This is a genomic window from Acetivibrio sp. MSJd-27 (assembly GCF_018918095.1).
Classification (GTDB): Bacteria; Bacillota; Clostridia; order UMGS1840; family HGM11507; genus HGM11507.
On sequence record NZ_JAHLPV010000016.1, the window covers coordinates 1 to 54,064 of the forward strand.

The following is a 54,064-nucleotide window of genomic DNA, read 5'->3' on the forward strand; positions in this document are numbered from 1 at the left end:
CTTTTGCTTTGCGTGCGATTTCCTCCGGCGTTCTTTTTCTTCTTGGCATAGTAAAACCTCCAAACTCAGTATTTATTATATACCTGTTTGGAGGTTTACACAATCTTTGTAAAAGACTCGAAGATGCTTCCCACCTTATAGGTGAAACATCTTCTTTTATTTATATATGGCAGATTAATCATACCGAATTATTTTATGCATCTGTCTTTGTCTAGGTTAGCGTTTTCATTATTAGGTTCTTTATCTGAATTAACACTTTTTCCTTTTGCATTCGCATTTGTCGAATTCAGGATTAAATGCATAAAAGTTTTTGGAATCCAGATTGTCCTGTACAACGCGGAGTGCTTCACCAAAGCGCTGAAAATGCACAATTTCTCGTTCTCTAAGAAATTTAATTGGTTCACGAACATCGGGATCATCTACCAGCCTTAGGATGTTATCATAAGTGGTACGGGCTTTTTGTTCAGCAGCCAAATCTTCCGTTAAATCGGTGATGACATCCCCTTTTGATTGGAAATAAGTTGCTGTAAATGGTGCTCCGGATGCAGCAACGGGATATAATCCGGTTGTATGATCTACAAAATAAGTATCAAATCCACTTTTCTTAATTTCATCAATGGATAAGCATTTTGTCAGCTGATAAACAATTGCACAAATCATTTCAATATGTGCCAGTTCTTCTGTTCCAATATCGGTAAGAATACCTTTTACCTCACCATATGGTGCAGTGTATCGCTGTGCAAGATAGCGCTGTGAAGCCGCCAATTCGCCGTCCGGCCCGCCAAATTGGGTGATGATCACCTTTGCCATAGATGGGTTTGGATTCTTTATATTGACTGGAAATTGCAATTTTTTTTCATATGCCCACATAATTTATACCCCTTTCTCCCATGGCCATGGATCGTTTATCCAGGTCCAGCTTTCTGTACTCGTGACATCATTGCGTGTAATCGGACCGTATTTTTCTGTGTATTCCATATGAAGTTCATGGCGTAGTTTACGGTACATTTCATAATATGTCAGCGCTTTTTTACATCTGGGATGGGTGTCAAGGAAGAGATTGACTTCCTGAAGGGCGAAATCCACTACTTGAATTTTACGCAGCAGAGCGATTTTTTCACTCTCCATGCTGTCGCATTTTTTTCCGCAATTGTTTGGGTTATTTTCCACAGGGTACGGCCTCCTCTCCTATGAACGGAAGATCCAGCTCCGGGAAAATTGTTCCTCGGCAGATTCCTACATCCGGATCATATGTTTTGTTCCACATCTGCATAGGGACATAGGCCATAGCCAAGGCTTGCCTTGGATCTGCAAAAATGGGATCTTCATTTGTGATATCAATTTCATCTCTGGAAATCTCGTAATTTGTTTCTTCCACTTATATTGCTCCTTTCGTACTCTTGCAGCCTTTTGCTGGCTACATTATTATTTTATGAGCATACATCTTTCTTGTGCTTGGACACGCGAAAGGTGATGAATAGAATTGTTTCAAACATAATTCATTCACAATAAATGAATGGAAACAATCCTTGTTTTTTTAAAAAGCAATCAATAAAAGAATGAGACAAGATGTACCGAAAGGCAAAAATCATCCATCTTAGAGATGCCATATTTTATTTATTTGAATATTTTTTCATTTAGGATAGTAGAATTTTATATTTTTTGTTATAATTATAGAGAAAAGCAAGGTATTCCTAGCCTCTGCAGATAGTATTTGCTGATGCAAATCTCTATCTGAAACCCTTGACAAAACCTTGAAACGCGGGAATCAATTCATTTTTAAACGGGAGCACAATCTTCTGCTGAATCGTTGCATAATAGGCAATATCCCTTTATTGAACAAATAAAAAGATAAAATAAAAAACAGTAAAACAAAAGAAGGTATGTTATGATAATACTTAGCAAATGTTTGGCCGGTTGCAAGTGCCGTTATGACGGAAATGATAATAAAGTGGACTGGTGCATAGCACTGAAGGAAAAATATGAGATACTGGAAGTTTGCCCGGAGGTATTGGGAGGGCTGCCCATACCAAGAATTCCTTCAGAACGGTTGGGGGACAGAGTGATAAACAGAAAGGGAGAAGATGTGACAGCCGCTTTTTGCAGGGGAGCAAAAAAGGCTTTGAAAGCGATAGAAAGCAGAAAAGAGATTATAGCTGTGCTGAAATCTAAAAGTCCTTCTTGTGGCAGCGGTGAGATTTACGATGGAAGTTTTACCGGAACGCTGAAAGAAGGAGACGGAATTTTTGCGGAATTGTTAAAAGAAAAAGAAATTCCTGTTTTTTCAGAGTTGCAGGAGAAAGAAGTGCTGAAGTACCTTGCAGATAAGAAGTAAAGAGACGAATGAAATTTTACTCGGTTTAAAATGAATAAAAAATCCATTTTAGTGACATTTCTATAAAAAAGCTATGTTAAAAATATATAAAGATGATGTCGGATAATTGGATAAATTGATGAAAAAAAGGATGAAAAGACAGAATTTTATTTAGAAACTTGCAAATAGGTGTAATTCATTATAAAATAAATAAAGAAATAAAATATGTAAGGAGTGTAGGTCTTGGAAAAACTTTTTAAACTCAAAGAGCATGGCACAGATGTCAAGACTGAGATGATTGCTGGTGTTACTACCTTTTTATCAATGGTGTACATATTAGCTGTCAATCCCTCGATCTTGTCTGCAGCAGGAATGGACAAGGGAGCGGTATTTACTGCGACTGCAGTATCCGCTGTTCTCGCAACACTTTGTATGGCGTTTTTTGCAAATTATCCGGTGGCTTTGGCTTCCGGTATGGGGCTGAACGCTTATTTTGCTTTTTCTGTTTGTGTGCCTATGGCAAAGGCAGGCGTTACGGATCCGTGGCAGATCGCATTGACAGCGGTTTTGGTGGAAGGTATTATTTTTATTATCCTTTCCCTGTTTAAATTTAGAGAAACCTTGGTTAACAAGGTTCCTGCAAACCTGAAATTTGGAATTACCGCCGGTATCGGGTTGTTTATTACCATTGTAGGCTTAAAAGGTGCAGGGATTGTTATCGGTGATTCCTCTACTCTGGTCGCAATGGGAAATGTATTATCTCCCCAGTTTATTCTGGCTTTGGTTGGGTTGCTTCTGATTGGGATCATGCATCACTACAAAGTGCCGGGGGCAATTTTGTGGGGAATTTTAGCGACTTGGGTTCTTGGAATGATTGCACAGCTTTGCGGTTGGTATGTTGTTGACATTGAAAAAGAGGCATATTCTCTTTTCCCAAGCTTTAAAGATTATAGCTTCCTTCCCGCGGCTCCTAATTTCTTTAAATTCAATTTCAGCTATGTGACAAGTCATCTTCCTGAATTTATTGTAATTGTGTTCTCTTTCTTATTTGTTGATTTGTTCGACACTGTGGGAACTTTGATCGGGGTTGCGGATAAAGGAGGCCTTTTGGACAAGGACGGCAATCTTCCGAAAGCAGGCGGCGCTTTAATGGCTGATGCTGTGGGAACGGTTGTCGGTGCATGTCTGGGTACCTCAACTGTTACTAGCTATGTAGAGAGCAGCGCTGGTGTTGCACAGGGCGGACGTACTGGCTTGACAGCGGTTACGACTGCAGTACTGTTTGCTGTTGCTTTGTTCCTGTCGCCTATCTTTCTGGCGATTCCCGGATTTGCCACAACTCCGGCACTGGTATTTGTCGGTTTATTAATGATGAGTTCCGTAAAAAAAATGACATTCGACGGAGACATTGCTGATACCATCGGCGGCTTTGTCGCAATTGTTATGATGCCGTTTACCTATTCCATCGCAAACGGTATTATGTATGGAATTCTATCTTGGGTTATTCTCAAGGTTTGCACGGGGAAAATCAAAGAAGTTCATCCGGTTATGTGGGTATCCTTCGGTTTGTTTGTACTGCGTATTATCACGCTGGCCATCCCGGCAATCGGTTAAGGAAAGGAAGCATAGCTATTATGAATTATCATTTGAAAGTGGCAGGGCTGGAACGTGAGCTGCCTCTTTGCAAGGTTGCGGATGACTTTTATATTGCCGCTTTCATCATGTTCGGCGATGTGGAAATCACGGTAAACAGCGCCAGAGAACTCTTGAAAAAAGCGCCTGAATTCGATGTTTTAATTACTGCGGAATCAAAAGGGATCCCGCTTTTGTATGAGATGGCGAAACAGGCAGGAAAAAATTATTATATCGTTGCAAGAAAAGGTCCAAAACTCTATATGCGCGATGTGATTCATACAAAAGTCGATTCCATTACTACCGATCATCAGCAGATTTTATGCATCGGTGCGGAAGAGGCGCAAGCAATGAGAGGGAAAAGAGTGTTGGTTGTAGATGATGTTATCAGCACAGGAGAATCTCTCGCCGCATTGGAAACCTTGATCAATCAGGTTGGGGGAAACATTGTTGGAAAAATGGCAGTTCTTGCAGAAGGCGATGCAATTGGCAGAACGGATATCACTTATCTTGCACCTCTGCCGGTGTTCCATGCTGACGGAAGTGAGATAAAATAACGTTGTTATAATAAAAGCCGTTACAATATTTTTGTAACGGCTTTTTACTATTGGGTATTTTGGAAAGTTTGAAAAAATTAGAGGCTATTTAGGCAAAATGTAGAGAGATGTATGGGTTTATATCTTCCATAAGAGATATTTAACGTTTCAACGGGAGATTGCACTCTAGTCAAAAATTCCGAACGCCTGAAGAGGCAGTGACATCTTGCTTTGCATTATAAAAATACAAAAAATATTTTGACTAAAATGTTAAAAAGTATTGTTGAAATCAACTAATTCAACACACTGTATTTCGGCAAATTTGAACAAAATGTGAATTTCTTTATTTTTTAATTAAATTTAACGAAAAGCCTTTCAATTTGCATACGGATAGTGTATACTATAAAGCGGAGAACGATGGGACAATCTACTTGTTAATTTTATGACAATCATAAAGTATATTTAAAGGAAGAAAGGAGTCTATTTCATGACTAATAACAAGAAAGTATTGACTTGGTTAGATGAAATGACAAAAATGTGTCAGCCTGACAAAATTGTTTGGATTGACGGCAGTGAATCCCAGCTGGATGAGCTGAGAAAAGAATCTGTTGCAACAGGTGAAATGATTGAACTCAATCAGGAAAAATTACCTGGCTGCTATCTGCACAGAACGGCAGAAAATGATGTAGCAAGAGTTGAAGGCAGAACTTTCATCTGTACTTCCAAAGAAGAAGATGCTGGCCCGACAAATAACTGGATGGCTCCTAAAGATGCTTATGAAAAATTATCCAAGTTATATGAAGGATGCATGAAAGGCAGAACCATGTATGTAATTCCTTTCATCATGGGTGTGAAGGGATCACCTTTTGCAAAGGTCGGTATTGAATTGACTGACAGTATTTATGTTGTATTAAACATGAATATCATGACCAGAATGGGAAAAGATGCATTGGAAGAAATCGGTGAAGACGGCGATTTTACAAAGTGCCTGCATGCAAAAAAAGATGTAAATCCGGAAGATAGATATATCGTTCAGTTCCCGGAAGATAACACTATCTGGAGCATCAATTCTGCTTATGGCGGAAATGTTCTGCTGGGCAAAAAATGTTTTGCACTCAGAATTGCTTCCTATCTCGGCAAACAGCAGGGATGGATGGCAGAACATATGCTGATTCTCGGACTGACCAATCCTCAGGGCGAAAAACATTATATTGCGGCCGCTTTTCCGAGTGCCTGTGGTAAAACAAATCTGGCTATGTTGATCCCGCCGGAAGCACTGAAAGGTTATAAAGTAGAAACCGTCGGTGATGACATTGCGTGGCTGAAAATCGGCGAAGACGGTAGACTTTGGGCGATGAATCCCGAAGCTGGTTTCTTCGGAGTGGCTCCTGGCACAAGTTCCAAAACGAACTACAATGCATTGGCTACGACTAGAAAGAACACAATTTTCACAAACGTTGCTCTGACAGATGATGGTGAAGTCTGGTGGGAAGGCATGGATGGCGACGCACCGGCTCATGCAATTGATTGGTTAGGAAAAGAATGGACTCCTGCTTCCGGTACGAAAGCGGCTCACCCGAATTCCAGATTTACCGCTCCGGCTGCACAGTGTCCCTGCATTTCACCGGATTTTGAAAACAAAGCAGGCGTTCCGATTTCTGCTATCGTATTCGGTGGAAGAAGAGCAAAAACTGCTCCGCTGGTATATCAGGCTCGCGACTGGGAACACGGCGTATTTGTAGGTGCTACCATGGCTTCTGAAACAACGGCAGCAGCAGCAGGCGCTGTAGGTGTTGTAAGACGTGATCCAATGGCGATGATTCCGTTCTGCGGTTACAATATGGGTGACTACTTTGCTCACTGGCTGGAAATGGGGAAGAAGATCCCGAATCCGCCGAAAATTTTCCATGTTAACTGGTTCAGACTGGATGACAACGGCAAATTCATGTGGCCTGGCTTTGGTGACAATCTGAGAGTATTAAACTGGATCGTTGACCGTTGTGATGGAAAAGCAGATGCTGTTGAAACAGAAATCGGCTATCTACCGAAAGTTTCCGATATCAATGTGGACGGCTTGGATTTGGATGAAGCTACCTTGAAAGAGCTTCTGTCGGTTGATAAAGAAGTTTGGAAAAGCGAACTTGCCGGTATGAAAGAATTCTTTGCAAAATTTGGTGACAGATTACCTGAGGGAATCAAACATCAGTTGAATCTGCTGGAAGAGAACTTAAATAAGTAAAATTTTATGATAAAAGAGGTAAACAAAACGCTTACCTTTCAGACTAACGAAAAAGGCATGTATTCGCTTAAACGAATACATGCCTTTTTCGTATTATTTCTTGCAGTTTCCACAACATTTATAGATTCTATATCAATTCTTTCATAAAGATAATTTCAAGAGGCTCTCTTTTGAGTATCAATGAACCGACATCCGTATATTTCAGTTTTCGATAAAAATACTGTGCGGTCTCGGTTGAAAGAGTTGAGGTCATTGCAATGGAATAACGTTTTTCTTTCATTCGTTTTTCCCAAAACATAACAAGTTCTTTGCCATAGCCTCTACTACGGTAATTCTGCAATAAATAAAGCATATTTATAAAAGGCGTATTGTCCCAAAACATTCCCCACCGCAGCCATCCAATAGGATGTTCCTCTTCTTCTGCAATGAGGATTCTGCCCAATGAAATAACACAATACAGCTCTTTTTCAGAGATATGGTTATCATATTTTAAAAGAAAGCCCGCATCGCGCTTGATTGCCGTTCTTATTTTCATAGTTTAATCCTCAAAACTTTTCTTTTCATTATATAATGACACCGGCCGAAAATCAATTGCTTTTGGTGGTGAATTTTCATCTGATGCAGAATTTCAATAGATGGTGTTACAAATCGAATAAAGAAGAGTGGCTGAACAGTCAACTTCAACACAAAAACAGGAAAGACACAGTATTCTCTATGAATGAGATAACACATACAATATTGTTTCAGCAAACGTTATGATAATTTAGCAGAAAATTTAGTAAAAAAAGCTTGACATTGCAGAAATAATATATTATTATAATAAAAGTGTAAAGGATATTAACTTTACACAAATTGTATGAAGTATGTGATTGATATGGCAAAAAACTTTCGCATTTGCATATTGCTAGACTATTATAAGGCCATGCTGACGGAAAAGCAGGCAGAAGTCATTGATTTATACTATAATCAGGATTTGTCTCTTGCTGAGATCAGCGAATTGATGGATGTGACAAGACAAGGAATCCGCGATCATATTAAACGCGGTGAGGAATCCTTGATGCATCTGGAAGAAAAGTTACATCTGGCTGAAAAAGCTGAATTTGAACAGCAGCGGTTTGACCAAATGCACAGTGTGATTGAAGAACTTGCTTATTTGAATCAGGTTCAGATTCATCATCCACAGATCACCCGTAACACAAAAGAGCTGGAACAGCTTCTTGAGGAATTGAATGGAGTGAATGAATAGATGGCTTTTGATAACTTAAAAGACCGCCTGAGTGATATTTTTGGAAATTTAAAGAAAAAAGGAAAGTTGTCCGAATCCGATGTGAAAGCTGCAATGCGTGAGATCCGTCTTGCTCTTCTGGAGGCGGATGTGAACTATAAGGTAGCAAAAGAATTTGTTTCAAAGGTGTCCGAAAAGGCAATCGGGGAAAAGGTAATGGAAAGTCTTACCCCGGGGCAGCAAGTCATCAAGATTGTGAACGAAGAGCTCTGTGAGCTGATGGGCGGGACCAATGAAAAAATTAGATTTTCCGACGCTCCTCCGACTGTTATCATGTTGGTTGGATTGCAGGGAGCGGGAAAGACAACGACCTGTGCGAAACTTGCCGGAATTTTGAAGAAACAGGGCAAACGTCCTCTTTTGGCAGCGTGCGATGTATATCGACCGGCTGCTGTTGATCAGCTTATCACGGTTGGGTCTTCCTTTGATGTACCGGTGTTTTATGATAAAGATTCCAAAGATCCGGTTGCAATTTCAAAAAGAGCGTTGGAAACTGCGAAAAAAGAATTGAATGATGTCTTGATTGTCGATACGGCTGGTCGGCTTCATATTGACGAAACGTTGATGGAGGAGCTTTCCAATATCAAGAATGCATTAAATCCTTCCGAAATTCTTCTTGTTATCGATGCTATGACAGGTCAGGATGCTTTAAACTCTGCCACGGCCTTTAATGAGCAGCTGGATTTATCCGGCATTATCGTCACGAAGCTAGACGGCGATGCCCGTGGGGGAAGTGTACTTTCTGTCCGTGCGGTTACCCACAAGCCGATTAAATATGTCGGCATGGGAGAGAAACTGAATGAGTTGGAGCCGTTTCATCCTGATAGAATGGCATCGAGAATATTGGGAATGGGCGATGTGCTTACCCTAATAGAAAAAGCTGAACAGGCTTTTGACGAGAAGAAAGCCAAGGAACTGGAAAAGAAAATGAAGGATCAGAGCTTTACCTTTGAAGATTTCCTTGACCAGTTGGATCAGCTGAAAAATATGGGACCCTTGGATAATATGCTTTCTATGATTCCGGGAGTGAACAAGAAGGCTTTAAAAGGAATTGACTTGGATGAAAAACAATTTGATCGGACCAAAGCGATCATTCTTTCTATGACAGTGAAGGAGCGCCAAAATCCTCAGATTATCAACTATTCCAGAAAACAGAGAATTGCGAATGGAAGCGGTACTACGCTGCAGGAAGTCAACGGACTTTTAAAACAGTTTGAGCAGATGAAAAAAATGATGAAGCAATTTTCAAAAAAGAAAATGCCAAGAGGCATGAAGGGATTTTTTTAATCGTTTATCTTGATATTTTATATAAAGTATCACAGCTTATGGAGGTGAAAAATACAATGGCAGTTAAAATCAGATTGAAAAGAATGGGTGCGAAAAAAGCTCCTTTCTACAGAGTGGTTGTTGCTGATTCCAGATTTCCCAGAGATGGAAGATTTATCGAGGAAATCGGTATCTACAATCCGATGAAAGATCCGTCTGAATTCAGTGTTGATTCTGAAAAAGTTCAGAAATGGATCAAAAACGGCGCTCAGCCCACAGATACTGTAAGAAATCTTCTGAAAAAGAATGGTATTCTCTAATACCAGAAGGAGGTTTTTCAGGTGAAAGATCTATTAATCTTCCTTGCAAAATCACTGGTGGACACTCCAGATGAAGTACAGGTAGTTGAGAAAGAAACAGACAATGGTATTCTTTTTGAACTGCATGTGGCGCCTTCTGATATGGGAAAAGTTATCGGCAAGCAAGGGAAAAATGCGCAGGCAATCAGATGTCTGATGAAAGCGGCATCGTCAAAAGAAAACAAAAAAGTTTCTGTTGACATTGTCCAATAAGCAGATTCAGAGTGGGCATATTTGCCCACTCTTTTGCTAGGTATTAGGAGGTTTAATCCAAACAATCTTCCCTTTTTTGATTTTGTATTTTTTAAATTGTTGGTTTTGCAAGACATAGCTATGCTTGTGATATCAAAAAGTAAAATGTGGAGAGCTGTTTCGAAGAGAGAATTTTTTTGAAGTTTTAAAATTCAAAAACTTTTCTATGAAAGCGGTATTGTGTTTCACTTTCCAGTAGCTAGCTCAGGAAGGAGGTTTGCCGGATGGAACGAAAGAAGATTACAATTGGCAGGATAGTCAATACTAGGGGACTTAAAGGAGAAGTAAAAGTTCTTCCCATGGTTGATGATTTGGATTTGTTCGAGTCAATTGAATATGTAATGATTGACGGAAAAAAATTTGAAATGGAAGGGACAAAATATTTTAAAGGGAATGCGATTTTAAAGCTTTCTGGCATCGATACAATAGAGGAAGCAGAGAATTATAAGACCAAAAAAATTGATATCTTTGAAGAGGATTTGCCCGCTTTGGAAGAGGGCGTGTATTATGTGAAAGATTTGCTTGGCCTTACGGTGGAAACCGAGGAGGGGGAGAAACTTGGAAAAATTATTGATGTCTTTAAAACGGGAAGCAATGATGTCTATACTGTAAAACAGGCAGACGGCAAAGAAATTTACCTTCCCGCGATAAAAGACGTTGTGCAAAAAATTGATCTGAAAGAAAAAAAAGTGACTGTAAAATTAATTGAGGGGCTTCTATAATGCGTATTGATATTTTGACGCTGTTTCCTGAAATGGTGCGTGCTGTTCTCGGCGAGTCCATCACTGGACGGGCTTTAAAGAACAGCTTATATGAACTGAACACAGTCAATATCCGTGACTTCACGGCGGATAAGCATCGAAGGGTAGATGACTCTCCTTATGGCGGCGGCTCAGGGATGGTGATGGAAGCACAGCCGATCTATGACGCCTATGTTTCTGTGTATTCACCTGACGCAAAGGTCATTTATCTTTCACCGCAGGGCAGGCCTTTCTGTCAGCAGAAAGCGAGAACGCTTTCGGAAGAGAAGCATCTGATTCTTTTGTGCGGGCACTACGAAGGTGTAGACGAACGCGTACTGGAGGAGATAGTAGACGAAGAAATATCTTTGGGAGATTTTGTTTTGACTGGAGGGGAAATTGCGGCTTGTGCCGTGTGTGACGCAGTTTTGCGATTGATTCCGGGCGTACTTGGAAATAATGCTTCCTCTTTTGAGGAATCTTTTGAAGATAATTTGCTGGAATATCCTCAGTATACCAGGCCGGAAGAAGTATTGGGAAGACGGGTTCCAGAAGTATTGCTCTCTGGACATCACAAAAATATCGAGCGTTTTCGGCGGGAAAAGTCACTGGAACGTACTTTTTATAAAAGACCTGATTTACTGGAAAAAGCAGATTTGACGAGAACAGATTTGGCATTTCTGGAAACACTCAAAAAAAATACAAAATAATATCAAAAAAAGCTTGATTTATGATGGCATTTGTGTTATTATATTATGGTGTAAAAAGGGGATTCCTCTGATAGAAGCGTTAGCTATTAATGAATTCCCAGGCAAGAAGGGAGGAAATAGAGAATGGATATCATTAAATCTATTACTGCAGACCTTATTAGAACTGATTTGCCTGAACTGAAAATTGGTGATACAGTAAGAGTCTTCGTAAAAGTAAAAGAGGGTAATAGGGAGCGTCTTCAGGCATTTGAAGGCACTATTATCAAAAAACAGCACGGCGGTATCGCAGAGACATTTACCGTTCGCCGTGTATCTTACGGTGTAGGCGTTGAAAGAACCTTCCCGGTGAATTCACCCAATATCGGTAAAATTGAAATTGTCAGAAAAGGTAAAGTTCGCCGCGCGAAGCTGTACTATCTGAGAGACAGAGTCGGAAAAGCTGCGAAAGTCAAAGAAAAAATCTAATAACGCAAGAAAGGGGGCTGATCGAATTGGCTCCCTTTATGTTTTTGGAGGCTTATATGGACGAAAATAAAAAAGAAATAAATGATAAAAATTGCGAAAACAGCGAAATAGAGGAGTACAATCAATCAGAAGAAGAATCTTCCGATGAGACTGTCTCTGAGATTCAGGATGCTCCGATAAATCCGGAGACGCACCCCGACGAAAAGGATAAGAAAAAGAAACGCGGGGCTTTGAGAGAAGTGATGGACTGGGTTATTTCTATCGCAATCGCTTTGATTGCGGTTATCCTGATCAATCAGTTTTTGTTGATTCAGGTTTTAGTTGACGGCTCCAGTATGGTGCCGACCTTGCACGATGGCGACCGTTTATTTGCATATCGCATTGGGTATGAACCAAAATACGGAGATATTGTTGTGCTGGATCCGGAGCAAACAGACGGCAGTGTAAAAGGGAAGCTAATGTTCAACCGGGTATTGTATATTAAGCGCGTTATAGCGACTGAAGGGCAAACGATTGATGTAAAGGGCGGCAAAGTATATATCGATAATCAACCCATTGCGGAGGATTACATTGCACCGGGAGCTGTTACAAAAAATGGTACAACGGAACTCCCTCTTACTGTTCCCGAAGACTGTGTTTTTGTGATGGGGGATAACCGGGAACACTCCAAGGACAGCCGCGATCAAAGCGTTGGTATTGTGAGTGAGGACAGGTTGGTAGGAAAAGCCTTTTTCCGCCTGTTTCCGTTCAATGTATTCGGACCGGTAAGCTGAAAAAACGGCATGAATGCTTTTATCGAAAAACAAATAGCGGGAATTTCCATCCGGAATGCCCCGCTATTTTCATAGTATTCAAGAAAACAAAATTTTCTTTTTTAGAAGAGAGGAAACAGAAAATGAATATTAATTGGTTTCCCGGACATATGGCCAAGACAAGGCGTTTGATTCAGGAACACTTAAAACTGGTTGATGTAGTGGTAGAAATTCGGGATGCAAGAATCCCTGCGTCATCCGGTAACCCAATGATTGAGGAGCTGCTGGGAACGAAACCGCGGGTAATTCTCTTAAATAAATATGATATGGCGGATGATGAAATCACTCAAAAATGGATTTCCTATTTTCAGTCTGTTCACACAAAGGTTCTTTTGACCGATTCCATATCCGGAAAAGGATTGGATAAAGTGGTTGGTGCTGTGAAGAGTCTGGTTCCTGAAAAAATGGAAAAGTATAAGGAAAAAGGAATGCGTTTTATTCCCAAGATGATGGTGGTTGGAGTCCCCAACGTGGGAAAATCCTCCTTTATTAATAAACTCACTGGGAAGTCCAGTGCAAAAACGGGGGATAAACCGGGAGTAACCACTGCAAAGCAATGGATTCGGATTCAGAATGAAATTGAGCTTCTTGATACACCTGGTATCCTGTGGCCAAAATTTGAAGAGCCGGAAGTCGGACAGAAGCTGGCATTTACTAGAGCGATTAAGGATGAGATTTTAGATATTGAGGAATTGTGTTTCTTCTTTCTTAAATGCCTGATTCAGCAAGGATATCAAAAAAATATTGAGCAGCGGTATAAGATAGAAATTCCGGAAGGAATGGAACCATATGCATTGATGGAGATGATTGGAAAAAAACGCGGTTTTGTAATCCGCGGCGGCGAGATTGATATGGTACGCACGGCAAATACTGTGATGGATGAATATCAGAGCGGAATGCTCGGAAAGATTACACTGGAGAAACCGGAGGATGTGTGATGAGCCTGATTGATTTTGACAGAGAAATGATCGCTCAGGGATACCCTGTTATAGCTGGCGCGGATGAAGCAGGCAGGGGACCGCTTGCTGGCCCCGTTTTTGCCTGTGCCGTCATTATGCGCGATGATGAGATTATCGATGAAGTCAACGATTCCAAAAAACTGACAGAAAAAAAACGGGAAGCGTTGTATGATATCATTTTGGAGCATGCTGTTGACTATTGCGTTGCCTCTGTGGATGAAAAAACAATTGATGAGATCAATATATTAAATGCGACAATGCTGGCATTTAAAAATGCACTCAACGGGTTAAAAAAGGTGCCTAATCTAAGCCTCATCGATGGCAATCAAGACAGAGGAATCACAATTCCCCATCGGTGTATTATAAAAGGCGATGCTTCTTCTTATCATATCGCCGCAGCATCTATCCTTGCCAAGGTCAGCAGGGATCGTTATATCAGACAACAGGCTGAAAAATATCCCCAATACGGTTTTGAAAAACATAAGGGTTATGGAACGAAAGCTCATATTGAGGCAATTCGCCGATATGGACTTTGTGAAATTCACCGCAAGACATTCTGCACAAAATTTGTGAACGGTGAATAGGATGAATAGAAAGCAGAAAATTGGAAAAATAGGGGAGGAAAAGGCCTGCAGCTATCTGAAGAGACATGGTTTTGAACTTCTGGAACGGAATTACCGGATCCGTGGAGGGGAAATCGATATTGTCACAAAGGATGGTGATGAACTTGTTTTTGTTGAGGTAAAGACAAGAACGGATCAACAGTTTGGAATGCCGGCCGAAGCGGTGACACGCTCAAAGCAGAGACACTTGATTGACACAGCGCGGTACTATATTCATCAAAAACAGTTCTATCAGACAGCGGCAAGATTTGACGTAATCGAAGTGATGATTGACCAGACAGGTATCTTTCATAAAGTTACCATAAATCATATAAAAAATGCTTTTATGCTTTCTTGAGAGGTGAAACCATCTATGTATAATATCATTGATGCACATTGCGATACGGCTTATGAACTTTATAAAATTCTTGGAGATCTGAATGCAAACCAATTATCGTTCAGTATTGATAAGATCAAAAAATATCATTCTTATATTCAGTTTTTTGCCGTTTGGTCCGATCCGGTATACATAGGCGAACAATCTCTGCACATGGCGAAAAAAATCATTGAGTATCTAAAGTACCAGCTTACACTGTATCAGGTCCCGATTATTTTAAACCGTTGCGACTTGGAAAAATACCGGGATACGAAGGGATTAAAATGCTTTCTTACCGTGGAGGGCGGGGAGCCGGTCGGAGAGGATATCTGCAATTTGGATTTGCTGTATGAAATGGGGGTCAGACTTATGACACTTACCTGGAACGGCATCAATGCCATTGGATGCGGCAGTATGTCAGGCTGGGAAAAGGGGCTGACCGATTTTGGAAAGCAGGTTGTGAGACGGATGAATCAACTGGGAATGACAGTAGATGTCTCCCATTTAAATGAAGCGGGCTTCTATGATGTTATGGAGATTACACAAAAACCGGTGATGGCGAGCCACTCCAATTCCAAATTTCTTCATCCGCATAAGCGGAACCTGTCTGATGAACAATTTTTAGAATTAGTAGAAAATAATGGAGTTACAGGTATTAACATCTATCCACTGTTTTTAGGAAAAGAGGAAAATCTTTCTGTCATGGTACGGCATATTGAACATTTTCTTTCTTTAGGCGGAGAAGACCATATTGGTATCGGCACAGATTTTGACGGGATTGACCGGACGATTCCCGAAATACAGGACGCTTCTCAAATGGAGAATCTGATAAACCGGCTTTTACAGTTGAATTATAGTGAAACTGTCATAAAAAAGATATCCTTTGAGAATGTATATCGGGTAATATATGAAAATTTGAATAATGAATGAATGAAAATTGCAAAAAAGTATTGAAAAGTCTGTTAAAAAGGTGTAGAATATCTTTAAAATGCAATTTGATAGAATAAAATTTTCATTGGGGGATTTTGAAATGAACTTACACATTAGTCAGAAAGCAAGTTCCATATCGCCTTCCGCAACATTGACAATTGATGCGAAATTTAAAAGTATGAAAGCGGAAGGAATTGATGTTGTCGGATTCGGAGCAGGGGAACCTGATTTTGATACGCCGCAGCATATCAAAGATGCAGCGATTAAAGCCATCAATGATGGTTTTACAAAGTACACGCCGGCTTCCGGAATGCTGGAACTGAAAAAGGCAATATGTGAAAAATTTAAACGGGATAATGCCCTTGACTATACACCTGCCAATATTGTCGTATCCAACGGAGCAAAGCACTCTTTGGTAAATGCTTTCAGTGCAATCTGTGATCCGGGTGACGAGGTAATTATTCCTGCGCCATACTGGGTCAGTTATCCGGAGATGGTCAAGCTGGCAGACGCAGTACCTGTCATCATTGAGACAAGAGAAGAGGATCACTTTAAATTTACCGTGGAGGAACTTCATGAGGTTGTCACAGAAAAGACCAGAGCGATTGTTTTAAACAGCCCCAGCAACCCTACTGGTATGGTGTATACAAAGGAAGAACTAAGAAAAATTGCAGATTATGCAGTGGAAAAAAATTTATATATCGTTTCGGATGAAATCTATGAATCTCTTATTTACGATGGGGAAGAGTCAGTCAGCATCGCTTCTTTCAATGATCGGATCAAGGATTTGACCATCGTCGTTAACGGCGTTTCAAAAACCTATGCGATGACCGGATGGCGGATTGGCTATACTGCTTCCAACGAGGCAATTGCAAAAGTGATGTCAAATGTGCAGAGCCATGCGACATCCAATCCCAATTCCATCGCACAGGTTGCCGCTATTGAAGCTTTAAGAGGTCCTATGGATACTGTTTGGGAGATGAAAAAAGCTTTTAAAGAACGCCGCGATCATATGGTAAAACGGGTTAACGAAATAGAAGGTGTTTCCTGTAAGATGCCTCAGGGTGCTTTTTATATCATGATGAATATTGAAAAACTGCTGAACAAAGAATACTATGGTGTCTTTGTAAAGGACAGCGATGCGTTCTGTACATTGCTTCTGGAAAAAGGAAAACTGGCGCTTGTCCCGGGAAGCGGTTTCGGCGCACCGAACTTCGTCAGATGGTCCTACGCAACCAGCATGGAAAACATTGATGAAGGTTTGAATCGGCTTGAAAAGTTTATTACAAACCAATTATAAATAGCAGCAGACAAGCTCACTTATTCAAGTGAGCTGTTTGTATTGTGAAAGGAGAACAGAAGAAAATGGCTGATAATTCAGTTTACGAAAGTCCGTTGAATACCAGATATGCCAGCAAAGAAATGCAGCATATTTTCAGTAACGATACCAAATTTAAGACTTGGAGAAAACTTTGGATCGCCCTGGCGGAATGTGAGAAAGAATTGGGTCTTCCCATCACACAGGAGCAGATTGACGAGCTGAAAGCATTTCAGGGGGATATCAACTACGATGTGGCCCGGGAGCGGGAAAAACTGGTGCGGCATGACGTGATGTCCCATGTGTACGCTTACGGAGTACAGTGTCCCAATGCGAAGCCAATTATTCATCTTGGGGCCACTTCCTGCTATGTTGGTGACAATACCGATCTGATCATCATGCGGGATGCATTGAAGCTGGTAAAAAAGAAGCTGATAAACGCCATTAAGCAGCTTGCGGATTTCGCGGATGAATATAAGGATCTGCCCACTTTGGGCTTCACCCATTTTCAGCCTGCGCAGCTTACAACAGTGGGGAAGAGAGCTTCCCTGTGGCTCTATGATTTGTATCTGGATTTGGAGCAGCTGGATTTTGTGATTTCCTCACTTCGCTTTAGGGGGGTGAAGGGAACAACCGGCACACAGGCCAGTTTTATGGAACTGTTTGACGGAGATTCCGACAAAGTGAAAAAACTGGACAAGATGGTAACTGCGAAAATGGGATTTCAGGAAGCTTATCCGGTAACAGGACAGACGTATTCCAGGAAGGTTGATGCGCTTGTTCTGAATGCTTTGTCCTCCATTGCACAGAGTGCGCATAAATTTGCTTCCGACATTCGTTTGCTGCAGCATCTAAAAGAAGTGGAAGAACCCTTTGAGAAAAGCCAAATTGGATCCTCTGCGATGGCATATAAGAGAAATCCCATGCGCAGTGAACGCATCTGTTCCCTTGCAAAATATGTGATGACGGATGCAATGAATCCTGCAATGGTCTATGCGACTCAGTGGTTTGAAAGAACATTGGACGACTCTGCCAACAAAAGAATTGCAGTTCCCGAAGCTTTCCTGGCGGTAGACGCTATTTTAAATATTATGATCAACGTCACGGATGGTTTGGTGATTCATCCAAAAGTGATTGAGAATCGAATCCTCTCTGAGCTTCCTTTCATGGCAACGGAAAACATTATGATGAGTGCGGTAAAAAAGGGAAAAGACCGGCAGGATCTGCATGAGGCGATTCGGGAACATTCTATGATGGCGGCAAAGGTCGTAAAGGATGAAGGAAAGCCAAACGATCTGATAGAACGGATTCTTGCGGATCAGGAAACCTTTGATTTGACAAAGGATGATTTAAAGGATATCATGAAGCTGGAGAATTATATCGGAAGGGCACCGCAGCAAGTTTCTGAATTGCTTGATGAGGTTATCAAGCCGGTTCTTGAAGCGAATGAGGAACTGCTTGGTGTTGATGTTGAATTGAAAGTGTAGGTGTTAAGAGATGAAATATGGTTTTGTAGGGGCTGGAAACCTGGCTTCGTCCGTCATTGACGGCATGGTATCCTCCGGTCAGTATCAAAAGGATGACATTGTTGTGTTTGATACAAGTGAGAGTGTAAAAGCTTCATACCGCGATAAAGGGTTCCGCACGGTCGACGGCACAGGTGATTTGGAAAATGACTGTGACTTCATTTTTCTGACAGTCAAACCCCATATTTATCCAATGATACTGTCCCAGCTGAAGGGAGACAAAGTGTATGTCTCTGTCGCGCCGGGCGTAACCATTGAAGAGATCCGAAAGAATATGGGCAGGGATGCAAAGATTGTGAGGACGATGCCGAATACTCCTGCAAAAGTTTCTGCGGCTATGACGGTAATGTGTCATTCCGACAACATCTTGGAGGAAGAATTTTCTGCCGTCCGAGCGGTATTCCAGAGTATTGGCAAGGTCAAAATTCTGGAGGAGGATTTGCTGAATGCCAGCGTTGCGGTAAGCGGAAGCAGCCCAGCTTACGTTTATATGATGATTGAAGCGATGGCAGATGGGGCCGTGATGCAGGGAATCGACCGGAAAACGGCTTATGAATTAGCCGCTCAGTCTGTATACGGAGCGGCGAAAATGGTCTTGGAAACAGGAGAGCATCCAGGTGTGCTGAAGGACAATGTATGTTCTCCGAAAGGAACAACCATCGCGGCTGTGTATGAGCTTGAAAAACGCGGGTTTCGCAGTGCTCTGATCGGTGCAATGGAAAAATGCTATGAAAAAATGAAAAAATAAATAGGCATACAAGCCGCCCCTTTTGTATATATTGTAACACAATACTTTTTACAAAAGGGGTTTTTTATATGCCTATAAAGGAAACTGTGAGGTACCATTTTCGAAGTAATCTGTTCAAATATGTTTTTTTGTCTGCTATTTTTATCCTCGGAATCATTTCCGGCACCTATGTTGTGATGCGGTATGATTTAAATGAAGTCAAGGATGTCACCGTTTTTATGGATGATTTTTTCAAGATTTTTTCTCAGGGATCTGTGGATTATCAAGCTATTTTCAAAACATCTATTCTAAATATGACGAAAGAATTTTTGATGGTATGGCTTTTGGGATTCACTGTGATCGGTGTGCTCGGTATCGTTCTTCTTGTATTCCGCCGGGGCTTTTTGATCGGCTTTGTCTCCGCATTTTTTATTAAGGTTTATACGGCAAAGGGAATTGGCATTTCCTTGGCTCTGTTTTCCGCACAAGCTATTTTATATATTCCGGTTCTTTTTATTTTAAGTATTTTTGCTTTCGAATTTTCTATGCTTTTGCTCAATATGGTAACCGGGAAGATGAAATATAAAACGGATATCAAAAAATTTATTCTGTTTTATACCTGCGTTATGATCTGCGCAATTCTAATTGGCTGTGTCTATGCGCTGAGCGAAACTTATATTGTTCCCTATTTGCTGAAAATAATTATGTAAACTTAACATAAAATGATAAGTTTGTGAATTGTGTATAAAATTTTATGTCTAATTTTGTTGAACTTTGAAAGAGATTTCTCAAAAAAACGCTGTACATTGGTCTATGTTTTATGTAAAATAGAATCATGACAATTTCAGGTGCTGTATCACATCGTTGGCAGGCTGTGAACGCACCGGACAGAGGTGCAAGGATGAATTCTCAAATTATTGATTTTTTAGATTTTATGGAAATCGAAAAAAGTCTGAAGACCAACACGCTGGATTCCTATCGCAGAGATTTACATATTTTCAGCGAATATTTAGAGGAAAAAGGGATATGCTACAGTGCGTGTGAGACACAGGATATTGTAGGTTATCTGGATCACTTAAAGGATGAGGGGAAGGCACAGAGTACCGTATCCAGGAATCTGGCTTCGATCCGCGCCTTTTATAAATATCTCTACGATACATGTACACTGGATTGCGATCCTGCAAAATCGGTGCGGTATGAGAAAGTGGAACGAGGAAAAATCTGCGTTCTTACCGGAAAGGAGATCGATCGGCTTTTAGACCAGCCGGATACCAATTGTTTTAAAGGGCTTCGGGACAAGGTGATGCTGGAGGTCCTGTATGCTACCGGCATCAAAGTGAGTGAACTGCTGGATTTAACATATGAGGATATCAACCTTCATGTAGGATACATTGTATGCCGGCATGATGGGAAAGAAAGAGTGATTCCTCTGCATCACGAAGCAGTTGAATATTTAAGGGTATATATTGCACGGCTTCTGGACGGAGATCATATGAAAAAGGATAAGCATATTTTTATCAATCTGAGCGGAACCAGAATGTCCCGGCAGGGATTTTGGAAGATTGTCAAGGAATATGCGGCAAAAGCGAAAATACATAAGGAAATTACTCCTCATACCTTGCGTCATTCCTTTGCGGCGCATCTTTTACAGAACGGAGCGGATTTAAAATCCATCCAGGAGATGCTGGGACATTCGGACATTTCTACCACAAAAGTATACAGCCAGTTTGTTAAGACAAAATTTCAGGACGTCTATAACCGGGCGCATCCGAAAGCAAAATAGGAGAAGAAAATGGACATCTTTCATGTTTTATCAAAAAAAATAAAAGGCGGTGTTTTGAACGAAGACGAAATTCGGTTTTTCGTCGACAGCGTCACAAATGGTAGAATGGAAGATTATCAGATTTCAGCCATGCTGACAGCAATGTATATTCATGGTTTGACCTGTGAAGAATTGTTTTCTCTCACAGAACGAATGGCCTATTCCGGAGATTTTATGCCGTTGGCAGAAGATCCTATGCTGGTGGACAAACATTCCTCCGGTGGGGTTGGAGACAAAATATCCTTTATCTGTTCTCCACTGATTGCATCATTAGGGATGAAAATCGCTAAAATGTCGGGAAGAGGGCTTGGACATACCGGGGGAACGATTGACAAGCTGGAAGCCATTCCGCAGATAGACATCAATCTTTCAACAGCTGCCTTTCAGCATGTGCTTGATGAAGTTGGCTGTGTGATAAGCGGTCAGACCGGAAATTTTTGTCCTGCAGATAAAAAGATGTATGCACTGCGGGATGTGACAGCTACTGTAGACAGCCTGCCTTTGATTGCCTCCAGTATTATGTCGAAAAAGATTGCCTCAGGAGCAAAAAATATTATACTGGATGTAAAATGCGGCCATGGTGCATTTATGAAAGATTTGCGGCAGGCGCAGTCCCTGGCACATCTGATGCTGGATATTGGCAGCTCTTTTCAGAGAAATATGGTGGTTTTAATTACCGATATGAATGAACCCTTGGGATGCTGTGTGGGCAATGCGCTGGAAGTGATAGAGGCTACAGAAGTTTTAAAGGGAAAAGAAATTGCAGATTTGAAGGAAATTTCGGTGGCGATTGCAGGATATGCGATGGTTTTGACCGGTTTGGAAGCAAATCCTGAGAAAGCAATGCATAAAGCGGCTGAACATTTAAAAAACGGCAAGGCATTTTCTAAATTTCGTCAGATGATCACGATGCAAAAGGGGGATCCCTCTTTTCTTGAGGATTATGAAAGACTACCGCTCTGTAGAAAACGTGTGGAGGTGACAGCACCTGTTTCCGGCTATATCAAAGATATTGATTCGGAATTGATAGGGATCGCTTCCATGCTTGCTGGAGCCGGAAGGGAGAAAAAAGAGGATACACTTGATTATGGCGCAGGTATCCTTTTCAATAAAAAAATTTCTGATCCGGTGAAGGAAAATGAAGTTCTGGCCACTCTTTTTTGTGAGGATGAGAAAAGAGCTTTGGAAGCAAAAAGTGTTATACTGGATGCATTTCAGATCGATCGGTTTCGGCCGGAAAGAAAAACAAAAATTTTAAAGGTTATGTCTAATATAGAATTGGAAGGGGACGCTTAGCGTCTCCTTTTTTGATACAACTGAGGACAATATGTCTCCCTCCTCTTTCGATGACGGTTTCCATATCCTCATCAAGCAGGGGTATAATCTCCCGCTTCGTGCGGCACTGCCGTGAGGGCCTTATCCTCGTTGAATGACAGGAGAAGGCCTTATGAGAGAGTTACATGGTTTCGGGTATAAATTTGAAGGTTTATAAGAAAATTTAAAATGTTTAAGGGCAGGTGTTCTCTTCACTTTTCAGACAGTGTTCACCCACTCGCTGAAAACGCTGAATGACGGTTCCTTTATGAAATCAGGATGTAAAATGGTATGGAACAATAAAAACTTTATTTTATCATTGAAATATTAAAATTATAAATTTTTTTGAACGATTCAACAGAAGTGAGGCAAATTTATTTACACCTGTAAGGTGAAATGATATAATAACCTCACGTGCCTCTAAGCCGTTGAGAGCGGGTAGGGATGCGGAGAGCTTTGAATCCTTATTATGTGCCTATCAGGCGGAACCGATAAACAGGAGGAAATATTACAGTATGTCACTTCATATTATTGATGAAGCAAAAAGATGCCTTCATTGTAAAAAGCCGCAATGTGCCAAGGGATGTCCAATCAATACAAATATTCCCGAAATGATAAAAATGCTTTTGAAAGGTGAAATTAGAGAAGCTGGGGATATGCTTTTTTCGAATAATCCTTTGTCTCTTTTGTGTTCCTTTGTATGTAACCATGAAAAGCAATGCGAGGGGCACTGCGTTCTCTCAAGAAAAGGTCAATCGGTTCACATCAGTACAATTGAAAATTATATCTCCAATTACTTTTTAAATTTTCCCATTCAGAAATATACTGGTGAGAGAAAAGAAAAAATTGCAATTATTGGTTCCGGACCAGCTGGATTAACCATTTCGATTATTCTTGCACAGAGGGGATATGATATCACAATATTCGAGTCGAGAGAAAGGATAGGCGGTGTTTTAAGATACGGAATTCCTGAATTCAGACTGCCCAAAACAGCTCTTGAAAAATACACGGATAAATTGCTCGAACTGGGGATTAAAATTCGGCCGAATACGGTTATCGGTCATGGTGGTCTCGTGATAGATGATCTCTTCAGAGACGGATATAAGGCTATCTTTATAGGTACTGGAGTGTGGAAGCCCAATTCTCTTGGTATCAAAGGAGAAAGTCTTGGAAATGTGCATTTTGCAATTAATTATCTGAAAAATCCTGATGTCTATCATCTAGGGCAGAGCGTTATTATCATCGGCGCGGGAAATGCAGCGATGGATGTTGCCCGGACAGTGGTAAGAAAAGGGGTAAGAGATATTACCGTGTTTTTTATTATGGGAGAGGAACAGCTTACTGCAAGTAAGAGTGAAGTAGCCTACGCGATCGTGGAAGGAATCAAATTTGAATACTTTAAATCTCCTGTAGAAATAACAGACCGAGGAGTTGTGTTTTCTGACACAAGATTGATACAAAAGGTTGACGGTTCCGTATGGTATGAAAATATAGAAAATACAACTCAATTATATGAGGCTGACAGTGTGATTGTATCTATCAGTCAAGGCCCCAGAAATTATATTGTTGCTACAACCGAAGGGCTTCACACCGATCAAAAAGGACTGATTGTAGCGGATGGAGCAGGCAGGACAACTCGTGAAGGAATCTTTGCATCCGGAGACGTTGTAAGCGGTGCAAAAACAGTTGTAGAAGCAGTTAACTATTCAAAGAAGGTAGCGGATTCCATGGAACAGTATGTCATTTCTCTAAGACACGGCAAGAAAGGAAAAGGAGTATAACCTTGCCAATAATGTCTCCTGTTTTTGTAAAGGAACGGGGAGAGCAAACTTCCGCAGTCAAAAACACACCCCAAGACTCTGAGGGGTGTGTTTTCATACCAAATTAAATAGATTTTACTCTTCGATAATCTCTTCCAGACAATACTTTCCTCTTATGTAGGGCTCGCGGTTCATCCATCTTCCGCAAGTGAAATCCGGAATGGGAACCGGTGCGCCGTTTAATAACACCGATTGTTCGGAAAGAACGGAAATACACATCCAAGATGCCGTGTCATAAACGTCAATGGGAGTGTTTGTCTGTGCTTTCACACTCTCAAAGAAAGCACGGAATACCATCCAATCCATACCGCCGTGACCGCCCTTGATTTCGTTTTTCTTGGCTTCCTGCCAGATGGGATGATCATATTGAGTATGGTATGTATCGGCGTTGCCCCATTGTTCCTTCCAATTTTCATCATATTTATTATGCTGTCCATCGATGAAAATGGAGTCGGTTTGTTCCTCATATCTTCCTTTGGTTCCGCAGACAGTAAAACCGCGGCAGTATGCGCGGGGGAGAGTTGTGTCCAGAGTCATTACGATGGTTTGACCACCGGCACATTTTACAGTGGTGGTGACAATATCACCCTGATGGAAAACAGCGTTTTTTAAGGAAGAATTTAAATGTTTCGGATCCCCCTCTTTATAATAATACGGAAGTGACAGACGATCCATATTGTCATTCACATATTGTGCCATTCCGGCTGACTTTGAAGAAACTGAGGTTAATGACAGCATTCGGTTGCCGCGATTGATATTGAGAAGTTTTGCGATGGGACCCAGTTCATGTGTATTATAATTATCACAGTTTCGGTTCAGATAATTTCTTAAACGATAATGTCGTTTTTCAATCCCTGTGGCGATTTCATCTCTCAAATCGTGATGATATCCTCCGGCACAGTGGACAATCTCACCGAACAGACCTTTTTTCACCATATTAAGTATCATAAGCTCCGTTTTGCCATAACAGCAATTTTCAAGCATCATACAGGGCATTCCGGTTTTTTCCGAGGTTCTGACCAATCTCCAGCACTGCTCGATATCATATGCACCGCCTACTTCTATCCCAACATATTTTCCCGCTAGCATAGCCTCGCAGGCGATGTCGATATGAGATTCCCAGGCACAGGTAATCACAATGGCGTCAATTTCCTCTATTTTGAGAACTTCTCTATAGTCGGTGGAAGCAAAGACATTTGGATTTCCAGCTTCTTCAGATAATTTGCGCGCTTCCTCCATCCTGTCCTCATAGCTGTCACATACCGCGCGGATTTCCACATCATCCATGGGAAGCATAACATCCTTTAACAGGGAGGTTCCGCGATTTCCAAAACCAATGACGCCGATTTTAATTTTTCCCTTCAAAATTTTTCTCCTCTTTTCTATTGCATATTTTTATATGATTTGCTATAGTGATATTATATGATAACTTATTTTGAATTTAAATAAGGAAAAAGGGAAAAAACATTCAAAATCGGATATATGGAGGAGAGAATGCAGGACGGATGGAATACACTGGATCATTTGCTGAGCATTGAGGCGCTCTATACTGCTTTTGAGAAAAAATGTGATAAAGATTTTTATTTTGCAGGGGAAATGCATGATTTTTGGGAATTTGTCTATGTGAAACAGGGAGAAGTTGGAGCCGCAGCAGATGATGTGGTTTACAAACTCTCAAAAGCACAGATTATTTTTCACAAACCAATGGAATTTCACAGATTATGGGCGGAGTCGGGGACCGAGCCGGAGGTGTTTATCATGTCTTTCAAAATGAGCGGACAAGGAGCATTCGATTTGGAAAACAGAGTTTTTCAGCTGAACTATGAAACAGAGACACTGCTGCATTCTCTTATCTCTCATATTAACAAGGCATTTGAGCCTTCCGAAAAAGGGGGGCTGGAAAGAAAAGAGGGTATTGAGTGGGTTGATTTTCAGCTGGTGGCAAATGATCTGGAACGGTTATTTTTGATCATTTTGAAAAAAAATTCTGTTTTAGATACCAAAAATCATACACAAAGCGCTCGGAATTACAGTTTGATTGTGCAGCAGATTGAAGAGCATCTTTTTGAGCCGCTTTCTCTGAATAAAGTTGCGGAGCTTTGCAATATGAGTATTAGCACAGTAAAAAAAACGTTTGCAAAATACGGCGGGCAGGGGGTAATGAAATATATCAATCAGAGAAAAATTTCCGAAGCGGTGTCGCTTTTGCAGAATGGGAAAAATGTGACTGAGGTTAGTGATATCCTGGCCTTTTCTACCCAGAGTTACTTCAGCACCGTTTTTAAGCAGTTCACTGGAACAAAGCCTTCTGAATATATGCGGCGATGAAAGGGTAATAAAATCTTCCAAACAGGCATACATATTACCATCGATGAAAAACTGGAGGTATATGATATGGGCTGTTTTGGAAAAAAGATTCTTTTTTTGACAATTGTATTCTGCATGCTGACTCCCTCTCTGGGCTTGGCGAATCAGTCACCGGTATTGGAGGTAACGGCGCCAAGTGCAGTACTGATGGAAGCTTCTACAGGAAAGCTTCTTTATGAGAAGGAATGCCATGTGGAACGGCCGATTGCCAGCGTTACAAAAATTATGACGGTACTTTTGATTATGGAAGCAATCGATAATGGTTCCTTAAAATATGACGATATGGTAACGGCCAGTGAATATGCATCAAAAATGGGAGGTTCCCAAATCTATCTGGAGGCCGGAGAAAAGATGAGTGTGGAGAATATGCTCAAGGCAATTCTGGTATCCAGCGCAAATGATGCTTGTGCGGCTATGGCGGAACATCTTGCCGGAAGTATGGAGACGTTTGTTGCAAATATGAATAAACGTGCAAAGGAATTGGGGATGGAGAACACTAATTTTATTAATACAAATGGTTTGGATGTGGAAAACCATTATTCCTGTGCCTACGATGTGGCTCTAATGTCCAAAGAACTATTGAAACATCCGGATGTAAAGAAGTACACCACAATTTGGCAGGATAGTCTTCGCGATGGATCTTTTGTCCTTTCCAACACCAACAAGCTGATTCGGTTTTATGATGGAGCGACCGGTTTAAAGACGGGATATACTACAAATGCGAAGCATTGTTTGTCCGCTACAGCAAAAAAAAATGAGATGGAGCTGATCGCTGTTGTTTTGGCAGCTCCCACTTCCAATGACCGGTTCAATGACGCAAAAAAACTGTTGGATTTCGGGTTCGCAAATTACGAAATAAAGCAGGGAATTGAAAAAGAAGTAGAGGTCGGAGAGATCAAAGTTGAAAACGGAAAGTCAGATATTTTAAAGTTGGTAACCGGCAGCGGATTTTCCGCTTTGGACGAAAAGACAAATAAAAGTGAAATAAAAAAGAATATCGAAATACCGGATTCTATACTAGCTCCCGTTGAAAAGGGGCAGGTGATCGGCCAGATGAAGTTTTTAAAAGGGGAAGAGGAACTCGGTTGTATTGATTTGATTGCAGCAAATGAGGTGCCGAAAAAGACTTATTTCGATATTTTAAACCGTATGGTTGAAACCTGGTTTTGTATGGTTTGATGCATCAGGGGCTTCATTCTGTCATAAAGCAAAATGACAGAGCGAAGCCCCTTGCTGAAATTCACAAAGAATATTAAACTATCTTGATAAAACGGCTGCTGGCATATCCTACGACTCCATTATAATCTACAACATACCAATCCTGATATTTTCCTAAAATAGTGATAGGATTGTTATTGTAAGCTCTGCCAATCACAGGGGAATAGATATTCGGTTTGCTGCGAATATTGAGATATCCGCTTGTGATGGCAACCATTCCATTTTGCTTTGGCTGCGGCGTAACCAAAGGAATTCCAAAATATTCTGTTAGTGATAAAGCAAGATTTCTAGCAATTGCAGGGATATTATTTTTAATCCAGTTGGCGTCATTCTCATTGTCGTGATAGGCGAGTTCAATTAAGTTGGCCGGGGCTCTTGTTTTGGAAACTTCCCCGATAGAAGTGGTTGAAACCGCGCGTACCAAACCTGGAATCGGATAAATTGTTTTCAAATTACGCACAAAAATAGAAGCTGCGCGCTGTCCTCTGGTGCTGCCGGGATAGTAATAAACATCGGTACCCCGCTTACTGCCGTAACGGCCTTCTGGAGCCGCGTTGGAATGCAGTGCGAGATAAAAATCATAGTTTCCTTCATTGGCCTGGCGGATAGAGGAAGCTGCTGTCATTTGGGGCGTGTTGCGAGTATATTGTATTCCGCTGGACTGCAGATAGGGAACTAATGCGTCCGCCAGAAGATTCATATAGTATTCTTCTGTCCCTCCGTTGACATATAAATTATTTTCCTGAGTAGATGGACTTAAGTATATTCTTGGCATGATTTCACTCCTTTTCTTAATATCATAAAAATAAGACTTTTCATGATAACCTCATGGAACAAAACGAAATCAGGGGTTTCTGTGTTCCGAAAAACATTAAATTATAACAAGATGAAACGTTTTTTCTGCACATTGTGCGCAAAAGGCACGATACAATCGCTTCAACCTCGCTTTGCTGTCTTACGTCTTTGCATGCGGCAAGTACCGCTTCCTTTTTCAGCGTAAGTGCAACCTTCTGCTGAAGTGCTGCATTTTTAATACCTTAAAGTTCTGTAAGGCTATTATATCATAGTCACAAGCCGCATTGTGGCGAAGTGGCATGATTCAATCGTTCTCCAAACTTCTTGACATTTTCAATGCCTTAGAAGTTTGTGAGGTTATTATATCATATGAAAAAGAAAGAGTTCATGTTCTTTGTTTTGGATTGACATGGACCATACAATGCTTGACTGCTTCAAAATTTCTTTCAACCGCAGTATGAACATTTTCTGCAATATTGTGCGCTTGTTCCAGTGACAATTGATCGTCAGCACTTATTTCAATGTCCACATAAATTCTGGCTCCAAACAGTCTTGTTTTAATTTCATCCACATCATCAACACCGTCTTGATTCAATGCCGTTTCAGAAATTTTTTTGCAGATTGCCTCATCGCATGCCCGATCGACCATTTTGTCAATTGAATCTTTAAAAATGCGGCCGGCAGCTTTAATAATTAACAGGCAGATCACTGCGGAAGCAATGGGATCCAGAACAGGAAAACCTATTCTGGCACCGAATATTCCGATAAAACTGCCAATAGATGAAAGAGCGTCGGAACGGTGATGCCAGGCGTCTGCCATCAATGCACCGGAGCGTATTTTTAAAGCGGCATCCCTTGTATACCAATACATCCATTCTTTTACGGCTATTGAAATAATTGCTGCGATTAGGGCGGGTAATCCAGGACTGTGCAATTGTCCTGCCATTCCTTGTATGATTTTGCGAAAGGCCTCATATCCGATTCCTGCTCCCACCGCAAACAATGCCGCTGAAAGAAGAATGGAAGCGACACACTCAAAGCGTTCATGGCCATAAGGATGTTTTTGATCGGAAGGCTTATTTGACATGTGAATTCCAGCCATGACGATAAAAGTGGTGAATACATCTGAAATGGTGTGAACAGCGTCTGAAATCATAGCGCCTGAGCGACTAATAATTCCGGCTGCAAGCTTTAAAATGGATAAAATCATATTAACGACAATGCTGATAACGGATACATGAATTGCCAAATTTTTTTTCATAAACTCCCTCCTGCACACTTTTTATAACCCTGCTGAAAGTCTCGCCTTTTGCAGGGGTGAACGCTTTTAAGGCATCTTTTGCTGCACAAAAACAATTTCGTCTTGTTATAATATAGAAAATTATCTGGATTTGTGTATCTTTTTGCTCAGTTAAATGAAATATTTAAAGAAAATAAATGCTTGACTGCGAAATTTACCACGAATAATAAACTTTTTTTGTTTAAAGAGCGGGATAAAAAAGAGATTGCCGGACAAAATAGGTATAAAGCACTCTTCCTTTTCATAGAATGGATTATGTTATATGTGCATGTTACGGGTTCGTACAGAAGTGCAATTTAATTTTCTGCAAAACACGCAATTCTTGGGTTGTTTTGTGTACAATCTGATTTACGAAGAGAAGGGGATTCAATTGAGAAGAACGAAAGCATATGTTGTCATCAATGCCAGAAAAACCGCAAAAGCGGGATTGATCGCCGCTGTCATCATCGGCCTTCTTTGGATGATGATGTCAAAGCCGTTTGCGGATTTGACTTGGACATCCGTGAAGAAAGCTACTTTGGAAAAAGATAAATATGAAGAAATATCACCATTATTTGCAGTAAAAAATTCGGCGGAGGGGGAAAACGCAGAGGATACCCCTTTTCGCTGGCTTAATATTCTAATAAATAAAAGAGTTGAAAAACCTGCAAGCCTGCTTGCAAGTGAAATATTTGCAGTAAGCGGTATCAAGCCAGCGCTTGCTGCAGCACACCAATATGTGAATGAAGGAAACTTTTACTTTGAACCTCCGAAAAAAAATGAAAAGCGTGAGGTTGATGTTCCAAATAAAAAAGAACCTGGACCAGCAGTGGAAACAACAATCGCCTCCATAAAAAATACAGATGAACTGTCCAAAAAGGGAATTACAATCAAAAATAATACAACTTATAATATTGATTACAATAAATTGTTTAGCGAACCGCTGAAACTCACAAAACCGAAAAATGGTGAACCTCAAGTTCTCATTGTACATACCCATGGTACGGAAAGTTACAATCCCGATACCAGAAGTGAGGATATCTCCAATAATATGATAAGAGTAGGGGATGAGATGGAAAAGGTGTTTAAAGAAAATGGCATCAATGTGATTCACTCCCAGATTATGCACGACATTCCCCAGTATAATAATTCATACCGCAAAGCGCTTAATACGATTGAGGCCACATTAAAAGAGCATCCGTCCATTCAAGTTGTGCTGGATATTCACAGGGATGCAATGACAAATAAGAATGATGAAAAGTTTAAAGTCGTGGCCAATATAAACGGTGAAAAAGTAGCGCAGGTAATGATTGTTGTGGGGACAAATCAGATGGGACTTCCAAATGATCATTGGCAGGAGAATCTAAAATTTGCAATGAAATGTCAGGAATCCATCAATCAATCTTATCCAGGGTTAACCAGGCCAATTGATTTAAGGCAGGAACGGTTTAATATGCATGCGACTTTGGGGTCACTTATTATTGAAGTGGGAACCCATGGAAATACACTTGAGGAGGCTGTAAAGTCGGGGGCATACACGGCGGAGGCTATCAGCAAGGTGCTTAATGGGGTAAAATAAAAAGTTTTTCGGTTCGAAAAACGCAGCCGCGCTCCGCACGCTGTTTTTTGAAACATGCAATTGCGCACGATTCCGCGCAATTTCCTATGTTATAAAAAAGCTTTTCTTTCAGAAAACACATTGTACACTATTTTTTGAAATAAGCAGATAACAAAAAGATGTTTTCCATATCTTACAGGTGCCGGTAAACACTTCCCCTTTTCAGAGAATACGAAGTCTTCCTTTGAACCCTTTTCATCTGGATCGTGCAAAATACTTGAAAACATTGGTTGAAGATGTTAGAATAGTAAAAGCGAATCAATTTGAGGAGGATAAATAATGAGTGTTTTCGATGAACTGAAGGCGAGAGGGCTGATCGCCCAGATGACCCATGAGGATGAGATCAGAGAACTTTTGGAAAAAGAAAAGGTAACTTTTTATATAGGTTTTGACCCGACGGCAGACAGCCTTCACATAGGACATTTTTTGCAGATGGTCGTTATGGCTCATATGCAGAGAGCTGGTCACCGCCCCATTGCCATTATCGGAGGCGGGACTGCCATGGTGGGTGATCCTTCCGGAAGGACGGATATGCGTCAGATGATGACGCCGGAAACGATTCAGCACAATGCAGACTGCTTTAAATCACAGCTTTCTAAATTGGTGGACTTTTCTGACGGAAAAGCCCTGATGGTTAACAATGCAGATTGGCTGATGGATTTAAACTATATCGAATTTTTGAGAGAGATTGGAGTCCATTTTTCCGTCAACCGCATGCTGACTGCAGAATGCTTTAAAACCAGATTGGAAAAAGGGCTGTCTTTCATTGAATTTAATTACATGCTTATGCAGAGTTATGACTTTTTGAAATTATACCGTGAGTATGGCTGCAAGCTGGAATTAGGAGGAGATGACCAGTGGTCCAATATTCTGGGAGGAATTGAACTGGTTCGCCGCTGTGAATCTGCTCAGGCATATGGGATGACCTTTACACTGCTGACCACTTCCGAAGGCAAGAAAATGGGGAAAACACAGAAGGGAGCCTTGTGGCTTGATCCGGAAAAAACATCTCCCTATGAATTTTATCAGTATTTCCGGAATGTGGATGACAAGGATGTTATCAATTGTATGAAGTTAATCACTTTTATGCCGCTGGATGAGATTGCGGCTTATGAAAAACTGGAAGGCAGCGCGATTAATGAAGCAAAAAAACGTCTGGCTTTTGAAGTGACAAAAATGGTACACGGCGAAGAGGAAGCGAAAAAAGCACAGAATGCAGCACTCGCTCTGTTTGCAAAGGGAGCGGCGGCGGAAGTACCTTCTGTGCATGTCACAAAAGATGATATCAAGGATGGCATTGGAATCGTTGATTTGCTTGTTTTGTCGAAATTGACGCCTTCCAAGAGTGAAGCGCGAAGAGTGGTTCAGCAGGGAGGCGCTTCGGTAAATGAGAAAAAGATTACCGACTTGAAAGCAGTAATTCAACCAAGTGAGTTTAAAGACGGCAGTATCCTGATTAAAAAGGGAAAAAAATCATTCGTAAAAATGATAATTGATTAAGCATTGGAACAATATTTTGATGCTTTAAGTGAAAAAGTCTCCTTTTTGCTGATACAGCCGAAAGGAGATTTTTTATGAATGTACAAAAGAAAGTCAAAAGTATTTTAATCGATACGCTCCTGCTTACCGCTGGCAGTTTTATTTTTGCAGTTTCCGTCAATACGTTTACTGCACCTAATAATATTGCGCCGGGAGGTATGACGGGTATTGCAACCATGATAAATTATTTGACCCAAGCTCCCATTGGTCTTATGATTTTCCTGCTGAACGTTCCGATCTTGCTTTGGGGATTCTTTGCCGTTGGCTTTCGGTTTATTGCAAAAACAGTGGGAGCTATCATTCTGTCCTCCTTTATTATTGATTTTACTGCAGGGATTCTTCCTGTTTATCATGGAGATAAAATCCTTACAGCTATTTACGGGGGTGTGTTGGCCGGAGTGGGATTGTCGATGTTTTTTATCCGGGGTGCAACCACAGGGGGAACAGATTTGGCCGCAAGTTTGCTGAAACGGCATTTACCGCATCTTTCTCTCGGAAAGCTTATCCTGATTATCGATTTTGTTATTGTGCTTCTTTCCGCATTGGTTTATCGAAACTTTGAAAGTCCGCTGTATGCCATCATTGTTATATTTTTGACATCTAAGGTAATAGATGCGATTCTCTATGGAGTGGATGACGGAAATGGCAGAATGATGTTTATTATTTCACCGAAAAATAAAGAAATTTCCCAGAGGATTATGTCCGAAATCGGGCGCGGTGTTACCGCTTTAAAATCAGTGGGATGCTACAGTGAACAGGAGGGCTTTGTTTTACTCTGTGCAGTATGGCGGCAGGAAATTTACAGAACCTACGCGGTGATTCATGAAATCGATCCGGATGCTTTTATTATTGTGGGAGAAGCGGGGGAAATCAGTGGCGAGGGATTCCAGAAGCTTCAAATTGCAGAGCCAGCTAAGAAAAAGAAATAAGGAGAGGGATTCTGTTCCGTTGTGAATGGAATCTTTTTTTGTTTCTCATGCCAAAAAAAGCTCTTAGCTTTCCAAGAAGGGCGGTAAATGAAAAAATGCAATGATATTCATAGGCCCCCCCTTTTCTTTTTAGCAGGAAAACTGACAAAAAAATGCACAAAATCAGAGTTATTTACCCGTAATTATTGATTTTTCTTGAAAAATGTTGCATAATAAAAAAAGATTATTATAACTTCGCAAAATCTGCCTCTTCCTTTCTATAAGTTGTCGAGTACGACTTTTGAGGCAAACGGCGGATTCATATTTGCCGCTTTGCGAGGCTGAAATGCTTGCATGGCGCCTTTTTGCAGGCAAAAAGCGTTTCAATCTTGTTATAAATAAATGATATATTGAGAGGAGTTTTCAAAATGGAAAACATCAAAAAGGTATTGACCAAAAATCCGAAAGTGAAACCGGATCAGAAACATCTGGGTTTTGGCGATTACTTTACGGATCACATGTTTATCATGGACTATACGGAAGGGAAAGGCTGGCATGATCCCAGAATCGTCCCTTATGCACCGCTTTCCATTGATCCTGCGGCTATGGTTCTTCACTATGGTCAGGCAATTTTCGAGGGAATGAAAGCGTACCATACGGAAGATGGAAGAGTCTTATTGTTCCGCCCCAGAAAAAATATGGAACGGGTGAATATTTCAAATGATAGGCTTTGTATCCCGCAAATTGATGTAGATTACTGTGTAGAGTGCATCAAAGAATTGATCAAAGTGGAAAAAGACTGGATTCCGACAGAACCGGGAACTTCTTTATATATCAGACCTTTCATCATTGCAACCGATCCTCATTTGGGGGTAAGGCCTGCCAATACATATCAATTCATTGTAATTCTCTCACCGGTCGGAGCATATTATAAAGAGGGAATCAATCCGGTTAAAATCTATGTGGAGCCTTTCTATGTAAGGGCGGTAAAAGGGGGAATAGGCTTTGCAAAGACACCCGGAAACTATGCGGCTTCCCTGAAAGCACAGGTAGAGGCAAAAGAAAAAGGCTATACGCAGGTTCTCTGGCTCGATGGTGTGGAGAAAAAATATATTGAAGAAGTCGGCACGATGAACGTATTTTTTGTGATTGGTGACGAAGTTCTGACGCCTTCCTTGGAAGGAAGCATACTTGCCGGTATCACCAGAATGTCCACCATAGAATTGTTAAAGTCTCTTGGCTTAAAAGTGACAGAGCGCAGAATAACCATTCAGGAAATTATTGACGCAAACAAAAACGGTACGCTAAAAGAAGCTTTTGGCACAGGTACTGCAGCTGTTATTTCTCCGATTGGAGAATTATATATGGACGGAACGGTGATTCCTATCAATGAAGGAAAAATCGGCCCTCTGTCCAAAAAAATCTATGATACGATCACAGGGATTCAATCCGGTAAGATCGAAGATACGTTCCACTGGACAACATTAGTAGAATAAAAAAGAAAAAGGGAGGGATAAGATGAGCACCAGCTTGAATTTGAAAAAAACCTTATTTGGTCTGAAACCGTCTGAAGTACAAGCTTATCTGCAATCTGTTTCGAAGGAAATTGAAGAGAAAATTTCCTATAAAATCGAGGAGATTGAAAAGCTCAAAAAACAGAACGAACAGTATTTGGATCAGATAAAAGCATTGCAGTTCAAGGTTGACAAGGCTGCTCAGGAAAAAGAACGGATTGCCGAAGCTTTCCTGAAGGCGGAGAATAGTGCAAACGAGATTATGCATTCCGCGCAGCAGGACGCTGAAAAAATGGTAAGCGAGGCTAGGGGAAAAGCAAATCAGATAATCAGCGAAGCGGAAAAAAAAGTGGCGGAATACCAAGCGGAAATGGATCGAAAGTTCAAGAGGCAGCAAATGGAATTGGAGGCACAAAAAAGAGAGATTCTTGTGATGAGAGAGAACATCACAAGAACCCTCGAAAAGTTTGACGATACCCTCGGAAAAATTGTCGAATTATAAAAAAATTATCTGCTGTAACCCTATTTATAAAGCACGTTTTGGCAGTTGTGAATAAAGTTTACCCCCATTTAAATTTGACAAATTGGTCATTTTGATGTATAATGACAACTGTTGAAAAATTTAAAATGGTGGTGAGATGGTGAAAGTCTTAAGAAAAGTACTGCTGTTGGTGGCTCTTTTTCTTGTTTTAATGGTAACCGCAGCATATGCTGTCGATTATGGTATGGTCACTACAGATGTACTGAATTTTAGAGCTGGACCCGGTACGAACTACGAAATAATTGGTCAACTGAGAAGGGGCGAAGTGGTCCGGATCATTGGAAACGGTGGAAACAATTGGGTGGAAATTGTTCACAATGACCGGCAGGGATATGTTTCTCTGGCATATTTAAGTGTTAGGAGTGACGGTGAAACCGACCGCGGCAGCGTAAACAGAACTGCACAGGATGGTTATGTCACGGCAAGCGCCTTGAATATGAGAAGCGGACCTTCTACGAACAGCAGTGTTTTAAGGGTTTTGGGAAATGGACAAGGTGTTTCTGTGGTTGAGGATCTTGGAAACGGTTGGTCCCGGATTAGTGTTGACGGTCAAAATGGTTATGTGTCCAATTCTTACATAACAATTGGACAAGCCTCCAGCGGATCGGCAAAAGGGGATCAGGTTATTGCATTTGCCAAAAGATTTTTAGGCACTCCTTATCGTTATGGTGGAATGTCGCCTGCAGGCTTTGACTGTTCCGGATTTACCAAGTACGTATTCTCTAATTTTGGTATCAATTTAGGTAGAACAACCTATGATCAGGTAAACAACGGAAGTTATGTCAATAAAGCAAATTTGCAGGCTGGCGATTTGGTTCTGTTTAAGCAGGGCAGCGGTGTGGATCATGTCGGCATCTACTGTGGAAACGGAACGTTTATTCATTCTACCAGACCTGGTGATGTGGTAAAGGTTGACTCATTAAACAGTGGTTACTACAGCAGATATTATCATTCCGGAAGAAGAGTCATTTATTAATTACATAGTGGAAAAGGGCGCTTTTTGGAGCGCCTTTTCTTCTATCTTTTTTAAAAATGTAAACAAATGGATTGGGTATTGCTATGAAGCGTGTTTATTATCTTTTCGCCTTTATATCCGGAGTGGCTGCGTTTGGATATTTTAATTTATGGCAGGGTATCTTGTTTGCAATATTGCTCCTGATTGTTACCCTTTTTCAGCATCTCTCCAGCCGGAGAATTCTGGCGGTTACTTTATTGTTTCTTGTGGGAGGAACCTATTATCTTACCTATCATTCTGTAATGAACAGTGCGGTCGAATCCTTTGCTTCGCATGAGAAATCCGCAACACTGAAGATCGTTTCTCAACCGGAAACAACCTCCGGCGGAAACACCAGATTGATTTGCAAAGTGAGCGGGAAACCATTTAAGATTTTAATGTATATCCGGGGAAAAGCGCATGATATGACCTATTTGGATACTGTAAAGGTGAATGACTTTACATACTATTATACCTCTGAAAATTCTTATGGCGAATATTTGAACAGCAGCAATATCTTCGGAAATATCACAATCGATGCAGAACAAGCGTTGCTTTTGAAAAGAGCACATCCCTATCATCCTTTACGCCTATTTTCCGATTGCAGAAATCATTTGCTCAAAATTCTGAAAACATATTTTGAAGAGGACAGTTATCAGCTGATTGCCGGCATCCTTTTAGGGGATAAATCGGAGCAGACCGATTCCTTCCGAGAAATCATGTCGGTGTCCGGTGTTTCTCATGTTGTCGTTGTCTCCGGACTCCATTTTGGCATATGGATGATGATGATATCCGGCTTTTTGCTGCGTTTGCGGCTATCCTTGAGAAAGCGTTCGATTCTGATGATTGGAGCAACCATATTTTTTGCCTTCTTTATGGGGATGACTCCCTCGATCATCCGTGTATCTGTCATGCTGATTCTGACCTTTCTCTGTGATCTTTTTCTTATGAATCATGATGATAAGATTGCGGTTGTTATTCTTTCGGCTTTTCTTTCCGTGATAGGAAATCCCAATATGATTTTAAGCGTTAGCTTTCTCCTTTCTTATGGAGCTGTTTTGGGAATTCTTTTGTTCAGTGAAAAGATTTCAGAGAGGCTGAACAAATGGAAAGTCAGCTTCAAACCACTCAATGGAATTATCTCCGCTTCCCTTGCTGCACAGATTCTGACATTTCCATTTTTGGTATTTTATTTTAACCAGTTCTCCATTGTATTTTTGCTGGGAAACCTTTTGGTGTGTTTGATACTGCCTTTTTTGATGGGATATGGCCTTTTCTTTTGGATAACAGCCTATTTTTTCCCTGTTCTTGGCTCTGCCGTTGCCTATCCGCTGCGGATATTCCTTGATGTGATTACAGGGGGACTGAAGCTGATATGCAGAATTCCCTGCGCCGCCATTCCGGTTTATGAGGTGGATAAGGGAATTATTATTTTTTATTTTCTCCTGCTTTTTCTTTTCTGTAAAGTAAAATGGCGGGGAAAGTTTATTGTCATCCTTGGATTTTGCTTCTTATTTACCACCTTCTTTTTCTCTCCAATAAATCTTGTCGGAAACGGAACGGATCTGATATGCCTTAATATTTCAGATAATACGGCTTATCTTTTCCGAACCAAACAGAACAAAACAATTTTATTGGATTTGTCGTCTGACTTCGAAAGAAAAGAGTATCACAGACAAGCTTTTATAGAAGCTGTCAATCGACATGCCGGCGGAAAAATAGACTGTTATATTGCAGGGGGAAAGGAACAGGCAAAAATGCTTGGAGAAATAGACGATACCATCCATGTCGGCGTTGCTTTTATGCCGGAAGCGGTCAGGGAAATAACGGACAATGAAAATAGGATTCATTATTTTAACGAAGATACAACCGTTGAGATGGAGAATATCAAAATAACGCTGTTTTGCCAAGAGAAAGATGGCCTGGTCACAACGGCTGTCATTGACTATTTCGGGAATCATCTTCTGGCCTCTTCCAAAATGAACGAAAAACGATATGCGCAGTTGAAAACAGATTATTACGATATCGTTATGATAAACCGCTATATCTCAACGGTCTATCATAAAATTTATGGTTCTGTAGCCGAATGGAATGCGGATAAAATCATATACAACTTAAAAGAGAAAAATAAAATTTCCGATTGCTATAACATAGGTTTTTATGATAGAATAAAAATAAAGCTATTTCCAGAAAAAAATTTTGTGGTAAAGTAGGGGTCAGACATGTTTTCAAAGGAATTGGATAAAAGATTGAAAAGCGGAGTAGTCGATCCAGTTTACCTCTTTTACGGGAATGAGGATTATGTAAAAGAAGTATACGTGGAACGGATCAAAGAAATCGTCCTTCAGAATGATATGATGGAAATGAACTTTCATCCGATCAAGGAGAACATTACAAAGGAAGAATTGACGGAATTAATCGACTCAGTCCCTATGATGTGTGATAGAAAACTGATTTACTTAAACGGGCTGGGGATTGTGAAATCCGGGTTAAAACAGGAGATCAAGGATACTGTTATGGATATCCTCGCAGACATCCCACCCTATGCCGTGATTATTATTAAGGAAGATACCATTGATAAAAGGCAAAAAGCATTGCTCAAGCAGATTGAAAAAAAAGGAGTGATTGTAGAATTCCCTTATCTTTCAGAAAATGATATGATCACTTTTGTCAATCGGGAAGTAGGCAAGTATGGAAAGAAGATCAAAAAAGAGGATATTGAATATCTGATTTACCTTTGTGATACTTCCATCAATGCGATTCTGCGTGAGGTGGAGAAGCTGTGCAACTATGTCGGGGACGCGCAGATTATCACAAGAGAAGATATTGATAAGATGGTCAAAAAATCGATTGAAACCAGAATTTTTGAATTGTCGGATGCTATGGTCTCAAAAAACAAAACGCTTGCCTATCAAATACTAAGTGAGCTGAAGCTGTTCAAATTTCAGTATCCGGCAGCAACCCTGCTGTCACTGATCGCAAGGCATATGATTGGAATATATAACATGAAAATCAATTCCGATGTTTACGCAACATCAGAGAAGATGAAATATCTGGATGGTAAGGTTCCCCCTTTCGTTGTCAATAAGTATATCAAACAGGGAGCGAATCTTTCCGCCGATTCGTTAAAATCATTCATCAAGGAAATTTCAAAGCTGGATATTCAGACAAAGAGCAGCGGGCTGGACGGATACCTTGCTGTTGAAAAGTTGATTGCCTCTTTTTAGGTTTATAGTCAAACTGGCTATAAACCTTTTTTTCTGCGGATAGTTGAAAAGAAAGGGAATTACTGCTATAATTTTGGAAGAGGGTTTTTGGGAGTTACCATAGGAGGTATTTGACATGATGAGACAAAAGGATGAACCTGACGGTCTAAGAGGATTAAATGCCCGGGAAGTGAAAGAACGGAATGATCGGGGTCAAAGAAACATTGCTGTGGTGCCATCCTCCAGAAGCACAAGGCAGATTGTAGCGGAGAACGTCTTTACTTATTTCAACCTGATATTTGCAGTGCTGGCAGTTCTTCTGATATTAGTAGGATCTTTCCGTGATCTGACTTTCCTTCCCGTGATCATTGCGAACACATTGATTGGAATTGTTCAGGAGATCCGTTCAAAGAAAGTACTGGACAAGCTGACTGTACTTAATGCCCCAAAGGCACAGGTCCTGCGTGAGGGGGCTTTACATACCATCCAGTCGGAAGATTTGGTTTTGGATGATGTTGTACATTGGGAGGCAGGAAATCAAATTTGCGCAGATGCTGTGGTTTTGGAGGGGGAGGTACAGGTTAATGAATCTCTTTTGACCGGTGAGGCGGATGAAATTTCCAAAAAAACAGGAGACTCGCTGATGTCAGGCAGTTTTATTGTTTCGGGAAGCTGTTATGCCCGGTTGGAGAAAGTGGGAAAAGATTCCTATATCTCACGGCTTACGCTGGAGGCTAAGGCAGAGAAAACAAGAGAACAGTCAGAGATGATGCGTTCTCTCACGAAATTGATAAAAATGGTGGGCTTTGTCATCATTCCTATCGGGTTGATTATGTTTCTGGAGCATCATTTTCTGATGGGAGAGACGATACGGGGAAGTGTGGTATCCATGGTTGCCGCCTTACTTGGAATGATACCAGAGGGTTTATATCTGCTGGCAAGTGTCGCTCTTGCAGTCAGTGTGATCCGTCTGGCACAAAAAAGAGTGCTGGTTCACAATATGTCCTGTATTGAAACGTTGGCTAGAGTGGATGTGCTGTGTGCTGATAAAACCGGAACCATAACGGAAAATACAATGCAGGTAAATGATCTGATCCCGCTTGACGGCAGGGAGAAGGAATCACTGAAACGAACAGTGGGGGATTTTGTCCGGAATATGGACAGGGACAATATTACCATGGAAGCCATGCAGGAATACTTTAAGGAAAATTCAGAGCGCAAAGCGTTGTCTGTCACATCCTTTTCTTCCGCTTATAAATACAGCAGTGCTTCTTTTGAAGAAGGCGCATACGTATTGGGAGCTCCGGAATTCGTGCTCCAGAGCCAGTATGAGGAATACCGTGAGGTTATCGAGGAATATTCGGAACAAGGATATCGTGTGCTGATCTTTGCTCTTTATCACGGTGTGATTGACGGCGGACCGCTCACGGAGCATGCAGAGGCATTAGGGCTGATCCTTCTTTCCAATCCCGTCCGCAAAGAGGCGGCGGAAACGTTTCACTACTTTGCGCAGCAGGGGGTTGAAGTAAAAGTCATATCCGGCGATAATCCCATGACGGTATCGGAGGTGGCAAAACAGGCGGAAATCCCGCATGCGGAACATTATATTGATGCATCTAAATTGACCAGTGAAGAAATGATTGATGAAGCGATATTAAAATATACTGTTTTCGGACGCGTCACACCGGAGCAAAAAAAACAGTTTGTTTTATCTTTGCAGAAAATGGGAAAAACGGTTGCAATGACCGGCGATGGCGTCAATGATGTCTTGGCATTGAAAAGGGCGGATTGCAGTATTGCAATGGCTTCCGGCAGTGACGCAGCTACCCACGCGGCACAATTGGTTTTACTGGATTCTGATTTTTCCTGTATGCCTTCTGTGGTAGCGGAAGGACGAAGAGTAGTCAACAATATCCAGAGATCCTCCTGCTTGTTTCTGGTGAAAAATATTTTTTCTTTTTTGATGGCATTATTTTCTATGATATTTTTAGTGGATTATCCGTTGATGCCATCACAAATTTCACTGGTCAGCATGTTTACCATTGGTGTGCCGGCTTTTTTCCTCGCACTGGAACCCAATCACAGTATCATCAAAGGCAATTTTCTGCATAATGTTTTGTTTGCGGCTTTCCCTGCGGGACTTACCAATTTTATTGCTATTGGCGCCATGGTTGTATTCGGGAAAGTATTTGAAGTGGATTCCCTTGTGATTTCTACCTGTTCAACTGTGCTTCTGGCTGTTGTCGGCCTGATGATTCTGTTCCAAATCAGCAAACCGATGAATGCGCTTCGGTGGACAATTTGGCTTGCAATGATGGCAGGGCTGATTTTTTCCAGCTTCTTTTTGAGTGATCTGTTCAGCATTTATCCCTTATCTTTAGAAGGCGGAATGCTGCTGGTTGTATTTGCTATTGTAACAGAGCCTATCTTCCGTTACATCACTATTTTGTTTGAAAAAGCTCGGCAATTCATTCAATATTTAAAAAGAAAATTCAGAGGAATGCGGAATATCGGAACAAATTGAATAACAAAATAACCTCTTTACTCATATGATATTGTATCATGGGATGTAGGGAGGTTTTTCCTTTGGTACGACTTGACAGCTTTATCGTAAAGGAAACCAATGCCGGAATGCGGGGACAGGTAGTTCCCTATGGAATCAGGATGGTTGGAGCTCCCCTGGAGTGGAAAGAGACAATGGGAGAGGGGATAAAAATCGGTGTCATTGATACTGGAATCGATAAAAATCATCTTGATCTGAGAGACAGAATCCGGGATTACAGAAACTTTACGGGAAAAGATATTAAAAATGTAGAAGATGAAAACGGTCATGGCACCCATGTTTGTGGAAGCATTTGTGCCAGTAATACGGGAAACGGGATTGTCGGTGTAGCGCCGAAAGCAGAACTGTATGTCGCAAAGGCGTTTGACCGGGACGGTGGTTCTTCGGAAGAAAAGATTATCAACGCGCTGTATTGGCTGGCGGAAAAAGAAGTACATATTATAAATATGTCCTTTTCCTCCAATGAATACACGGATAAATACCGAGACGTTATGCAGGAGATTTATATGAAAAATATCGTCATGGTGGCGGCGGCAGGAAATCAAGGGGAAATGGGCATTGGATATCCTGCCAAATTTCCTACAACAATAACGGTTGCTGCGGTAGACATGATGAAACGTACGACTTCCTTTTCATCGGTTGGAGACGAAATTGATGTCTGTGCTGCTGGAAAGGATGTCTATTCTACTTATCCCAATAATAAGTATGCTCTGCTTAGCGGAACCTCAATGGCAACCCCGCTCATTTCCGGTTCTGCCGCGCTGTTTCAAGGAAAGGCCATGCTTCGCTATGGGAAACTGCTGTATCCGGAGCAAATCCGCCTGCTTCTGCAGATGTATTCCGAAGATTTGGGAGAATACCAAAGGGATCAAAATTATGGATACGGTTTATTCTCTTTTGGGCGAGTGTTTGGGAAAGATAGGGTATATTAAAACAGTTGTTTTTTCCACTTTATGGTGACTTTTGCCTTGCAAAAGTATATTTATCTTGTTATAATAAAAAACACAAATGAAAAAAGGGGAAATAAAAAATGGCTTTAATAAAATGTGATTTTTTTGCGGAGAGCTTAGGAATGTGCAGTTCCATGTATGTTGCGATTCCTCAAAAGGGTACCAACGGGCAGATTGGCATCAAGAATGTTTGTCATGACGGAAAATTCAAAAGCTTGTTGCTTTTGCACGGACTTTCGGATGATCAGAGTATCTGGCTGAGAAGAACATCCATTGAGCGGTATGCTTCTGAATATGGCATTGCGGTTATCATGCCCTGCGGAGGCAAAAGCTTTTATACCAATATGAAATATGGAAGTGACTTCTATACATATATTGCAAAAGAAGTTCCGGCTGTTGCACGGGAATTTTTCCAAATATCCGGGAGAAGAGAAGATTCTTTTGTTGCCGGAATTTCTATGGGAGGATACGGCGCTTTGAAAATTGGTTTGAAAGAGAGTGATTCTTTCAGTGCAGCGGCTGGAATTTCCAGTGTGGCTGATATTGTGCAGAGAAGTCAGCCAAAGGGGGAGGGAGAGATTGATTTTTCAAACGTATTGACTCCCGTTTTTGGCGAAGAGATGGATATTCCTGCGGAAGAAGATCTTTTCCAACTTGCAGAAAAGAAAGGGAAAGACGGCGCACCGCTTCCGAAAGTGCTCATGTGCTGCGGTACAATGGACTATATGTATCAGGATAATCTGCGGTTAAAGGAACATTTTGAGGCATTGCCGTTTGACTTCACCTTTGAGGAGGCAGAGGGGAAAGGGCATAGCTGGGAGTATTGGGATGCAGCAATCCAGCGTGTATTAGAATGGCTGCCGCTGTAAAATAGTGAGAAAAAACGCCGGGCAATAGGCGGAAGTTTATAGGAAAGGAAGATTCCGCAGGATTAAAGTCTTGCGGAATTCCTTTTTTATTGGGGATATTAGTTGTCTTGTATGAAAAATCGCTGATAAAGTTAAAACTCAATTGTTTGTTTTTGGATTTTTGTTATTTGCTTTTTCCTGCTCGTTTGACTGCGGTAAAAATGTAATATTATTTGAAAAAGATATTTGTTTTATTTTTTCAAAAACGCCCCCCAAATTTTTAACCACTGTTTCGTATTATACAATACAAGCGGCTTGAATTAAAAATACGAGGGGGAACCATTATGAAATTATCGCGAAAAATGATGAGTTTTCTTTTGACGGCACTCATGGTATTAATTCTGCTTCCGGCTGCTGCTATGAAGATCGGCGCATCCAATATGTATGAAAACAGCGACTTTATCGAAACGGAACAACCGGAACTCAGTGAGGAATCGAAACAGTTGATTTCCCTGTATCAAAAAAATCCCACTGTGGAAAATTATCTGAACCTTCGGAATAATGTCATAGACAATTACAATGCTGTGCTTGAACGGAAAGAAGCTAAACTTGCCGAATTGAAAACGGAAACGGCAGGGAAACCCGGCGGTGATGCAATTGTTGCTGAGATGGAAGAAATTGTTCAGGAGATGTATATAACCTACTGGAGTCGTATCAACAGCAGTATGCTCCGTTTCACCGATACACGGCTTTTGAAATGGAAAATTTCCAATGCGGCGCAGTATGAGTATATCCCTGTTATGGGCGCAGGGGAAAGCATTTATGTCAAACGCACATCTGTTACAAACGCGGAATATGCAGAGTTTGTCACGGCAACAGGTGCACAAGCTCCGTCCAACTGGTCGGACGGGACTTATCCCGCAGGAGAGGACAATTATCCTGTAAATTTGGTTTCCTATGAGGACGCGGAAAACTATTGCGATTGGCTGACCGAACAGGACGGTGTGGATACCTATCGTTTGCCCAATGAAAGCGAATGGGAACTGGCGGCAGGACATATGCCGAAAGACGCTGATTTTAACTGCGGTGTCAATGACGGCAGAACGCCGGTTGAACAGTATGCTGACGTTACCAGAGGCGCACATGGCGCGATTGATTTTTGGGGAAATGTTTGGGAATGGACATCAACCGTGAGAGACAATTCTAATGGGATAACCACGTTGGGCGTCAAGGGCGGTTCTTGGAAATCCTCCAGAACAGATTGCCGTACCGAGTGCCGTGAGGAAGGCCGAGACGATTCGAGGGGCTATGAAGATGTGGGCTTCCGCGTAATTCAAGTATTAAACGGAATCGAGCCTGAACAAAAAGTAGAGCTTGCAACTCTTGCTTCTCCTGTTGTATCAGCAACATCTACAGCACCGGACAGTATTACATTATCGTGGCAGCCGGTTGACGGCGCAATAGAATATCAGCTTTTTGAGTATTTTGAAGAAACAGGACTTGTGCAAATGCTTGAAACGACAAAAGAAACATCTGTTACAATGCGTGATTTGGTAACGGGCAGTACACACCAATATATTGTTCAGCCAATCGCTTACATTGAAATTGCAGATAATGTATCTTCGGAAAACAGCGTTGTGGCAACCTGTGGCCAGGAAACTAATACAGCCGATTGGCAAACCGCCATTGTATTGCAGATAGACAATCCCATGCTGACTGTAAACGGTGAGGAAAAAAATATTGATGATAACGGTACTGTTCCGCTTTTGATGAACGACAGGACGCTTGTTCCGATTAGAGCCATAGTGGAAGCAATGGGCGGAACGGTAGAATGGAATCAGGACTTACAAACGGCTGTACTTATGATGAATGGGATTGAAATACGTCTTGTAATAGACAGCACCATCGCATATTTGAATGGAGAAGAAAAAATTTAGATACAGCGCCGATTCTTATAAACGACAGAACATTGTTCCCCATTCGGTTTGTAGCAGAAAGTTTTGGATTTGATGTAACTTGGGACGAGCAGAACAGGATTGTAACAATAGGCTATAATGGTCAAACAATGAAAAATTCCGCAACACTTTTATATCAAGGATAAGGAAGTATTCGTATTGTAACTGCCGAAGAAAAGGTTATCTATATTGACCCCTATGCTGGGGAGGGCTACAACCTCCCCGCTGATTTAATTTTGGTAACACACGGGCATTCCGACCATAATGCTTTGGAAAAAATAGAAAACCGAAACAGCGATTGTGTCATTATAACACAGAGCGAAGCAATACAGGACGGGGAGCATCAAATGTTTGATTTGGGCTATGTTCAAGTAGAAGCTGTGGAAGCGGGATATAATGATATGCACGATGTAAAAGAGTGTGTTGGGTATGTACTAACTTTTTCTAACGGTAAGTCGGTCTATGTTTCGGGAGACACCTCAACAACACGGCAAATGTCAGAAATGGCACAAATGCAGATTGATTATGCGTTTTATTGCTGTGACGGCGTATTTAATATGGGATTGGACGAAGCCGCTCTTTGTGCCCAAATGGTTGGTGCGAAACACAATATCCCCTATCACATGACAGGCAGAACGCTAAAAACCTATGATAGAGAAATTGCGGAACAATTTTCTGCACCCAATCGGCTGATTGTTGACTCCGGAGAGAAAATTGAGATTGTATAAAATGGTCTTTAACCATAGCCATATTGAAAATATTTGTGTTATGTTCAAATATTCAATAAAATGTAGTCAAGCAACAAGGAAGTGAGAAACAAATGGAAACGGCTGAAAAAATAATACGGGCACAGGCAGATAATGTAGCGCGGGAGTTATTTATCAAGGAAAATATGGCATTTATTTATAGCTGTGCTGCACAGGTAGCCGGACACTTTGTCGATGAAAGCGATGATGTGTTTTCTGAGGCTTTAGCCGCCTTCCATGACGCTCTCACAAACTACGAGGAAAGAAAAGGTCATTTTCATGCGTTTGCGAAGACTTGTATTCAAAACAGGATTAAGGATTATTACCGTGCACAAAACCGTCATAGACACATAATCCCGTTCAGCAGTCTTGCGGCGGAGAATAGTAACGGCGAAGAAACTGCTTTTGAAGTGGAAGATAAAAATACAGGGACTTCTGAAACCGCTTTTGAAATTTATTCTCTGAAAGCGGAGCTGGAATCGTTTAGAATATCATTTTTTGAGCTTCCAAAAGCTGCGCCGAAATCGAAAAAGACGCGGGATGCCTGCGTTGATATTGTACGATATATTACGGGCAGCAAAGAACTGCTTGCTACCGTATATAATAAAAAGGTTTTGCCGGTAAAACAAGTACTCTCTGATTTAAAAGTGAACAAAAAAATACTGGAACGGCATAGAAACTATTTAATTATGGGAATTTTAATTATAAATGGAAATTACGAAATATTATCAGAATATTTTGATTCCGAATACAGGAGGTGGAAACAATGAAGGGGACTGTGATGGATATTCAAAACGGCCGGGCGGTTGTTTTTCAGAAAAACGGAGATATGACCGAAGTGAAAGACAAAGGGTATCAAATCGGACAAACCATCAATATCACAATCTATCCGTACAAAAAGTTTATGGTAATGGCAGCCTGCTTTATGCTGATTTTTATCACAGGCGTTTCGGGATATGAGGCGGCATACCGTACGCCGTCCGGCTATATCTATGTAGATATTAACCCAAGCATGCGTCTAGATGTAAACTGCTTTGACAAGGTTATTTCCGTTGTTCCATTAAATGAGGATGCTGCGGGACTTATAAAAGACTATCCGCTTCGAGCGGCCGATACGGAACAATGTATTGACGAAATTGTATTTGCCTGCCGTGAAAAAGAATATTTGAATAATCATGATAAAGATATTGAATTGAATGTAGTCACAAAGAAATCAAACTTAAACAATCGCGTTCATATGGTATCGGAAAAGCTGAAAAAGGATAATTGGAAGGTCTCTGTGCTTAATGTGGACAAAGAGGAAAATGACAAAGCAATGAGATACCGAACGTCTCCAAAAAGGCTCAAAGCGGTTGAAGAATATACAAACGCATTCGGTGGAACACTTGAGGACAATTTTGCGGCATTAAAGGATACAACAAACAATGACATCTATGCGGAGCTTGAGGCGGCTGGTTATACAATGGAGATGGACAGCAAAAACGGCTTTGAGCAGAAACCGCAGGACGGAAAATATAAATCTTCGCCCGAACGGCTGAAAGCTGTGAAAGAATATACGGATATGTTCGGCGGAAGTTTGGAGGAAAATATGAAAGCCCTAAAAAGTATCGGCATACAAGAAATATATGCTGCAATGGAAAGCCAAACGCCAATTACAATTTTTTCGAATTAAGAAAATATGTGTGATTTTATTGTGAAATTCAAATACATTTGTTGATGTAAAAAGAGATAAAGACTCATATTACGGTCTGTATCTCTTTTTGCATTCAGTCTATCGGTAATAGAAATCATTTTGATACTTTTTTATTATTCCGGCGTTTTCTGATCAGTCAAATAATACTTCCCATGATGTGCTCTGTGCAGCCTTGAGACACATTGCAATCTGCTCTCTTGTATTTTTTCCTTCTGACAGCGGCGGAAGATTCTCCAGGGAAAAATATCCGCTGTCTACTGTTTCAATATTTTTCTGAAATGCTCCGCCCAGCAGCTTGCATAATACAAATACTTTACAGACACCATAGGGGATAGGAGGAGTATTGTGAAGATTTCTATCCTGAACAGCGATAAGACGATAGGCTTCCACATCAAGCCCGGCTTCCTCCCGTGTCTCCTTCTCGGTGTTTGTTTTTATTGAGAGATTAACATCCACCCAACCGCCGGGCAAAGACCATCTTTCATCCTTTTCCTGTACAAGCAGAATTTTATTATCCTGAACCAAAACCGCCCTTGTGTCTATTTTAGGTGTTTGATATCCCTCTTCATTGCAAAACAATTCCCTGATTTTTTCTGTGGATATCCCTGTTTTATAGCTTAGCATTTGGGCGGAAATATCACGAATCCGTTCAAATCGTTCCAAATCAAAGGGATCTTTGGAATAATACAGGCCTGCCTGCGACAAAGCCTGAAGTTCCTGTGCCCATCCCAGCCAAGGCTCGTTGATGAGAATATCATGATTCATTTTTTATCCTCCTCTTTTTGAAAAAGGAGACAGATAAACTGTCCCCTTTTCATTCAATATCTTTATAAGTGCTTCCATTTTGCAAACAGGGGAAAGAAATCACCGATTGCTCATAAATTTCAATCCTACCATTTGTAGAAATGTGGAACCATCACAGAGAAGAGATGATCTCTTTTAAGTATTCAGAAAATACATCTCCTAAATCATCTCTGCGCAGAGCATATTCCACCATGGCTTGCAGATAGCCGAATTTATCCCCTACATCATATCTTCGCCCGATAAAATCATATCCATATACCTTTCCGCTTTCACAGAGCATTTTAATTGCATCTGTCAGCTGAATTTCTCCTCCAGCGCCCGGTTTTGTTTTCTCCAGTGCATCGAAGATTTCAGGTTCTAGAATATATCTTCCCAGCACCGCAATATTCGAAGGTGCTTCCTCTTTCTTAGGCTTTTCCACCATATCTTTTACGCGGTATACTCTGTCTTCAACTTTAGAACAGTCTAAAGCACCGTATTTTGATATATTGTCATAAGAGACGGTCTGTACGCCGAGAATTGTTCCTGGATGTTTTTCATAAACGTCAATCATCTGTTTCAAGCACGGCACTTCACTGTGTACAACGTCATCTCCCAACAGTACCGCAAATGGTTCACCGGCTGCAAAGGTTTTCGCATGATAGACTGCATGGCCGAGCCCCTTTTGTTCCTGCTGACGTATGAATTGAACGTTCACCATATCAGAGATTTTTCGAAGTTCTGATATTACCTGAGTTTTTCCGCTTTTTGTGAGTGCGCATTCCAACTCCACATTGATATCGAAATGATCTTCAATTGCTTTTTTTGAGCGGCTTGTAATGATGAGCAGGTCTGTAATTCCTGATTGAACGGCCTCCTCTACGATATACTGAATGGTCGGTATATCGATGATTGGAAGCATTTCCTTAGGCATTGCTTTGGTAGCCGGCAAAAATCGAGTCCCCAAACCGGCTGCCGGAATGACAGCTTTCGTAATCTTTTTCACGATTTGTACTCCTTTAAATTTATTTTTTTGTCTAAACCCCATCCGTCTATCCCCGAACGGATCAAGGCGCCGAAAACTCTTTTTTTCACGCCTCGGTTGTCCTTATTCATTAAGTTTAACATATCTTTCATATCTTGTCGAGTGGTTTTTCCGTTTGCCGGACACGGATTATGCATAATAGGGAACTGCATCCTTTTTACAATACTTCTGATTTCCTTTTCCGGTGCGTAGATGAGGGGACGGATCTGATACACGTCAGCCCTTGTTAAATGGGTTACAGGAGAAAAACAGCCGATTCTCCCTTCATATAAGAGACATAAAAAGAAGGTTTCTACTACATCATCATAGTGATGTCCCAGCGCAATTTTGTTGCATCCATGTTTTTTTGCCAGATCATTTAAGGCGCCCCTTCGCATCTTTGCGCAAAGAGAACAAGGATTGCTTTCTTTTCTGATATCAAAAATAACTTCCTTAAAATTTGTTTTTTCGACAATATAAGGGATTGCTCTCTCTTCACAAAGAGCTGCAAGCACAGAAGCGTCAAAACCTTCAAATCCCATATCAAGTGTTAGGCCGATTAACTCAAACTTTTTTGGATAAAACCGCTGCAATTCCTTTAATGCCAGTAAAAGTGTTACACTGTCCTTGCCGCCGGAAACGCCCACTGCAATTTTATCTCCCTCCTCAATCATATGATAATCTTCGACCGCCCGGCGCATATAACTTAAAATTTTTCTCATTCGTTTCACTCGTTTTCTTTATCGTTCTTGAGATTCATTATAACAATATAAAAACACTTTTGCAAGGCAAAAGCTATGATAAAAGCGTTTCAACTATACAAGAAGGAGATATCTGCTTTCCGTCTTTTATAGCCTGCAATAGCCATTCTTAAACTTAAAAAGGATAATCTTTCAAAAGAAAAAGTAAAATGGAGATTGAGTATAATCTAGAAAAACAGAGATTAAGAGAGAAAAATAGAGTTCACAAGTTATATATTGAAAAAATGAAAAAAACATATTGACAAAACGGATAAGATGTATTAAACTAGGTAAAGTAAAAATAAAGGATCGAAGAACAAAGGAGGCAAAACTTATGAAAAGCACATACTTGGCAAAACCAAATGAGCTTGAAAAGAAATGGTATATCATAGATGCTGCCGGTAAACCTTTGGGAAGGGTTGCAACAACAGTTGCTACCATCCTGAGAGGTAAGCATCGTCCCACATATACCCCAAATGTTGACTGCGGAGATCATGTTATTGTGATCAATGCGGAAAAAGCAATTTTAACCGGCAATAAGATGGAAAGCAAAATGTATTATAGACATACCGGATATATTGGCGGACTGAAAGCGGTATCTTATAAGGATTTAATGTCCTCTAAACCGGAAAAAGCATTTATGCTGGCTGTAAAAGGTATGCTCCCTAAAAATTCTTTAGGTAGAAAAATGCTGACAAATTTAAGAGTATACAGAGGGGAAGAGCACAAGCATGAAGCTCAGAACCCGATTGTATACAACGGTTAAGAAGGGAGGATTATTCGAATGGCTAAAGTGATAGAAAGTTACTATGGTACTGGAAGAAGAAAGTCTTCCGTAGCAAGAGTGCGTTTGGTTCCCGGAAACGGAAATATTACAATCAATAATAGAACGATTGACGATTATTTTGGATTGGAAACGTTAAAGGTGATTGCTCGTCAGCCCCTTACACTGACAAAGACTGAGGGGAAGGTTGACGTTATCGTTCGTGTAAACGGCGGCGGATTCACCGGACAGGCAGGCGCTATCCGGCATGGTATCGCAAGAGCGCTTCTGAAAATGGACGCTGAACTGAGACCGGAGCTGAAAAAAGCAGGCTTCCTGACCCGTGACCCAAGAATGAAAGAAAGAAAGAAATACGGTCTAAAAGCGGCACGTCGTGCACCGCAGTTCTCAAAACGTTAATCGTACGTTTCACAGCGATATTCAAAACAGATAGGTAAAACCTCTCAGGGAAATCCTGAGAGGTTTTTTGAGAAAATGACACATGTAATTGAACAAAAAGACTGTCTTAGAAAGTTAGGTTTATAGCATGGCTTCACTTTTATTAGCTATTATATATTTGGCGTTTATCACTTTGGGGCTTCCCGATTCGCTGTTGGGGGCTGCCTGGCCCAGTATGTATCAGGAGATAGGTGCATCTGTATCATGGGCGGGAATTCTTTCGATGATTACGGCAGCAGGAACTATTATCTCCAGCTTAGCAAGTGATAGAATAATTCGCAAACTGGGTGCTGGACGGGTTACCGCCATTAGTTCATGTATGACAGCAGTCGCTTTGTTCGGATTTTCCACCAGCCGTTCTTTCTGGATTTTATGCCTTTGGGCTGTACCATATGGATTGGGTGCTGGCAGCATTGATGCGGCGTTAAATAATTTTGTAGCGCTTCATTATCCGGCAAGACATATGAGTTGGCTGCACTGCATGTGGGGGATTGGCGCCAGTGCGGGCGCTGTAATTATAGGCTGGGCGATTGCAGAAGGATTCCATTGGAATGGAGGCTATCAGGTCACCTCTATTTTGCAGTTCGTTCTGACAATTACCCTTTTTCTTTCTTTGCCTCTTTGGAAAAGAGTAGCTGGTTCTTATGCGGAAAGAGAGCCGAAACAGCAGAAGTCTGCCGTCTATAAGCTTTCTCAGATTATAAAGAGGAAGGGCGTAAAAGAGGTTTTGATTTTCTTTTTTTGCTATTGTGCTTTAGAGTCTACGGCAGGTATGTGGGCGGCGAGCTATTGTACGATTTATCGCGGTATCACACCAGAGCAGGCAGCACGGTGGGCAAGCTTGTTTTACTTAGGAATTACAGCGGGAAGATTTGTCTGTGGTTTTCTTACCGTGAAAATAAATGACAAAAACATGATTCGTTTGGGTCAGGGATTGACTGCAGTGGGGTTGCTGCTTGTTATGCTTCCGCTTGATAAAAGTTTTCTTTTCACTGGATTGATTCTGATCGGATGTGGCTGCGCGCCTATCTATCCTTCTATTATACATGAAACCCCTGTTAATTTTGGGAAAGACTTGAGTCAATCAATTATAGGTGTACAGATGGCTGCGGCTTATGTTGGGACCTGTTTGATACCTCCAATATTTGGTCTGTTGGCACAATTTGTCGCTATTTCGATGTATCCCTTTTTCTTAGTGATACTGTTGGTTATAATGGTAGTTATGTCGGAAAAGCTGCATATTTTAACGACAAAAAGGTGAAATATATATTGCATGAAAAAAACAGCAATCGTCATGGAATTGAGATGATTCCATGACGATTTTTTGTATCACGAAAACCACCAGCTAAGCTGGTGGTTCAAAAGAGGCTTATGCCGATGAGGAATAAAAAACCTATGTTAAAATAGAAGCGGGTCTAGTCAGCCGCAACAAAATAATATAGGGGGTATCAAAATGAAGATTGATACAAAAAGCAGTTTATCACACACAACATGGAATTGCAAGTATCACATAGTATTTGCACCAAAATATCGGAGACAAATAATATACGGAAAAAT

General features: G+C 41.0%; 56 protein-coding genes. 46 read left to right on the forward strand and 10 right to left on the reverse strand.

From position 1 onward, the window contains the following. Positions 1-215: hypothetical protein (locus KQI32_RS07025; protein WP_216424467.1), on the forward strand; the 215-nt coding region annotated here is incomplete at its 5' end. A gap of 34 nt (positions 216-249) precedes the next feature. Here the strand turns inward: KQI32_RS07025 and KQI32_RS07030 are convergent. The 3 genes from KQI32_RS07030 to KQI32_RS13585 are packed head-to-tail and all read right to left on the reverse strand — an operon-like array spanning position 250 to position 1,378. Beyond that, complete coding sequence (locus tag KQI32_RS07030) at positions 250-870, reverse strand: manganese catalase family protein (RefSeq protein ID WP_177690867.1); 621 nt, start codon at positions 868-870, stop codon at positions 250-252. 3 nt (positions 871-873) lie between these two features. Next, the gene (locus KQI32_RS07035; protein ID WP_177690870.1) at positions 874-1,170 is read right to left on the reverse strand and encodes a spore coat protein CotJB; all 297 of its coding nucleotides are present in this window, start codon (positions 1,168-1,170) and stop codon (positions 874-876) included. Next, positions 1,160-1,378, reverse strand: coding sequence for a spore coat associated protein CotJA (locus KQI32_RS13585; protein WP_308167045.1), 219 nt, complete (start codon positions 1,376-1,378; stop codon positions 1,160-1,162). The genes KQI32_RS07035 and KQI32_RS13585 overlap by 11 nt, the downstream gene beginning before the upstream one ends. Before the next feature lie 510 nt (positions 1,379-1,888). On the opposite strand from KQI32_RS13585, the gene KQI32_RS07045 reads away from it, so the two are divergent. The 4 genes from KQI32_RS07045 to KQI32_RS07060 all read left to right on the forward strand — a co-directional run bounded on the left by KQI32_RS07045 (position 1,889) and on the right by KQI32_RS07060 (position 6,721). Next, the gene (locus KQI32_RS07045; RefSeq protein ID WP_177690872.1) at positions 1,889-2,335 is read left to right on the forward strand and encodes a DUF523 domain-containing protein; all 447 of its coding nucleotides are present in this window, start codon (positions 1,889-1,891) and stop codon (positions 2,333-2,335) included. 222 nt (positions 2,336-2,557) lie between these two features. Next, positions 2,558-3,928: an NCS2 family permease gene (locus KQI32_RS07050; RefSeq protein ID WP_177690874.1), complete on the forward strand. Its 1,371-nt coding sequence runs from the start codon at positions 2,558-2,560 to the stop codon at positions 3,926-3,928. 20 nt (positions 3,929-3,948) lie between these two features. Continuing rightward, positions 3,949-4,503, forward strand: coding sequence for a phosphoribosyltransferase family protein (locus tag KQI32_RS07055; protein WP_177690876.1), 555 nt, complete (start codon positions 3,949-3,951; stop codon positions 4,501-4,503). A gap of 466 nt (positions 4,504-4,969) precedes the next feature. Beyond that, entirely contained in the window at positions 4,970-6,721 is a 1,752-nt protein-coding gene (locus tag KQI32_RS07060) for a phosphoenolpyruvate carboxykinase (GTP) (protein ID WP_177690878.1), read from the forward strand. 127 nt (positions 6,722-6,848) lie between these two features. Here the strand turns inward: KQI32_RS07060 and KQI32_RS07065 are convergent, their stop codons facing one another. Then, the gene (locus KQI32_RS07065) at positions 6,849-7,256 is read right to left on the reverse strand and encodes a GNAT family N-acetyltransferase (RefSeq protein WP_177690880.1); all 408 of its coding nucleotides are present in this window, start codon (positions 7,254-7,256) and stop codon (positions 6,849-6,851) included. Between the two features lie 339 nt (positions 7,257-7,595). Between KQI32_RS07065 and ylxM the strand changes: the two genes are divergently transcribed. From ylxM to KQI32_RS07160, 19 genes are all read left to right on the forward strand, one after another. After that, positions 7,596-7,967, forward strand: a complete 372-nt coding sequence (ylxM, locus tag KQI32_RS07070) for a YlxM family DNA-binding protein (RefSeq protein WP_216424468.1) — start codon at positions 7,596-7,598, stop codon at positions 7,965-7,967. Further along, a complete protein-coding gene (ffh, locus tag KQI32_RS07075; RefSeq protein ID WP_177690884.1) occupies positions 7,968-9,293 on the forward strand; it encodes a signal recognition particle protein in 1,326 nt (441 codons plus the stop codon). Positions 9,294-9,349: 56 nt separating this feature from the next. Then, positions 9,350-9,592, forward strand: a complete 243-nt coding sequence (rpsP, locus tag KQI32_RS07080) for a 30S ribosomal protein S16 (protein WP_216424470.1) — start codon at positions 9,350-9,352, stop codon at positions 9,590-9,592. A gap of 21 nt (positions 9,593-9,613) precedes the next feature. Beyond that, positions 9,614-9,844, forward strand: a complete 231-nt coding sequence (locus tag KQI32_RS07085; RefSeq protein ID WP_177690888.1) for a KH domain-containing protein — start codon at positions 9,614-9,616, stop codon at positions 9,842-9,844. A 263-nt stretch (positions 9,845-10,107) separates the two neighbouring features. Then, a complete protein-coding gene (gene rimM / locus KQI32_RS07090; protein WP_177690890.1) occupies positions 10,108-10,605 on the forward strand; it encodes a ribosome maturation factor RimM in 498 nt (165 codons plus the stop codon). After that, positions 10,605-11,333 (forward strand): tRNA (guanosine(37)-N1)-methyltransferase TrmD, encoded by a 729-nt coding sequence (gene trmD / locus KQI32_RS07095; protein ID WP_177690892.1) that lies wholly within the window; start codon positions 10,605-10,607, stop codon positions 11,331-11,333. Before rimM ends, trmD begins: the two co-directional genes overlap by 1 nt. A 123-nt stretch (positions 11,334-11,456) precedes the next feature. After that, entirely contained in the window at positions 11,457-11,798 is a 342-nt protein-coding gene (rplS, locus tag KQI32_RS07100) for a 50S ribosomal protein L19 (protein ID WP_177690894.1), read from the forward strand. A gap of 56 nt (positions 11,799-11,854) precedes the next feature. Next, entirely contained in the window at positions 11,855-12,571 is a 717-nt protein-coding gene (gene lepB / locus KQI32_RS07105) for a signal peptidase I (protein ID WP_253291102.1), read from the forward strand. Between the two features lie 122 nt (positions 12,572-12,693). Beyond that, a complete protein-coding gene (gene ylqF / locus KQI32_RS07110) occupies positions 12,694-13,548 on the forward strand; it encodes a ribosome biogenesis GTPase YlqF (RefSeq protein ID WP_177690896.1) in 855 nt (284 codons plus the stop codon). Further along, positions 13,548-14,153, forward strand: coding sequence for a ribonuclease HII (locus KQI32_RS07115; RefSeq protein WP_216424472.1), 606 nt, complete (start codon positions 13,548-13,550; stop codon positions 14,151-14,153). The genes ylqF and KQI32_RS07115 overlap by 1 nt, the downstream gene beginning before the upstream one ends. 1 nt (position 14,154) lies before the next feature. Further along, positions 14,155-14,529, forward strand: a complete 375-nt coding sequence (locus KQI32_RS07120; protein ID WP_216424474.1) for a YraN family protein — start codon at positions 14,155-14,157, stop codon at positions 14,527-14,529. A 15-nt stretch (positions 14,530-14,544) separates the two neighbouring features. Continuing rightward, on the forward strand, positions 14,545-15,477 hold the full coding sequence (locus tag KQI32_RS07125; RefSeq protein ID WP_216424476.1) for a dipeptidase: 933 nt from the start codon (positions 14,545-14,547) through the stop codon (positions 15,475-15,477). Positions 15,478-15,577: 100 nt separating this feature from the next. After that, entirely contained in the window at positions 15,578-16,777 is a 1,200-nt protein-coding gene (locus KQI32_RS07130; RefSeq protein WP_216424477.1) for a pyridoxal phosphate-dependent aminotransferase, read from the forward strand. A gap of 65 nt (positions 16,778-16,842) precedes the next feature. Further along, positions 16,843-18,282, forward strand: coding sequence for an adenylosuccinate lyase (gene purB, locus KQI32_RS07135; protein WP_177690907.1), 1,440 nt, complete (start codon positions 16,843-16,845; stop codon positions 18,280-18,282). Positions 18,283-18,292: 10 nt separating this feature from the next. Further along, on the forward strand, positions 18,293-19,069 hold the full coding sequence (gene proC, locus KQI32_RS07140) for a pyrroline-5-carboxylate reductase (protein ID WP_216424478.1): 777 nt from the start codon (positions 18,293-18,295) through the stop codon (positions 19,067-19,069). A gap of 68 nt (positions 19,070-19,137) precedes the next feature. Then, positions 19,138-19,758 (forward strand): stage II sporulation protein M, encoded by a 621-nt coding sequence (gene spoIIM / locus KQI32_RS07145; protein ID WP_177690911.1) that lies wholly within the window; start codon positions 19,138-19,140, stop codon positions 19,756-19,758. 191 nt (positions 19,759-19,949) lie between these two features. Beyond that, positions 19,950-20,831 (forward strand): site-specific tyrosine recombinase, encoded by an 882-nt coding sequence (locus KQI32_RS07150; protein WP_216424479.1) that lies wholly within the window; start codon positions 19,950-19,952, stop codon positions 20,829-20,831. A gap of 9 nt (positions 20,832-20,840) precedes the next feature. Beyond that, the gene (locus tag KQI32_RS07155; RefSeq protein ID WP_216424481.1) at positions 20,841-22,166 is read left to right on the forward strand and encodes a thymidine phosphorylase; all 1,326 of its coding nucleotides are present in this window, start codon (positions 20,841-20,843) and stop codon (positions 22,164-22,166) included. 533 nt (positions 22,167-22,699) lie between these two features. Beyond that, entirely contained in the window at positions 22,700-23,965 is a 1,266-nt protein-coding gene (locus KQI32_RS07160) for an NAD(P)-dependent oxidoreductase (protein WP_177690917.1), read from the forward strand. 114 nt (positions 23,966-24,079) lie between these two features. On the opposite strand, the gene KQI32_RS07165 is transcribed toward KQI32_RS07160, so the two are convergent. After that, positions 24,080-25,369 carry a Gfo/Idh/MocA family protein gene (locus KQI32_RS07165; protein WP_216424482.1) on the reverse strand — a complete coding sequence of 430 codons (1,290 nt, stop codon included), beginning with the start codon at positions 25,367-25,369 and terminating at the stop codon, positions 24,080-24,082. Between the two features lie 129 nt (positions 25,370-25,498). Here KQI32_RS07165 and KQI32_RS07170 point away from each other — a divergent pair, with 129 nt between their 5' ends. After that, positions 25,499-26,332 carry an AraC family transcriptional regulator gene (locus KQI32_RS07170; protein WP_216424484.1) on the forward strand — a complete coding sequence of 278 codons (834 nt, stop codon included), beginning with the start codon at positions 25,499-25,501 and terminating at the stop codon, positions 26,330-26,332. Between the two features lie 66 nt (positions 26,333-26,398). Continuing rightward, complete coding sequence (locus tag KQI32_RS07175) at positions 26,399-27,550, forward strand: D-alanyl-D-alanine carboxypeptidase family protein (protein ID WP_216424486.1); 1,152 nt, start codon at positions 26,399-26,401, stop codon at positions 27,548-27,550. Positions 27,551-27,623: 73 nt separating this feature from the next. Here KQI32_RS07175 and KQI32_RS07180 read toward each other — a convergent pair whose 3' ends face one another. Together KQI32_RS07180 and KQI32_RS07185 are read right to left on the reverse strand one after the other, a co-directional pair. Beyond that, a complete protein-coding gene (locus KQI32_RS07180) occupies positions 27,624-28,364 on the reverse strand; it encodes an N-acetylmuramoyl-L-alanine amidase (protein WP_177690925.1) in 741 nt (246 codons plus the stop codon). 405 nt (positions 28,365-28,769) lie between these two features. Further along, the gene (locus KQI32_RS07185; RefSeq protein WP_177690927.1) at positions 28,770-29,645 is read right to left on the reverse strand and encodes a cation diffusion facilitator family transporter; all 876 of its coding nucleotides are present in this window, start codon (positions 29,643-29,645) and stop codon (positions 28,770-28,772) included. Positions 29,646-30,054: 409 nt separating this feature from the next. On the opposite strand from KQI32_RS07185, the gene spoIIP reads away from it, so the two are divergent. The 16 genes from spoIIP to KQI32_RS07265 all read left to right on the forward strand — a co-directional run bounded on the left by spoIIP (position 30,055) and on the right by KQI32_RS07265 (position 48,717). Further along, positions 30,055-31,242, forward strand: a complete 1,188-nt coding sequence (spoIIP, locus tag KQI32_RS07190) for a stage II sporulation protein P (RefSeq protein ID WP_216424488.1) — start codon at positions 30,055-30,057, stop codon at positions 31,240-31,242. Positions 31,243-31,557: 315 nt separating this feature from the next. Continuing rightward, positions 31,558-32,781: a tyrosine--tRNA ligase gene (tyrS, locus tag KQI32_RS07195; protein WP_216424514.1), complete on the forward strand. Its 1,224-nt coding sequence runs from the start codon at positions 31,558-31,560 to the stop codon at positions 32,779-32,781. A 74-nt stretch (positions 32,782-32,855) separates the two neighbouring features. Beyond that, a complete protein-coding gene (locus KQI32_RS07200; protein WP_216424489.1) occupies positions 32,856-33,749 on the forward strand; it encodes a YitT family protein in 894 nt (297 codons plus the stop codon). Between the two features lie 407 nt (positions 33,750-34,156). Next, a complete protein-coding gene (locus KQI32_RS07205) occupies positions 34,157-35,224 on the forward strand; it encodes a branched-chain amino acid aminotransferase (RefSeq protein WP_177690933.1) in 1,068 nt (355 codons plus the stop codon). A 22-nt stretch (positions 35,225-35,246) separates the two neighbouring features. Next, complete coding sequence (locus KQI32_RS07210; RefSeq protein ID WP_216424490.1) at positions 35,247-35,744, forward strand: DivIVA domain-containing protein; 498 nt, start codon at positions 35,247-35,249, stop codon at positions 35,742-35,744. Positions 35,745-35,880: 136 nt separating this feature from the next. Beyond that, positions 35,881-36,759 (forward strand): C40 family peptidase, encoded by an 879-nt coding sequence (locus KQI32_RS07215; protein WP_216424491.1) that lies wholly within the window; start codon positions 35,881-35,883, stop codon positions 36,757-36,759. A 161-nt stretch (positions 36,760-36,920) separates the two neighbouring features. Further along, a complete protein-coding gene (locus tag KQI32_RS07220; RefSeq protein WP_216424492.1) occupies positions 36,921-38,990 on the forward strand; it encodes a ComEC/Rec2 family competence protein in 2,070 nt (689 codons plus the stop codon). Positions 38,991-38,999: 9 nt separating this feature from the next. After that, the gene (holA, locus tag KQI32_RS07225) at positions 39,000-40,004 is read left to right on the forward strand and encodes a DNA polymerase III subunit delta (RefSeq protein WP_177690941.1); all 1,005 of its coding nucleotides are present in this window, start codon (positions 39,000-39,002) and stop codon (positions 40,002-40,004) included. 115 nt (positions 40,005-40,119) lie between these two features. Beyond that, positions 40,120-42,507 carry a cation-translocating P-type ATPase gene (locus KQI32_RS07230; RefSeq protein ID WP_216424494.1) on the forward strand — a complete coding sequence of 796 codons (2,388 nt, stop codon included), beginning with the start codon at positions 40,120-40,122 and terminating at the stop codon, positions 42,505-42,507. A 62-nt stretch (positions 42,508-42,569) separates the two neighbouring features. Further along, on the forward strand, positions 42,570-43,478 hold the full coding sequence (locus tag KQI32_RS07235; RefSeq protein WP_177690948.1) for a S8 family peptidase: 909 nt from the start codon (positions 42,570-42,572) through the stop codon (positions 43,476-43,478). A 98-nt stretch (positions 43,479-43,576) separates the two neighbouring features. Next, entirely contained in the window at positions 43,577-44,365 is a 789-nt protein-coding gene (locus KQI32_RS07240; protein ID WP_216424496.1) for an alpha/beta hydrolase family protein, read from the forward strand. A 323-nt stretch (positions 44,366-44,688) separates the two neighbouring features. Continuing rightward, positions 44,689-46,281 carry an SUMF1/EgtB/PvdO family nonheme iron enzyme gene (locus KQI32_RS07245; RefSeq protein ID WP_216424500.1) on the forward strand — a complete coding sequence of 531 codons (1,593 nt, stop codon included), beginning with the start codon at positions 44,689-44,691 and terminating at the stop codon, positions 46,279-46,281. 32 nt (positions 46,282-46,313) lie between these two features. Next, a complete protein-coding gene (locus KQI32_RS13640; RefSeq protein WP_374197063.1) occupies positions 46,314-46,445 on the forward strand; it encodes a stalk domain-containing protein in 132 nt (43 codons plus the stop codon). A gap of 12 nt (positions 46,446-46,457) precedes the next feature. Beyond that, positions 46,458-47,027: an MBL fold metallo-hydrolase gene (locus tag KQI32_RS07255; RefSeq protein ID WP_308167046.1), complete on the forward strand. Its 570-nt coding sequence runs from the start codon at positions 46,458-46,460 to the stop codon at positions 47,025-47,027. A 92-nt stretch (positions 47,028-47,119) separates the two neighbouring features. Continuing rightward, positions 47,120-47,815 (forward strand): sigma factor, encoded by a 696-nt coding sequence (locus KQI32_RS07260; RefSeq protein WP_216424502.1) that lies wholly within the window; start codon positions 47,120-47,122, stop codon positions 47,813-47,815. Further along, positions 47,812-48,717: a hypothetical protein gene (locus KQI32_RS07265; protein ID WP_216424504.1), complete on the forward strand. Its 906-nt coding sequence runs from the start codon at positions 47,812-47,814 to the stop codon at positions 48,715-48,717. The genes KQI32_RS07260 and KQI32_RS07265 overlap by 4 nt, the downstream gene beginning before the upstream one ends. A 153-nt stretch (positions 48,718-48,870) precedes the next feature. Here KQI32_RS07265 and KQI32_RS07270 read toward each other — a convergent pair whose 3' ends face one another. The 3 genes from KQI32_RS07270 to KQI32_RS07280 form a co-directional block, all read right to left on the reverse strand. Continuing rightward, entirely contained in the window at positions 48,871-49,503 is a 633-nt protein-coding gene (locus KQI32_RS07270; protein ID WP_216424506.1) for an NUDIX hydrolase, read from the reverse strand. Positions 49,504-49,654: 151 nt separating this feature from the next. After that, entirely contained in the window at positions 49,655-50,569 is a 915-nt protein-coding gene (gene galU / locus KQI32_RS07275; protein WP_177690954.1) for a UTP--glucose-1-phosphate uridylyltransferase GalU, read from the reverse strand. Beyond that, positions 50,524-51,276 (reverse strand): ATP-binding protein, encoded by a 753-nt coding sequence (locus KQI32_RS07280; RefSeq protein ID WP_374197064.1) that lies wholly within the window; start codon positions 51,274-51,276, stop codon positions 50,524-50,526. Before KQI32_RS07280 ends, galU begins: the two co-directional genes overlap by 46 nt. 343 nt (positions 51,277-51,619) lie before the next feature. Here KQI32_RS07280 and rplM point away from each other — a divergent pair, with 343 nt between their 5' ends. From rplM to KQI32_RS07300, 4 genes are all read left to right on the forward strand, one after another. After that, entirely contained in the window at positions 51,620-52,051 is a 432-nt protein-coding gene (gene rplM / locus KQI32_RS07285; protein ID WP_177690958.1) for a 50S ribosomal protein L13, read from the forward strand. Between the two features lie 18 nt (positions 52,052-52,069). Beyond that, on the forward strand, positions 52,070-52,468 hold the full coding sequence (gene rpsI / locus KQI32_RS07290; protein ID WP_216424510.1) for a 30S ribosomal protein S9: 399 nt from the start codon (positions 52,070-52,072) through the stop codon (positions 52,466-52,468). 127 nt (positions 52,469-52,595) lie between these two features. Further along, a complete protein-coding gene (locus tag KQI32_RS07295) occupies positions 52,596-53,768 on the forward strand; it encodes a sugar MFS transporter (RefSeq protein WP_216424512.1) in 1,173 nt (390 codons plus the stop codon). A gap of 192 nt (positions 53,769-53,960) precedes the next feature. Then, the coding region (locus KQI32_RS07300) for a transposase (protein ID WP_216424515.1) at positions 53,961-54,064 on the forward strand (104 nt) is incomplete at its 3' end.

Coding starts and splice junctions, on each gene's coding strand:
- KQI32_RS07215 (WP_216424491.1), top strand. CDS start 35,881: ATGGTGAAAGTCTTAAGAAAAGTACTGCTGTTGGTGGCTCTTTTTCTT.
- KQI32_RS07150 (WP_216424479.1), top strand. CDS start 19,950: ATGAATTCTCAAATTATTGATTTTTTAGATTTTATGGAAATCGAAAAA.
- KQI32_RS07155 (WP_216424481.1), top strand. CDS start 20,841: ATGGACATCTTTCATGTTTTATCAAAAAAAATAAAAGGCGGTGTTTTG.
- trmD (WP_177690892.1), top strand. CDS start 10,605: ATGCGTATTGATATTTTGACGCTGTTTCCTGAAATGGTGCGTGCTGTT.
- rplM (WP_177690958.1), top strand. CDS start 51,620: ATGAAAAGCACATACTTGGCAAAACCAAATGAGCTTGAAAAGAAATGG.
- rplS (WP_177690894.1), top strand. CDS start 11,457: ATGGATATCATTAAATCTATTACTGCAGACCTTATTAGAACTGATTTG.
- KQI32_RS07065 (WP_177690880.1), bottom strand. CDS start 7,256: ATGAAAATAAGAACGGCAATCAAGCGCGATGCGGGCTTTCTTTTAAAA.
- KQI32_RS07240 (WP_216424496.1), top strand. CDS start 43,577: ATGGCTTTAATAAAATGTGATTTTTTTGCGGAGAGCTTAGGAATGTGC.
- spoIIM (WP_177690911.1), top strand. CDS start 19,138: ATGCCTATAAAGGAAACTGTGAGGTACCATTTTCGAAGTAATCTGTTC.
- KQI32_RS07115 (WP_216424472.1), top strand. CDS start 13,548: ATGAGCCTGATTGATTTTGACAGAGAAATGATCGCTCAGGGATACCCT.
- lepB (WP_253291102.1), top strand. CDS start 11,855: ATGGACGAAAATAAAAAAGAAATAAATGATAAAAATTGCGAAAACAGC.
- holA (WP_177690941.1), top strand. CDS start 39,000: ATGTTTTCAAAGGAATTGGATAAAAGATTGAAAAGCGGAGTAGTCGAT.
- ffh (WP_177690884.1), top strand. CDS start 7,968: ATGGCTTTTGATAACTTAAAAGACCGCCTGAGTGATATTTTTGGAAAT.
- ylxM (WP_216424468.1), top strand. CDS start 7,596: ATGGCAAAAAACTTTCGCATTTGCATATTGCTAGACTATTATAAGGCC.
- KQI32_RS07120 (WP_216424474.1), top strand. CDS start 14,155: ATGAATAGAAAGCAGAAAATTGGAAAAATAGGGGAGGAAAAGGCCTGC.
- KQI32_RS07260 (WP_216424502.1), top strand. CDS start 47,120: ATGGAAACGGCTGAAAAAATAATACGGGCACAGGCAGATAATGTAGCG.
- KQI32_RS07130 (WP_216424477.1), top strand. CDS start 15,578: ATGAACTTACACATTAGTCAGAAAGCAAGTTCCATATCGCCTTCCGCA.
- KQI32_RS07245 (WP_216424500.1), top strand. CDS start 44,689: ATGAAATTATCGCGAAAAATGATGAGTTTTCTTTTGACGGCACTCATG.
- KQI32_RS07030 (WP_177690867.1), bottom strand. CDS start 870: ATGTGGGCATATGAAAAAAAATTGCAATTTCCAGTCAATATAAAGAAT.
- KQI32_RS07175 (WP_216424486.1), top strand. CDS start 26,399: ATGGGCTGTTTTGGAAAAAAGATTCTTTTTTTGACAATTGTATTCTGC.
- ylqF (WP_177690896.1), top strand. CDS start 12,694: ATGAATATTAATTGGTTTCCCGGACATATGGCCAAGACAAGGCGTTTG.
- KQI32_RS07180 (WP_177690925.1), bottom strand. CDS start 28,364: ATGCCAAGAATATACTTAAGTCCATCTACTCAGGAAAATAATTTATAT.
- proC (WP_216424478.1), top strand. CDS start 18,293: ATGAAATATGGTTTTGTAGGGGCTGGAAACCTGGCTTCGTCCGTCATT.
- rimM (WP_177690890.1), top strand. CDS start 10,108: ATGGAACGAAAGAAGATTACAATTGGCAGGATAGTCAATACTAGGGGA.
- KQI32_RS07125 (WP_216424476.1), top strand. CDS start 14,545: ATGTATAATATCATTGATGCACATTGCGATACGGCTTATGAACTTTAT.
- purB (WP_177690907.1), top strand. CDS start 16,843: ATGGCTGATAATTCAGTTTACGAAAGTCCGTTGAATACCAGATATGCC.
- KQI32_RS07060 (WP_177690878.1), top strand. CDS start 4,970: ATGACTAATAACAAGAAAGTATTGACTTGGTTAGATGAAATGACAAAA.
- KQI32_RS07210 (WP_216424490.1), top strand. CDS start 35,247: ATGAGCACCAGCTTGAATTTGAAAAAAACCTTATTTGGTCTGAAACCG.
- rpsI (WP_216424510.1), top strand. CDS start 52,070: ATGGCTAAAGTGATAGAAAGTTACTATGGTACTGGAAGAAGAAAGTCT.
- KQI32_RS07055 (WP_177690876.1), top strand. CDS start 3,949: ATGAATTATCATTTGAAAGTGGCAGGGCTGGAACGTGAGCTGCCTCTT.
- galU (WP_177690954.1), bottom strand. CDS start 50,569: ATGGGGTTTAGACAAAAAAATAAATTTAAAGGAGTACAAATCGTGAAA.
- KQI32_RS07185 (WP_177690927.1), bottom strand. CDS start 29,645: ATGAAAAAAAATTTGGCAATTCATGTATCCGTTATCAGCATTGTCGTT.
- KQI32_RS07200 (WP_216424489.1), top strand. CDS start 32,856: ATGAATGTACAAAAGAAAGTCAAAAGTATTTTAATCGATACGCTCCTG.
- KQI32_RS07170 (WP_216424484.1), top strand. CDS start 25,499: ATGCAGGACGGATGGAATACACTGGATCATTTGCTGAGCATTGAGGCG.
- KQI32_RS07160 (WP_177690917.1), top strand. CDS start 22,700: ATGTCACTTCATATTATTGATGAAGCAAAAAGATGCCTTCATTGTAAA.
- KQI32_RS07265 (WP_216424504.1), top strand. CDS start 47,812: ATGAAGGGGACTGTGATGGATATTCAAAACGGCCGGGCGGTTGTTTTT.
- KQI32_RS07230 (WP_216424494.1), top strand. CDS start 40,120: ATGATGAGACAAAAGGATGAACCTGACGGTCTAAGAGGATTAAATGCC.
- KQI32_RS07270 (WP_216424506.1), bottom strand. CDS start 49,503: ATGAATCATGATATTCTCATCAACGAGCCTTGGCTGGGATGGGCACAG.
- KQI32_RS07295 (WP_216424512.1), top strand. CDS start 52,596: ATGGCTTCACTTTTATTAGCTATTATATATTTGGCGTTTATCACTTTG.
- rpsP (WP_216424470.1), top strand. CDS start 9,350: ATGGCAGTTAAAATCAGATTGAAAAGAATGGGTGCGAAAAAAGCTCCT.
- KQI32_RS07045 (WP_177690872.1), top strand. CDS start 1,889: ATGATAATACTTAGCAAATGTTTGGCCGGTTGCAAGTGCCGTTATGAC.
- KQI32_RS07205 (WP_177690933.1), top strand. CDS start 34,157: ATGGAAAACATCAAAAAGGTATTGACCAAAAATCCGAAAGTGAAACCG.